At 74.2% G+C, this 50567-nt stretch carries 41 protein-coding genes (1 of these 41 only partly in view); 10 read left to right on the top strand and 31 right to left on the bottom strand.

Translation table 11 applies throughout. The features are described 5' to 3' along the window. Window positions 1–1311, bottom strand: the 5' portion of a protein-coding gene (gene hflX, locus N0B34_RS16345; protein WP_412175761.1) for a GTPase HflX. The gene continues 267 nt to the left of window position 1, outside the view; only the first 1311 of its 1578 coding nucleotides appear in the window; its start codon is at window positions 1309–1311; the stop codon falls past the left edge of the window. Between the two features lie 46 nt (window positions 1312–1357). On the opposite strand from hflX, the gene N0B34_RS16350 reads away from it, so the two are divergent. Then, the gene (locus N0B34_RS16350) at window positions 1358–1993 is read left to right on the top strand and encodes a class I SAM-dependent methyltransferase (protein ID WP_263732336.1); all 636 of its coding nucleotides are present in this window, start codon (window positions 1358–1360) and stop codon (window positions 1991–1993) included. Between the two features lie 8 nt (window positions 1994–2001). Here the strand turns inward: N0B34_RS16350 and dapF are convergent, their stop codons facing one another. Beyond that, window positions 2002–2958, bottom strand: a complete 957-nt coding sequence (gene dapF, locus N0B34_RS16355) for a diaminopimelate epimerase (RefSeq protein WP_263732337.1) — start codon at window positions 2956–2958, stop codon at window positions 2002–2004. Beyond that, window positions 2955–3929 (bottom strand): tRNA (adenosine(37)-N6)-dimethylallyltransferase MiaA, encoded by a 975-nt coding sequence (miaA, locus tag N0B34_RS16360; protein ID WP_263732338.1) that lies wholly within the window; start codon window positions 3927–3929, stop codon window positions 2955–2957. The genes dapF and miaA overlap by 4 nt, the downstream gene beginning before the upstream one ends. Window positions 3930–3965: 36 nt before the next feature. Here miaA and N0B34_RS16365 point away from each other — a divergent pair, with 36 nt between their 5' ends. Next, complete coding sequence (locus N0B34_RS16365; protein WP_263732339.1) at window positions 3966–4559, top strand: YbjN domain-containing protein; 594 nt, start codon at window positions 3966–3968, stop codon at window positions 4557–4559. After that, complete coding sequence (locus N0B34_RS16370) at window positions 4556–5083, top strand: YbjN domain-containing protein (protein WP_263732340.1); 528 nt, start codon at window positions 4556–4558, stop codon at window positions 5081–5083. The genes N0B34_RS16365 and N0B34_RS16370 overlap by 4 nt, the downstream gene beginning before the upstream one ends. 5 nt (window positions 5084–5088) lie before the next feature. On the opposite strand, the gene N0B34_RS16375 is transcribed toward N0B34_RS16370, so the two are convergent. The 8 genes from N0B34_RS16375 to N0B34_RS16410 form a co-directional block, all read right to left on the bottom strand. Then, window positions 5089–6678: an aspartate:alanine exchanger family transporter gene (locus tag N0B34_RS16375; protein WP_263732341.1), complete on the bottom strand. Its 1590-nt coding sequence runs from the start codon at window positions 6676–6678 to the stop codon at window positions 5089–5091. Between the two features lie 104 nt (window positions 6679–6782). After that, window positions 6783–8312, bottom strand: a complete 1530-nt coding sequence (gene miaB, locus N0B34_RS16380; protein ID WP_263732342.1) for a tRNA (N6-isopentenyl adenosine(37)-C2)-methylthiotransferase MiaB — start codon at window positions 8310–8312, stop codon at window positions 6783–6785. 28 nt (window positions 8313–8340) lie between these two features. After that, entirely contained in the window at window positions 8341–9873 is a 1533-nt protein-coding gene (gene rny, locus N0B34_RS16385; RefSeq protein WP_263732343.1) for a ribonuclease Y, read from the bottom strand. A 220-nt stretch (window positions 9874–10093) separates the two neighbouring features. Further along, window positions 10094–10615 (bottom strand): regulatory protein RecX, encoded by a 522-nt coding sequence (locus N0B34_RS16390; protein WP_263732344.1) that lies wholly within the window; start codon window positions 10613–10615, stop codon window positions 10094–10096. A 62-nt stretch (window positions 10616–10677) separates the two neighbouring features. Continuing rightward, window positions 10678–11715, bottom strand: a complete 1038-nt coding sequence (gene recA, locus N0B34_RS16395; RefSeq protein WP_263732345.1) for a recombinase RecA — start codon at window positions 11713–11715, stop codon at window positions 10678–10680. Between the two features lie 244 nt (window positions 11716–11959). Beyond that, the gene (locus N0B34_RS16400; protein ID WP_263732346.1) at window positions 11960–12814 is read right to left on the bottom strand and encodes an MBL fold metallo-hydrolase; all 855 of its coding nucleotides are present in this window, start codon (window positions 12812–12814) and stop codon (window positions 11960–11962) included. Further along, the gene (locus N0B34_RS16405; protein ID WP_263732347.1) at window positions 12811–14832 is read right to left on the bottom strand and encodes an alkaline phosphatase family protein; all 2022 of its coding nucleotides are present in this window, start codon (window positions 14830–14832) and stop codon (window positions 12811–12813) included. The genes N0B34_RS16400 and N0B34_RS16405 overlap by 4 nt, the downstream gene beginning before the upstream one ends. A 47-nt stretch (window positions 14833–14879) precedes the next feature. Beyond that, complete coding sequence (locus tag N0B34_RS16410) at window positions 14880–15122, bottom strand: DUF3046 domain-containing protein (protein ID WP_263732348.1); 243 nt, start codon at window positions 15120–15122, stop codon at window positions 14880–14882. Between the two features lie 58 nt (window positions 15123–15180). Between N0B34_RS16410 and N0B34_RS16415 the strand changes: the two genes are divergently transcribed. Continuing rightward, window positions 15181–20220, top strand: a complete 5040-nt coding sequence (locus N0B34_RS16415; protein ID WP_263732349.1) for a DEAD/DEAH box helicase — start codon at window positions 15181–15183, stop codon at window positions 20218–20220. 15 nt (window positions 20221–20235) lie between these two features. Next, window positions 20236–21006 carry a DNA-formamidopyrimidine glycosylase family protein gene (locus tag N0B34_RS16420; RefSeq protein ID WP_263732350.1) on the top strand — a complete coding sequence of 257 codons (771 nt, stop codon included), beginning with the start codon at window positions 20236–20238 and terminating at the stop codon, window positions 21004–21006. Between the two features lie 84 nt (window positions 21007–21090). Here the strand turns inward: N0B34_RS16420 and N0B34_RS16425 are convergent, their stop codons facing one another. The 5 genes from N0B34_RS16425 to N0B34_RS16445 form a co-directional block, all read right to left on the bottom strand. Continuing rightward, complete coding sequence (locus N0B34_RS16425; RefSeq protein WP_263732351.1) at window positions 21091–21438, bottom strand: helix-turn-helix domain-containing protein; 348 nt, start codon at window positions 21436–21438, stop codon at window positions 21091–21093. A 252-nt stretch (window positions 21439–21690) separates the two neighbouring features. Next, window positions 21691–22185: a CinA family protein gene (locus tag N0B34_RS16430; protein WP_263732352.1), complete on the bottom strand. Its 495-nt coding sequence runs from the start codon at window positions 22183–22185 to the stop codon at window positions 21691–21693. 2 nt (window positions 22186–22187) lie between these two features. Continuing rightward, the gene (pgsA, locus tag N0B34_RS16435) at window positions 22188–22784 is read right to left on the bottom strand and encodes a CDP-diacylglycerol--glycerol-3-phosphate 3-phosphatidyltransferase (protein WP_263732353.1); all 597 of its coding nucleotides are present in this window, start codon (window positions 22782–22784) and stop codon (window positions 22188–22190) included. 59 nt (window positions 22785–22843) lie between these two features. Beyond that, the gene (locus N0B34_RS16440) at window positions 22844–25024 is read right to left on the bottom strand and encodes a putative bifunctional diguanylate cyclase/phosphodiesterase (protein ID WP_263732354.1); all 2181 of its coding nucleotides are present in this window, start codon (window positions 25022–25024) and stop codon (window positions 22844–22846) included. Further along, window positions 25021–27702 (bottom strand): DNA translocase FtsK 4TM domain-containing protein, encoded by a 2682-nt coding sequence (locus N0B34_RS16445; RefSeq protein WP_412175762.1) that lies wholly within the window; start codon window positions 27700–27702, stop codon window positions 25021–25023. Before N0B34_RS16445 ends, N0B34_RS16440 begins: the two co-directional genes overlap by 4 nt. Before the next feature lie 276 nt (window positions 27703–27978). On the opposite strand from N0B34_RS16445, the gene N0B34_RS16450 reads away from it, so the two are divergent. Both N0B34_RS16450 and N0B34_RS16455 read left to right on the top strand, forming a co-directional pair. Next, complete coding sequence (locus tag N0B34_RS16450) at window positions 27979–28977, top strand: DMT family transporter (RefSeq protein ID WP_263732355.1); 999 nt, start codon at window positions 27979–27981, stop codon at window positions 28975–28977. An 85-nt stretch (window positions 28978–29062) separates the two neighbouring features. Then, window positions 29063–30394, top strand: coding sequence for an MFS transporter (locus N0B34_RS16455; protein ID WP_263732356.1), 1332 nt, complete (start codon window positions 29063–29065; stop codon window positions 30392–30394). Between the two features lie 47 nt (window positions 30395–30441). Here N0B34_RS16455 and N0B34_RS16460 read toward each other — a convergent pair whose 3' ends face one another. From N0B34_RS16460 to N0B34_RS16475, 4 genes are read right to left on the bottom strand one after another with little or no spacing between them, the layout of a single operon-like run. Beyond that, window positions 30442–32127 (bottom strand): ribonuclease J, encoded by a 1686-nt coding sequence (locus N0B34_RS16460; RefSeq protein ID WP_263732357.1) that lies wholly within the window; start codon window positions 32125–32127, stop codon window positions 30442–30444. A 24-nt stretch (window positions 32128–32151) separates the two neighbouring features. Continuing rightward, window positions 32152–33069, bottom strand: coding sequence for a 4-hydroxy-tetrahydrodipicolinate synthase (gene dapA, locus N0B34_RS16465; protein ID WP_263732358.1), 918 nt, complete (start codon window positions 33067–33069; stop codon window positions 32152–32154). 4 nt (window positions 33070–33073) lie between these two features. Next, window positions 33074–33655, bottom strand: coding sequence for a dihydrofolate reductase (locus N0B34_RS16470; RefSeq protein ID WP_263732359.1), 582 nt, complete (start codon window positions 33653–33655; stop codon window positions 33074–33076). Further along, on the bottom strand, window positions 33652–34470 hold the full coding sequence (locus N0B34_RS16475; protein ID WP_263732360.1) for a thymidylate synthase: 819 nt from the start codon (window positions 34468–34470) through the stop codon (window positions 33652–33654). The genes N0B34_RS16470 and N0B34_RS16475 overlap by 4 nt, the downstream gene beginning before the upstream one ends. A gap of 64 nt (window positions 34471–34534) precedes the next feature. Between N0B34_RS16475 and N0B34_RS16480 the strand changes: the two genes are divergently transcribed. Next, the gene (locus tag N0B34_RS16480; RefSeq protein WP_263732361.1) at window positions 34535–36022 is read left to right on the top strand and encodes an NAD-dependent succinate-semialdehyde dehydrogenase; all 1488 of its coding nucleotides are present in this window, start codon (window positions 34535–34537) and stop codon (window positions 36020–36022) included. Further along, a complete protein-coding gene (locus N0B34_RS16485; RefSeq protein WP_263732362.1) occupies window positions 36019–36609 on the top strand; it encodes a GNAT family N-acetyltransferase in 591 nt (196 codons plus the stop codon). Before N0B34_RS16480 ends, N0B34_RS16485 begins: the two co-directional genes overlap by 4 nt. Window positions 36610–36625: 16 nt before the next feature. On the opposite strand, the gene N0B34_RS16490 is transcribed toward N0B34_RS16485, so the two are convergent. The 3 genes from N0B34_RS16490 to N0B34_RS16500 form a co-directional block, all read right to left on the bottom strand. After that, a complete protein-coding gene (locus N0B34_RS16490; RefSeq protein WP_263732363.1) occupies window positions 36626–37114 on the bottom strand; it encodes a tetratricopeptide repeat protein in 489 nt (162 codons plus the stop codon). Beyond that, window positions 37111–37872, bottom strand: a complete 762-nt coding sequence (gene dapB, locus N0B34_RS16495; RefSeq protein WP_263732364.1) for a 4-hydroxy-tetrahydrodipicolinate reductase — start codon at window positions 37870–37872, stop codon at window positions 37111–37113. The genes N0B34_RS16490 and dapB overlap by 4 nt, the downstream gene beginning before the upstream one ends. 73 nt (window positions 37873–37945) lie before the next feature. Further along, complete coding sequence (locus tag N0B34_RS16500) at window positions 37946–38758, bottom strand: hypothetical protein (RefSeq protein ID WP_263732365.1); 813 nt, start codon at window positions 38756–38758, stop codon at window positions 37946–37948. A gap of 62 nt (window positions 38759–38820) precedes the next feature. On the opposite strand from N0B34_RS16500, the gene N0B34_RS16505 reads away from it, so the two are divergent. Continuing rightward, window positions 38821–39747 (top strand): hypothetical protein, encoded by a 927-nt coding sequence (locus tag N0B34_RS16505; protein ID WP_263732366.1) that lies wholly within the window; start codon window positions 38821–38823, stop codon window positions 39745–39747. A gap of 4 nt (window positions 39748–39751) precedes the next feature. Here N0B34_RS16505 and N0B34_RS16510 read toward each other — a convergent pair whose 3' ends face one another. The 8 genes from N0B34_RS16510 to infB form a co-directional block, all read right to left on the bottom strand. Beyond that, window positions 39752–41095, bottom strand: coding sequence for a M16 family metallopeptidase (locus tag N0B34_RS16510; protein ID WP_263732367.1), 1344 nt, complete (start codon window positions 41093–41095; stop codon window positions 39752–39754). Window position 41096: 1 nt separating this feature from the next. Next, entirely contained in the window at window positions 41097–43352 is a 2256-nt protein-coding gene (locus N0B34_RS16515; protein WP_263732368.1) for a polyribonucleotide nucleotidyltransferase, read from the bottom strand. Between the two features lie 219 nt (window positions 43353–43571). Then, window positions 43572–43841, bottom strand: a complete 270-nt coding sequence (gene rpsO / locus N0B34_RS16520) for a 30S ribosomal protein S15 (RefSeq protein ID WP_263732369.1) — start codon at window positions 43839–43841, stop codon at window positions 43572–43574. A gap of 162 nt (window positions 43842–44003) precedes the next feature. Continuing rightward, entirely contained in the window at window positions 44004–45044 is a 1041-nt protein-coding gene (locus N0B34_RS16525) for a bifunctional riboflavin kinase/FAD synthetase (protein WP_263732370.1), read from the bottom strand. A 128-nt stretch (window positions 45045–45172) separates the two neighbouring features. After that, entirely contained in the window at window positions 45173–46123 is a 951-nt protein-coding gene (gene truB, locus N0B34_RS16530; protein WP_263732371.1) for a tRNA pseudouridine(55) synthase TruB, read from the bottom strand. Then, the gene (locus tag N0B34_RS16535) at window positions 46120–47427 is read right to left on the bottom strand and encodes a DUF4921 family protein (RefSeq protein WP_263732372.1); all 1308 of its coding nucleotides are present in this window, start codon (window positions 47425–47427) and stop codon (window positions 46120–46122) included. The genes truB and N0B34_RS16535 overlap by 4 nt, the downstream gene beginning before the upstream one ends. Window positions 47428–47432: 5 nt before the next feature. Then, a complete protein-coding gene (gene rbfA, locus N0B34_RS16540) occupies window positions 47433–47960 on the bottom strand; it encodes a 30S ribosome-binding factor RbfA (protein WP_263732373.1) in 528 nt (175 codons plus the stop codon). Window positions 47961–48103: 143 nt separating this feature from the next. Next, window positions 48104–50567 (bottom strand): translation initiation factor IF-2 (gene infB, locus N0B34_RS16545; protein ID WP_263732374.1); only part of this gene is annotated, 2464 nt, incomplete at its 5' end.

A 50567-nucleotide genomic window follows, 5' to 3' on the forward strand; every position in this document is an offset into this window, starting at 1 on the left:
GCGGAGGCGGGCGATCGCCTCGGGGCTCGCGAGGTCGGCCTTGTTCAGCACGATGATCTCGGGCACGTCCATCGCCCCTGGGATGTCCGCGAACACGTGCCGCACCACGGCGATCTGCCCCTCGGGATCCGGGTGCGACGCGTCCACGACGTGCAGGATCAGATCTGCGTCGGCCACCTCCTCGAGCGTCGACCGGAACGCCTCGACCAGCTGGTGCGGCAGCGACCGTACGAAACCGACGGTGTCCGCCAGCGTGTAGACGCGGCCGTCCGCGGTCTCGGCGCGGCGCACCGTCGGGTCGAGGGTGGCGAACAGCGCGTTCTCCACCAGGACACCCGCTCCGGTGAGCCGGTTGAGCAGCGAGGACTTCCCGGCGTTGGTGTAGCCCGCGATCGCCACCGACGGCACCGCGTTCCGCTTGCGCGACGCACGCTTGGTCTGCCGTGAGGGCTGCATCGCCGCGATCTCCCGGCGCAGCCGCGCCATCCGGTTGCGGATGCGACGGCGGTCGAGCTCGATCTTCGTCTCACCGGGACCACGCGATCCCATGCCCGCACCGGCGCCGCCGACCTGGCCACCGGCCTGCCGGGACATCGACTCGCCCCAGCCGCGCAGCCGAGGCAGCAGGTACTCGAGCTGGGCGAGCTCGACCTGGGCCTTGCCCTCCCGGGACTTGGCGTGCTGGGCGAAGATGTCGAGGATCAGCGCCGTCCGGTCGACCACCTTGACGCGGACGACGTCCTCCAGGGAGCGCCGCTGCGAGGGAGCGAGATCGCCGTCGACCACGACGGTGTCCGCACCGACCGCCGCCACGAGGCGCGCCAGCTCGGCCGCCTTGCCGGAGCCGAGGTACGTACCGGGGTCCGGCGTGCGCCGGTGCTGCAGCAGCCCGTCGAGCACCTGCGAACCGGCGGTCTCGGCGAGGGCCGCGAGCTCGCGGAGCGAGTTCTCCGCGTCCTCCGCCGTTCCTTCGCCCCACAGCCCGACGAGCACGACGCGCTCCAGCCGCAGCTGCCGGTACTCGACCTCGGTGACGTCCTGCAGCTCCGTCGACAGACCGGCGACCCGGCGCAGCGACGTGCGCTCCTCCAGGTCCAGCTGCTCGCCGTCGTAGGCGGTGTGCTCCGCCGCGGAGGACTGCAACGAGGCACCCGCCCGGGCGAGCACGCGTGCGACCACGTCGTCGGCCACCTCCTGCGCGGTGCGCGCCCGGTCGGGCGTCCCGTGGGTGGTGGTCCGGGGGTCGTTCACGCGGTTCCTCTCGGCTCGGTCCCTCCAGGGTCGCACGGGCGGTGCGGAGCGGCGAGGCATTTCGCCGTGGGCCGAGCGGTGTGGCGGACGCCGATAGGGTCGGCGCGTGGGCGAGCAGGAGCACTACTTCACGGCCCGTCCGTCCTCGGCCGCCGACCGCCGGACGATCGAGGTCGAGCTGGCGGGCAGGACGGTCGCGGTCCAGACGGCCGGGGGCGTCTTCTCCCCCGACCACGTCGACCTCGGCACCCGGGTGCTGCTGCGCTCCGTGCCGACGCCACCCGCCTCCGGCGACCTGCTCGACCTGGGCTGCGGCTGGGGCCCTCTCGCCCTGACGCTGGCGCTGCAGTCCCCCGACGCGCACGTGTGGGCCGTCGACGTCAACGAGCGGGCGCTCGACCTGGTGCGGCGCAACGCGGCGGCGCTCGGCCTGCAGAACGTCACCGCGGCGACGCCGGACGCCGTGCCCTCCCAGGTGCGGTTCGCCACGGTCTGGTCGAACCCGCCCGTGCGGGTCGGCAAGGCGGAGCTGCACGGGCTGCTCCGGCAGTGGCTCACCCGCCTGGAACCGGGTGGCGAGGCGTGGCTCGTGGTCGGCCGCCATCTGGGCGCCGACCCGCTGCTGCGCTGGTTGCAGGAGGAGCTCGCGCCGGACGTCCGGACGGAGCGGTCCGGCAGCGCCAAGGGGTTCCGGGTGCTCCGCGCGGAGGCGTCCGGGTCCGGCGACGACGTTGCCGGCTGACGGACCCGTCAGGACGAGGTCAGCGTCGCCAGGTCGACCGTCGCCTCGGCGACCAGCACCGCAGGACCGGCCAGCTCGACGTGCCCGTCGGCCCGGGCCGTGACGCGCAAGGTGCCCCCGGGCACGTGCACCAGCCACTGGTCCGGCGCCCCGTCTCCCGCCCAGGTACGCACGGCGAGCGCCGCCGCGCACGCCCCCGTGCCGCAGGAGGCGGTCTCGCCGACGCCGCGCTCGTAGACGCGCATCCGGACGGTGCCGACCGTCCCGCCGTCCTCGGTGGTGCGCTCCCCGAGGGGCAGCACCAGCTCGGTGTTCGTGCCCTCGGGCGGGACGGGGCGAACTGCCGGCTCGCGGGTCAGGTCGGCGCCCTCCAGCTCGTCGGCGTCCGCGACGACGACCACGGTGTGCGGGTTGCCCATGTCCACGCTGAGGGCCGGCCGCGCCACACGCAGCCCGGGGACGTCCACCGTGGCGTCGCCACCCGCCTGCACGGCCGCGGTGCCACCCGGCAGCGACCACACGCCCATGTCGACCGAGTACCAGCGCTCGTCGGCCACCCCGGCCGGGACGGGCACCTCCCGGACCCGTCGCACACCGGCTCGAGTGCCGAGCACCAGCTCACCGTCGCGGGGGTCCCAGAGCCCCAGGCTGCGCACCAGTGCGGCCAGCACCCGCACGCCGTTGCCGCACATCTGGGCGACGGAGCCGTCCGCGTTGCGGTAGTCCATGAACCACTGCGCACCCTGGTCCGCCGCCAGCGTCGCGGCGTCCTCGGACAGCAGGCGGGCGGCGACGAGCCGGATCACCCCGTCGCCGCCGATCCCCGCGCGTCGCTCGCACAACGCCCGCACGAGCGCGGTCGTCAGGTCGAGACGCCCCTCGCGGTCGTCGATCAGCACGAAGTCGTTGCGTGTCCCGTGCCCCTTGGCCACGTGCAGCCGCTGGGCGGCGGGAACGGACGTCATGAGCCCAGACTACGGCGGCCGCCGGGCCGCTCCGGCGGAGGTCCGAGCGTGCCCGCGTCGGCCCGCGCGACGACGTCGAGCGCCTGGTCGACCAGGTCGGGCGCCTGCGCGTCGAGCCAGTGCACGCGCGGGTCCCGGCCGAACCAGCCCATCTGCTTGCGCGCCAGCCGACGCGTCGCCGCCACGGTGGACTCGAACGCCTCCTCCTCCGTCAGCGACCCCGCCCGCATCGCGATCACCTGCGCATAGCCCACCGCACGAGCCGCGGTCCGGCCGAGGCCGCCGGAGAGCAGGCGGTCGACCTCGTCGACGAGGCCCTCCTCCCACATCCGTCGCACGCGCGCCGCCACACGGGCGTCGAGCGTCGGCCGGTCGCAGTCCAGCCCTATGCGGACGGAAGGCACCTCGTCGACGTGGTCGGGCAGCGCCGCGGAGTAGGGCCGCCCCGTCACGCCGATCACCTCGAGGGCGCGCACGATGCGCCGCGCGTTGCGCGGACCGATGGCGTCCGCGGCCGTCGGGTCGAGCCGGCGCAGCTCGTCGTGCAGCGCCCGGGAACCCTCCGCCTCGACGCGCGCCTCGAGCAGCGCCCGGAGCGCGGGGTCCGTCCCGGGGAACTCCAGGTGGTCCAGCAGGGCCCGGACGTAGAGGCCCGACCCGCCGACGGCCACCGCGCGGCGGCCCCGGCCGGCGAGCTCGTCCAGAGTCGCGCGCGCCCATCCCTGGTAGTCCGCCACCGAGGCGTCCTGCGACGGTTCCAGCACGTCGAGGAGGTGGTGCGGCACGCCCTGCCGCTCGTCGACCGGCACCTTCGCCGTACCGATGTCCATGCCCCGGTACAGCTGCATCGCGTCGGTGTTCACCACCTCGCCGCCCAGCGCGAGCGCCAGCGCGATCCCGAGGTCGGACTTCCCGGTCGCCGTCGGTCCGACGACGGCCACGACGAGGGCCGGGCGCGAGACGGACGGCACGCGTCGACCGTACCGGGTGCTGGGTACCCTCGACGCATGGCCTCCTTCGCCGACCGCGCGCGCGACTGGGTCGCGCGCCGGGCCCGTCGTCGGGCACCGGAGCCGGACGACGGGCCACCGCTGTCGGACGACGAGCTGCACGACCACGTCGCTGCCCTGCTCGCTCGGGAGCTGGGTGTCGCCGAGGCCGGCGAGGAGCTCCCCGTTCCCGTGACGCCCGCCCGGATCGCCGCCTGGATGTCCGACAACGGCTTCTCCTACTTCGTGGACAACGACGGTGACCTGGGAGGCCTCTGGCGCGGGCGGCTGTTCTACTTCTTCCTCTTCGGGGAGCAGGCCGAGATCCTGCAGATCCGGGGGCAGTGGCACCGCGAGGTGGCGATCGAGCGCCTGGAGGAGGTGCTCGACCTGTGCAACGAGTGGAACGCCGACCGCATCTGGCCCAAGGCGTACGTCCGGGTCCGTGACAACGGCCGCGTCCACGTGATCAGCGAGGTCGCCGTCGACCTGGAGCACGGTGCGACCGACGCGCAGCTGCACCAGACGCTGTTCTGCGGCCTGTCGACGGGAAGCATGTTCTTCGACTCGTTGGACGAGCGGTACCCCGACCCGGCCGGGGTCGCGCCGTGAGCCGGCCCGGGTGGCTGCAGCGGGCCCTGGGCGGACTGCCTACCCCCGCCAAGTCCCGGCTGGCCGACGACGAGCCTCCGACGCCGCTGGCCCGGTCACGCGTCGCGGACTACCTGCGCGGCCGCGGCTACAAGTTCGTGGTCGACGAGGACGGCGACCTGACCGGCACGTGGGACGGCAACCGGTTCTGGTTCCTGCTGCTGGGCGAGCACCAGGAGATCCTCCAGGTGCGCGGCCGGTGGCACCGGATGCTCGCCCTGGAGAACCGCCCCGCCGTCGCACTGACGGTCAACGACTGGAACCGCGAGCGGATCTGGCCCAAGGCGTACCTCCGCGAGGAGGAGGGCCAGCTGGCGCTGTACAGCGAGGTCTCGGCCGACCTGGAGCCGGGTGCCACGGACGTGCAGCTCGCCCAGCTGATCGCGTGCGGCCTCGGCACCGGTGTGCAGATGTTCTCTGCGCTCGAGGGGATGCTGCCCGACCCCGGCGCGGCCGCCGAACCGCCGGACGTGCCCGACCACTGACCGGGTCAGAGGCCGCCCAGCACCTGGCCGAGCAGGATCTTGGCGATCATCGCCGCCGGGTACACCAGGGCGTACCCGAGCGCGACGCGTGAGTCGCTGTTGGTCCGTGCATTCGCGAACGCCAGCACGGCCGGCTGCGTCTGGGCACCGCCCATCAGGCCGGACAGCTGGGTGCCGCCGATGTGGAACGCGCGCCGCATCACCACCAGGAGACCGACGCCGACCAGCGTGGTGACCACGACGCCGAGCACCAGGATCCGCAGCCACTCCCCGGAGGAGAACGCCCCGCTGATCTGCGAACCGGCGCGGGTCCCGGCCTGCGCGAGGAAGACGAGCATGCCGAACTCGCCGATCGCCTGCGCGGACGTGTACGGCATGGCCGTGACCAGCGGCCCGATGCGACCGACCCGGCCCAGCACCAGACCGAGCACCAGGGTCCCGGCCGCCGACCCGATGGAGAACACCCGGCCCGGCACGGGGAAGGCGACCACGCCGAGCAGCACGCCGGCGGCCATGCCGAGGCCGAGCACGATCGGGGTGATGTCCGACAGGCCCCGCGACGAGTCCCCGAAGAAGGCGGACACGTCCTTCATCCGGTCCCGCGGTGCGATGACGCGCACGCGGTCGCCCAGCTGGAGCAGGAAGTCGTCGGTGGCCACCATGTCGACGTCGCCCCTGCGGACACGTGACGCGGTGGCGCGGAACCGCGCCGCCAGCCCCAGCTCGGCGACCGTCCGTCCCGCGGCACGGGCGTTCGACACGGTGATCCGCCGGACGTCCAGGTAGTCCCGGTCCACCTCGAGATGGTGCGACGAGGTGTGCCCCAGCTCGCGGGTGACCGCCTCCACGTCGTCGGCCGGTCCCACCACGGTGACCAGGTCGTCGAGCAGCAGCGTGTCGCGCTCGTCCGCCGTGAGGATGGGTGACTGCTCGCCGTGCCGCACGCGCGAGAACTTGATCCGGTCGCCGTGGAGCTCCTCGAGCTCGGCGAGCCGCGGTGACGAGTCGATCTCGACCCGCACCGTCCGGCTGATCAGGGCCGCCGGCGCATCGGTGTCCGACGCTCGGTTGCGCAGCGCGAAGGACACCGCGACGAGCATGCCGACGACACCGAAGAGGTACGTCACGGCGTAGCCGACCGTCGGCGCCGTCTGGTCGCCGGCCGCCTCGCGGGCCGCAGCGAGGGCGGGCGTGTTGGTCACGGCACCGGCCCACGCACCGGCCACCACGGCCGGCTTCAGGTCGAGCAGCCGGCCCATCCCCACCGCTGCGAGCGCCGCCACGGCGAGAACCCCGACCATCGACAGGATCGGTCCGAGACCGCGCCGGAGCGAGGCGAAGAACGTCGCGCCGGAGACGATGCCGACGCTGAAGGTGAAGAGCGTCAGGCCCAGGGTGCCGAGGGTCTCGGGCACCTGCAGGTCGAGGCCGCTCGCCGAGCCCCACGCGCTGACCGCGATGGCCAGGAACAGCACCGCTGCGGCGCCCAGGCCCACGCCCTTGACCTTGAGGTGCCCGATCGCCGACCCGAACCCCACGATCACGAACAGCAGGAGGATCGGCTGCGCAGCGAGGAAGGCGAGGACGGAGTGCATAGGGACTCCTGCGGCTGGGTGCGACGTTGCGCCGCCATCACAGCAGCCGCATCCCGCGCCCAGCAGGGCCGAAAGACCCCGGGCCCTTCGGCCTGGGAGGCAGGTCAGCGCATCCGGACGGGGAGCCCCAGGAGCACCGGACCGGTCGGTGCCGCCGGCCCGTGCGCGTGGGCGTGCGCGTCGTCGTCCGCGCCCCGTGCCGCCCACGCGTCGCCGGCACGGGTGCGCCGGACCTCGAACGGGCCGCCGTCGAGCGCCCCGTCTGCCACGAGGTGGTGCGGTGCCGCGTGGGTCACGCGGACGCGGACCAGGTCGCCGGGACGCGGCCGGCCCTCGTCCGGCAGATCGGCCGGCGCGGCGAGGTGGACCAGGCGGTTGTCCGCCGCACGGCCCGACAGGCGCGCGGTCAGCCCGTCCTTGCGCCCCTCCCCCTCCGCGACCAGCACGTCGACGTCCCGGCCCACCTGCGTCCGGTTCTCCTCGAGGGAGATGCGCTCCTGGAGCTCGACGAGCCGCTCGTAGCGCTCCTGCACGACCGCCTTGGGCACCTGGTCGCCCATGTCCGCCGCCGGCGTGCCGGGACGGGGCGAGTACTGGAACGTGAACGCCGACGAGAACCGCGCCTGCTCCACCACCCGCAAGGTCGCCTCGAAGTCCTCGTCCGTCTCGCCGGGGAAGCCCACGATGACGTCCGTGGTGATCGCCGCGTGCGGGATCGCCTCGCGGACGGCGCCGACGATGCCGAGGAACCGCTCCGCCCGGTACGACCGTCGCATCGCGCGCAGCACCCGGTCCGAGCCGGACTGCAGCGGCATGTGCAGCTGCGGCATCACGGTGCGCGTCGCCGCCATCGCCTCGATAACGTCCTCCCGGAAGGCCGCCGGGTGCGGAGACGTGAACCGCAGCCGCTCGAGGCCCGGGACGGCACCGACCGTGCGCAGCAGCCGGGCGAAAGCGCCGCGGTCGCCGAACTCGACCCCGTAGGAGTTGACGTTCTGACCGAGCAGGGTCACCTCGATGGCGCCCTGCTCGACGAGGGCCTCCACCTCCGCGAGGATCTCCCCCGGCCTGCGGTCCCGCTCCCGGCCGCGCAGGGACGGGACGATGCAGAACGTGCAGGTGTTGTTGCAGCCGACGCTGATGGAGACCCAGCCGGCGTAGACGGACTCGCGACGGGTCGGCAGCGTGGAGGGGAACACCTGCAGCGACTCGGCGATCTCCACCTCGGCCCGCTCGTTGTGGCGGGCCCGCTCGAGCAGCACCGGCAGCACGTCGAGGTTGTGCGTGCCGAAGACCACGTCCACCCACGGGGCGCGTTCGACGATGCCGGCCCTGTCCTTCTGCGCGAGGCAGCCGCCGACCGCGATCTGCATGCCGGGCCGGGCGCGCTTGGCCGCTGCCAGCCGACCGAGGTTGCCGTACAGCCGGTCCGCCGCGTTCTCCCGCACCGCGCACGTGTTGATCACGACGACGTCCGCATCCTCGGCCGCGACGGCCTGCGGGTCGGCGCGCACGTAGCCTGCGGCTTCCAGCAGGCCGGACATGTGCTCGGAGTCGTGCACGTTCATCTGGCAGCCGAGGGTCTTGACCAGATAGGTGCGTGCGGCCCGCTCGGCCGTCGGGGTCGTGGACATCGCGGACCAGGGTACGACGGGGCCGAGGTCAGCCCGCCGTCGCGCTGGCGCGCAGCTCCCGGACCACCGTCACCTTGACCTCGCCCGGGTACGTCAGGTCCTGCTCGATCTGCTTCGCGATCGCGGACGCCAGGCCGGGCAGCGCGGTGTCGTCCACCTCGGAGGGCTCGACGACGACGCGCACCTCACGCCCGGCAGCCATCGCCAGCGCCCGACGGACGCCCGGGTGCGCGGCGACCAAGGCCTCCAGACGGTCCATCCGCTCGACGTACTGGTCGAGCTCCTCACGACGTGCTCCCGGACGAGCTGCCGAGATGGCGTCCGCCGCCTGGACCAGCACGGCCTCCACCGTGGTCGGGGCCACCTCGTCGTGGTGCGCGGCGACGGCGTTGACCACGGCCTCGCTCTCCCCGCAACGGCGGACCAGGTCGGCGCCGACGAGCGCGTGCGTGCCGGGCACCTCGGCGGTCAGCGCCTTGCCCACGTCGTGCAGCAGCGCACCACGACGGGCCACCTCGACGTCGGCGCCGACCTCCGCGGCGATCGCTGCCGCCAGCTGGGCGCACTCGACGAGGTGCTCCAGGACCGTCTGCCCGTAGGAGGTGCGCAGCCGCAGGCGCCCCAGCGTGGACACCAGCTCGGGGTGCAGGCCGCGCACCCCCGCGCGCTCGGCCGCCTCACCCCCGGCCGCCTCCGACCGCTCGTCCGCCCCCGCCAGCGCCTCGGCGTACGCCACCTCGATCCGCTGCGGATGGATCCGGCCGTCGGCCATGAGCGCCTCGAGCGTCACCTGCGCCACCTCGCGGCGGCCGGCGTCGAAGCACGACAGGACGACAGCACCCGGCACGTCGTCGACCAGGACGTTCACGCCCGTCAGCGCCTCGAACGAGCGGATGTTGCGCCCTTCCTTGCCGATGATCCGGCCCTTCATGTCGTCCGTGGGCAGCGGCAGCACGGTGATCGCCGCCTGCGAGCTGGTCGGCACCGCCAGCCGTTGCACGGCCGTGGTCACCACGCGTCGGGCCTTCGCCTCAGCGGTGCGGCGTGCACTCGCCTCGGCGCGGCGCACCGCCGCCGCGGCCTCGTGGAGCGCCTCGTCCGTCACGCGGCGCACGATCTCCGCCCGCGCCTCTTCCTCCGTCAGGCCGGACGCCGCCTCGAGCTCGGCGCGCGCCTGCTGCTGCGCCTCCGCCAGACGGCGTGCGACGGTGCGTTCCGCATCCGCCATCGTCCGCGCGGCCGCACGCTCGGCGGCGTCCACCGCCCGCGCCGACGTCCGCTCCTCCGCGTCGAGGCGGTCGGCCCGCTCCCTCAGGGTGCGCTGGAGCGCGTCCAGCTCCTCGCGGTCACGCCCGACGGCTTCCTCGCGCTCAGTCACGCGGCGTTCACGCCGCTCCGCGTCGGCCAGCTGGGCGCGCGCCTCGTCCTTCATCCGGACGACGTCCTCACGGGCGCCGCGACGGACCGCCTCGGCCTCCCGACGAGCCAGCAGAACCAGCAGGAGCGCCACGAGGCACGCACCGAGCAGTCCGACGACCGTGACGATCGAGGGGACGTCCACCCAAGCCTCCCAGCTGGTCCTCCGACACCGGCTGCGCCGGGCACCGGGCGCCGGCCCGGCGTTCGGGGCAGTGCCACATTGTCACGCACCGGCGCCGCGGTCGGGCCACGTGCCGAGAGGCTGAGCAGGGCGAACCTCCTGTCCACGCTCCTCGGCCCCCGGGGCGGACCGCCGCCCGAGGGCCGCAGGCGCGGCCCGCTCCTCCGGGCCGCCCGGCCCGTCAGACGTCGGTGCCGAACCCCTCCTCGTCGGCACCAGCGTCCGCGCCCTCGTCGGCGAGTGCGTCGCGGACCAGCTTCGCCACCAGCCCCGGCGGGTACCCCTTACGGCCGAGCGTGCCGTACGTGCGGCGGATGCGCGTCTGGCGATCCAGGCCACGGGTGGCCGCCAGCTTGCGGAGGACGAGCGCTCGGGCGGCCGTCTCCTCGTCCTCGTCGCCGACCTCCTCCAACGCGGTGGCGGCCGTCACCGGGTCGATGCCCTTACGACGCAGCTCGTTCGCGAGGGCCGTGCGAGACAGGCCGCGCTCGGCGTGCCGGGTGCGCACCAACGAGCCGGCGTACGCGGCGTCGTCCACGAGCCCCACCTCGGTGAATCGATCGAGCACGCGCTCCGCGACGGCCGCGGGCACGTCCCGCCGCGCCATCGCCTCGGCGAGCTGGGCGCGGCTGCGCGGCGCGGCCGTCAGCAGCCGCAGGGCGATGGCGCGGGCGACCTCTTCGGGGTCCGGCTCCCGATCCACCGCCGCCGGTCCCGCCTCAGGTGGTTCCGAGGCGGGCCGACGGCGGCGTGCGTCCCGCATGCTCAGAAGTCCACCGGCGCGCTCTCGGCCGGGTTGTCCACACGCGCCCCGACGCCGAGCTTCTCCTTGATCTTCTTCTCGATCTCGGCAGCGAGGTCGGGGTTGTCCCGGAGGAAGGACCGGGCGTTCTCCTTGCCCTGGCCCAGCTGGTCGCCCTCGTACGTGAACCACGAGCCCGACTTGCGGATGAACCCGTGCTCGACGCCCATGTCGATGAGGCCACCCTCACGGGAGATGCCGACGCCGTAGAGGATGTCGAACTCGGCCTGCTTGAACGGCGGCGCCATCTTGTTCTTGACGATCTTCACGCGGGTGCGGTTGCCCACGGCGTCCGAGCCCTCCTTGAGGGTCTCGATCCGACGGATGTCCATGCGCACGGACGCGTAGAACTTCAGCGCCTTGCCTCCGGTGGTGGTCTCCGGGCTGCCGAAGAACACGCCGATCTTCTCGCGGAGCTGGTTGATGAAGATCGCCGTGGTCCCGGAGGAGTTCAGCGCGCCGGTGATCTTCCGGAGGGCCTGGGACATCAGACGGGCCTGGAGCCCGACGTGGCTGTCCCCCATCTCGCCCTCGATCTCGGCCTTGGGCACCAGCGCCGCGACCGAGTCGACCACGACGATGTCGATCGCACCGGAGCGGATCAGCATGTCCATGATCTCGAGCGCCTGCTCACCGGTGTCCGGCTGCGAGACCAGGAGGGCGTCGGTGTCGACGCCGAGCTTCTTGGCGTACTCCGGGTCCAGCGCGTGCTCGGCGTCGATGAACGCCGCGATTCCACCGGCACGCTGCGCGTTCGCGACGGCGTGCAGCGCCACCGTCGTCTTGCCGGAGGACTCGGGGCCGTAGATCTCGATGATGCGGCCGCGCGGGAGGCCGCCGATGCCCAGCGCCACGTCGAGAGCGATGGAGCCGGTGGGGATCACCTCGACGGGGGCACGCCCCTCGTCGCCGAGGCGCATGATCGACCCCTTGCCGAACTGGCGGTCGATCTGGCTGAGTGCGGCCTCGAGGGCCTTCTCGCGGTCCTGCGGTGCGGGCATGGGTCCCACCTCGTCGTCTCGAGCAGCGTGCGCTGCGCCTGCGGGGGCTGGTCTTCGTCGTGGGCGACCGTATGTCCGACCACCGACACGGCCGTCGAGGCCCCTCACCTCCCGTCGCGGCAGGCGTGCCGGGCGGGCTGAGGGCGGCTCGACGGCTGATCGCCCGCAGACAATCTACCCGAACAGGTGTTCGACGCCGGGCGACACGCCGGTCACCGAACGGCGTGCCTCGACGTGGTCGCGGCTACCGCGTGCCGACCGTGCGCACGGCCACCTGCTGCCCCGGCTCGAGGACGTGGGCGCGGCAACCTGGTGCCTCGCGCTCCACGGCCGCCGCGAACGCGGCACCGGCGCGGTCCATCCAGCCGGGAGGGAGCCTTCGCGACACGGGAGCGTGCAAGGTCCCCCAGTGCACCGGCACCGCGTGCCGAGCACCGACGAGGGCGCAGACCCGCGCGGCCTGGACCGGGTCCATGTGCCCACCCGACAGCCGCGGGCCCCACCCGCCCACCGGCACCAGCGCGAGGTCGATCGGGCCGCCGGCGAGCTCCGGCAGCCGCGCCATCTCCGCGTACGGCTCGGTGTCACCGGGGAACCAGACGCGCAGCCCGTCGGCGACCAGCACGAACCCGTTGGCCGCGTTCGGACGGTGCGGCATCGGGCGGTCCCCGTGCACGGCGGGCACCGCGCACACGGCCACGCCGGCTCCCGGTACCGCGCCGCGCGCGTGCGACCCACGCGGGCCGACGCTCAGCCACACGCCCTCCGCGAGGCCGAGGGCACCGCGTACCTCGTGGTCACGCAGCCAGTGCGCGTTGGCCGGAGCCGTGAGCACCGGGACGTCGTCGAGCAGGTGCAGCGAACCGAGCTCGGCGTGGTCGTGATGCAGGTGCGACAGGAGCACGACGTCGGCTCCCGACCACACCGCCGGTGCCGGCGCAGCGCCACGTCGGCGTAGCAGGCCGGCGTGCCTCCGCAGCAGGGGGTCGGTCAGCACGCGCACCCCGGCGACGTCCAGCACGGCGCTGGCGTGCCCGAGCCACGTGACACGGACGACCCCCGGTCCCGGGAGGGTCGTCGAGAGTACCGGCCGCGTCATCGGCGCACCCCTGCCGACCGCGCCCACCTCATGAGATGAGCGTGCACCAGCTCGGCGCCGACCAGCACTCGGCGGCCACCCACGTCCGTCCGGTCGCTCTCGTCGACCGCCCACTCCACCGGGTGCAGCAGGAACGGCCAGGACTGTGCGCCGCCCAGGCCGCCGTGCGAGCCGACCTGACCTTCGAAGGCGTGCACCTGACCGGAGGGCGTCACTGCCGACACGACCATCAGGTCGCCGGTGCCCGGCAGCCGGCCCGCCCGGGCCAGGTCCTCGGCGGCGCGCGGTCCGAGGCCGAGCACCGGGTCCGTGCCGTCGACCAGGGCCGACGAGCCGGCCCGCGCGGGCTCGAGCAGCCGGACACCCGCCTCCCCGACCGCCACCAGCCCGCGGTCGCGGGTGTCCACCACCACGACGCCGACACCAGGGCGTCCGGCGAGACCGGCGACGAGGCCCGGGTAGAGCCCCTGCAGGTCCTCGAGCGTCAGGCGGCCGCCGTGCCGCGGGAACCAGACCAGGCCGAGGTTCCCCGACCCGGTGACGACGACCTCGGGCGGACCGGCGCTCGACGCCGAGGTGACGGCCCCCCGGTCGGGCCCCGCGACGGCACCGCCCCGACGCGGCGGGCCGACCAGGCGCGTCAGCAGCATCGTCAGCGGCCCGAAGTCCTCGCCGCCGGCGCTCGTCACACCGGGTGCGTCGGGCTCCGCCATCAGCTCGCGCACCGTGTCGAGCAGCGACCGCCCCTCGACCTGCTCGTACGTCGCGCCGAGCGACTGGCCGTGGTCCGACAGGACCACGACGCGGTACCGCCGCGGCGCCCACGCCAGCACGCGCTCGAGCGTGCCGAGCACGCCGTCCAACCCCTCGAGGGCCCGCAACGCCTCGGGCCTCGTCGGGCCGGCGTGGTGGGCGACCTCGTCGTAGTCGACGAGGTCGACGAAGACGGTCGGCACACCCCGCGCCAGCGACTCGGCGACGATCGAGGTGATCAGGTCCCGCAGCAGCACGTTGGTCAGCGCGCGCAGCGGGACGTACCAGCCCCCTCGGGACACCCGGGGACGGACGCCGTGCTCCCGCTGGCGGCGCGCCTGGTAGAGCTCCTTGGCCATCTCCCCGAGCGTGACGGTCAGGGCCCGGACCAGCACGAACGGTGAGGTGAAGAACCGCAGGTAGCCCTGGCCGGGCCCGAGGCCACGCCGCCGCCGGGTCCGGCTCATCACCAGGAAACCCGTCGGGGCGGCGCCCGAGAACATCGTCGAGACCGCGACGCCCCCGTCTGCGAGCAGGCCGTCGTGCCCGGCCAGCCCGGCCTCGATGGCCGCGGCGTCCGCGGGATGGTTGGCGACGACGAGCCGGCCGCGCTCCCGGTCCCACCACCGGAAGGCCGGGACCGTGCTCGAGTCGCCGTAGAGCAGGCCGGCCTGGCTCGCCGGGGTGGTCGCCGGCAACCGCGCCCACCACGGTTCGAGCCGGTGCGACCCGTCCACGACCCACCGCTGCATCGTCGGCGCGAGGCCCGCCTCCATCGCCTGCTCGAGCACCGGGGCGGCGACGCCGTCCAGCTGGACGACGAGCAGACCGGCAGGCCGGTCGGGGTCGTCGGCCGGACGACCGGCCGCCGACGCGGCGCGACGGGCTCGCCGCACCACCCCGTCGACCACGTAGCCGTTGCCCGGTCCGGCCCACAGCCACCGCCCGGCGGCCATCACCAGCCCGGTGAGCACCAGGACCTGAACGACGGACCAGCCGGACTCGACGTGCATGCCGGGCACGTACGCGAGAGCGGCCCACGCGACGGCCAGCTGAGCGGCGACCCCGGCGAGGAGCGCGGCGCCGGCACCGCCGAACCGGGCCACCGGCCGCAGCAGCGGTGCGACCACGAGGGCACCCACCGCGACCGCCACCGCGGTCAGCAGCACCGCGAGGGGCGAGGAGGTCCGCACGCCCGAGACGACGGCGATCGCGGCCGCGAGCCCGACCGTCGTGGTGGCCAGCGACACGCCGGCGTCCGCCACGTCGGCCGGGGTGGGCCACCAGGCCGGTCGACGACGCCCGGCCGTGCTCACCCGCGTGCGCGGCGCGGCGGGGCAGGTCGGCGCCGGTCCGACCCCCAGCGGCGCGCCTCGGGCACGTCGAGCTCGTCGCACAGGGCGTGCCACACCTCGCGCGGCTCCACGCCCTCGTCCAGCGCCTGGGCGCCCGTGCGGTCACCCAGCTCGCCGAGTCGCAGGTCGCTGACCAGCACCCGGCCGTGGGCGCGGCCCAGCACCTCGTCGACAAGGTCCCAGAACTCGCGGTACCGCACGGCCTCAGCCTGCCACCCGCCGGGCGCACGTGTCGGCGGCCCCCGCCATGATGGGCCCGTGGTGCTGGACCGCTTCTCCGAGCCGACCCGTGCGTGGTTCGCGGGCGCGTTCGCCGAGCCCACACCAGCGCAGCTCGGTGCCTGGGACGCCGTCTCGGGCGGTCAGCACGCGCTCGTCGTCGCCCCGACCGGTTCCGGCAAGACGCTGGCAGCGTTCCTGTGGGCGCTCGACGGCCTGCTGACCACCGAGCCCCCGGAGGACCCCGTCGAGCGGTGCCGCGTGCTGTACGTCTCGCCGCTGAAGGCCCTCGCGGCGGACGTCGAGAGGAACCTGCGGTCGCCGCTGGTGGGCATCCGCCAGGCGGCGACCCGCCTCGGTCGCGTCCTGCCGGAGGTCGCGGTCGGCACGCGCACCGGCGACACGCCGCCGGAGGAGCGGCGCTCGTTCGCGCGGAGGCCGCCGGACATCCTCATCACGACGCCGGAGTCGCTCTACCTGATCCTGACGTCGGCCGCACGGGCGGGTCTCGCCGGCGTGCGGACGGTCATCGTGGACGAGATCCACGCCGTGGCGGGGACGAAGCGCGGAGCGCACCTCGCGCTGTCCCTGGAACGGCTGGACGCGCTGCTGGAGCGCCCCGGCGGCCCTGGTCCTGCCCAGCGGGTCGGCCTGTCCGCCACCGTGCGCCCGGTCGAGGCGGTCTCGGCGTTCCTCGCGGGGGCGCGGTCGCTCGACGACGGCGGGCGTCGGGTGGTGACCGTGCAGCCACCGTCGGTCAAGCGCATCGAGGTCGACGTCGTGGTGCCGGTCCCCGACCTCGCGGAGCTCGCGGCGGCGCCGACGCGCGACACCGGGCCCGCCAGCGGCTCAGCGGGGGTCGCCGACGAGCTCGCGGGCGAGCTGGTGGGCAACCGGTTCGGTGGCGACCCGGTGCCGCGTGCGTCGATCTGGCCGCACGTGGAGGAGCGCGTGGTCGACCTCGTCGCGGCGCATCGTTCGACGCTGGTGTTCACCAACTCGCGGCGTGGCGCCGAGCGGCTGACGGCCCGGATCAACGAGGTGTGGGCGGAGCGCGAGGGTGTGCCGCTCGGCTCGCCGGGCGCGCTGCAGCCGGCCTCCGTGCCGGGCCAGTCGGGGACCTCCGCCGGGGTGGACACCCGCGACGCGACGACGATCCTCGCGCGGGCGCACCACGGGTCGATGAGCCGTGCCGAGCGGACCCGGACGGAGTCGGAGCTCAAGGCCGGCGTGCTGCCGGCCGTGGTCGCGACCAGCTCGCTCGAGCTCGGCATCGACATGGGCGCCGTCGACCTGGTGGTGCAGGTCGGCTCGCCACCGTCGGTGGCCAGCGGGCTGCAGCGGGTGGGTCGTGCCGGTCACCAGGTGGGCGCGGTGTCGCACGGGGTCGTGTTCCCCACCTTCCGGGGCGAGCTGGTGCCGGCGGCGGTGACCGCCGAGCGGATGCGGTCGGGCCAGCTCGAGGCGCTATCCGTGCCGGCGAACCCCCTGGACGTGCTCGCGCAGCAGGTCGTCGCGATGGTCGCCGTCGAGGACTGGCCGGTGGACGAGCTCGCCCGGGTGGTCCGACGCTCGGCACCGTTCGCCGGCCTCGGCGACGCCACGCTGCGGGCGGTGCTCGACATGCTCGCCGGTCGCTACCCGAGCGAGGAGTTCGCCGAGCTGCGGTCACGTCTGGTGTGGGACCGCGTCCGCGACGTGCTGACCGCGCGACCAGGCGCGCTTCGGCTCGCGGTCACCAGCGGCGGCACGATCCCGGACCGCGGGCTCTTCGGCGTGTTCCTGGCCGACGGCTCGACGAGCGCCGAGGTGCCCGTCGACGCCGAGCGCACCGGTGGTCGGCTGCGCGGCGGCAAGCGCGTCGGCGAGCTGGACGAGGAGATGGTGTACGAGTCGCGCGTCGGCGACACGTTCACCCTGGGCTCCAGCACGTGGCGGATCGAGGACATCACCCCGGACCGGGTGGTCGTCACGCCGGCCCCCGGGCTGCCGGGCAGGCTGCCGTTCTGGAAGGGCGACTCCCCCGGCAGGCCGGCCGAGCTCGGGCGCGCCATGGGGGCGTGGGTCCGCGAGGTGCTGGCGCTGCCGGCGTCGGGTGCGCGGGCCCGCGTCGAGGGCGCCGGCCTCGACCCGTGGGCCGCCGACAACCTCGTGGCCTATCTGCAGGAGCAGCGCGAGGCGACCGGTGAGGTCCCGAGCGACACAGTGCTGGTGCTCGAGCGGTTCCGCGACGAGCTCGGCGACTGGCGCATCGTGCTGCACTCGCCCTACGGCGCTCGGGTGCACGCACCCTGGGCGGTGGTGCTCGGAGCCCGCCTGCGCGAGCGGTACGGCGTCGACGCGGCCGTGATGCACGCCGACGACGGGATCGTGCTGCGCCTCCCGGACCTCGTCGACATCGGCCTGGACGACCCGGTCGACCGACCGGTCGGCGACGCACCCGCCATCGGGCTCGACGACCTGCTGCTGGAGCCCGACGAGGTGGTCGACTCCGTCCGGGCTGAGCTGGGCGGCTCCGCGCTGTTCGGCGCCCGGTTCCGGGAGGCTGCCGGCCGCGCGCTGCTGCTGCCCCGCCGGCGGCCGGACCGGCGGCAGCCGCTGTGGCAGCAGCGGCACCGCGCGGCGCAGCTGTTGTCCGTCGCGGCCCAGTACCCCGACTTCCCGATCCTGCTCGAGGCCGTACGGGAGTGCCTCCAGGACGACTTCGACACCACCGCGCTCGCCGACCTGATGCGTGACGTCCAGGCGGGACGTGTCCGGGTCCTCGAGGTGACCACGCCGCACCCGTCACCGTTCGCCCAGTCGCTGATGTTCGGGTACACGGCCCAGTTCCTCTACGACGGGGACGCCCCGCTCGCCGAGCGCAGGGCAGCGGCGCTCACCCTCGATCCCACCCTGCTGGCCGAGCTTCTGGGCTCCGGCGGCCAGTCGCAGCTCGCCGACCTGCTGGACCCGGAGGCGGTCGAGCGGACCGAGGCCGAGCTCGCCGCCCTCGCGCCGGACCGGCAGGCCACGACCCTCGAGCAGCTCGCCGACGTGCTGCGCCGTCTCGGCCCGTTGCCGCTCGACGAGGTGCGGGCCCGGATCCAGCCGGAGCTCCGAGAGCAGGCCACCGACTGGCTCCGCGAGCTCGAGAGGGCACGGCGGGTGATCCGGGTGCGCATCGGCGGCCTGCCGGCCGACCAAGCGGAGCAGTGGGCTGCCGTCGAGGACGCGGGGCGGCTGCGCGACGCGCTCGGCGTCGCCCTGCCCGTCGGCGTGCCCGAGGTGTTCACCGAGGTGCTGCCGGACCCGCTCGGCGACCTGCTGCGCCGGCACGCGCGGACCCACGGCCCGTTCCCCGCGGCGCAGGCCGCGACGCGCTTCGGTCTGGGTGTCGCGGTGGTGACCGAGGCGCTGCGCCGCCTCGAGGGCCGCGGCGTGCTGGTGCAGGGCCGGCTGCGACCCGAGGTGCTGGGAGGCACCGGTGACGAGTTCTGCGACGCCGAGGTGCTGCGAACCTTGCGGCGCCGTTCGCTGGCGGCGCTCCGTGCCGCCGTCGAGCCCGTTCCGCCGCAGGCGCTGGGGGTGTTCCTGCCGCGCTGGCAGGGCGTGCTGCCGGCGGGAGGAGGTTCGCGGAGCCCGGCGAGCAACGGGCTGCACGGCGTCGACGGCGTCGCGAGGGCCGTGGAGCAGCTCGCGGGCGCCGTGGTGCCGGCATCGGCGCTGGAGACGTGGGTGCTGCCCGCCCGCGTCCGGGACTACCGGCCCGCGATGCTCGACGAGCTGCTCGCCGCCGGTGAGGTGGTGTGGGCGGGGCACGGGGCGCTGGCCGGTCACGACGGGCTCGTGTCGCTGCACCCCGCTGCGGTCGCGGACCTGACGCTGCCCGCGCTGCCGGACGGGTCCGCCGGCCCGACGGACGCGACTGCGGTCCGCCTGCGGACGCACGTCCTGGACGCGCTCAGTGGTGGTGGTGCGTGGTTCCTCGGTGCGATCACGCAGCGCGTCCGCGCCGCGGTGGCGGACGACGACGCCTGGTCCGGCGACGCCGTCCCGTCTCAGGCACAGGTCGCCGAGGCGCTGTGGGACCTGGTGTGGTCGGGGCGGGTGACCAACGACAGCCTGGCGCCGCTGCGGGCCTGGCTGGGCACCGGGAGCACCGCTCATCGCGTGCGACCGGCGACGCCGCGAGGGCGGGCGCTGCGACCACGGCTCGGTCTGCGCGCGGCCGCGCGGCTGGGGTCGACCGCCGGCGCGTGGGCCGGCGGGGACGACGGCGCAGGTGCCGCCGTCGGACCGCATGCGGGTGGCCGTTGGTCGCTCCTGCCGCCTCGCGAGACGGACCCGACCCTGCGCGCGCACGCGCTCGCCGCCCAGCTGCTCGACCGCCACGGCGTGCTGACCAGGGCTGTCGCCGCCTCGGAGGGACTGAGCGGGCAGTTCGGGGACGTCTACCGGGTGCTCAGCGCGTTCGAGCAGGGTGGCCAGGTGCGGCGCGGCTACTTCGTCGAGCACCTCGGGGGCTCCCAGTTCGCCCTGCCCGGAGCGGTGGACCGCCTGCGGACCGACGCGCAGGTCGTCGACCAGGCGGCCGAGCGGGCCCGCCGGCGCGACGAGGGCGACGTCGTCGCAGGCCCCGCTCTCCCCTGGCAGCTCCCCGGCGGCAGGGGCGACACGGACGGCGTCGCACCGCCGGTGGCCGTCGTCCTGGCCGCGACGGATCCGGCGAACCCCTACGGTGCGGCGCTCGGCTGGCCCGAGGGCCCGTCGCGGCCTGCCGAGGAGGGCGCAGGTCGACACCGCCCCGGGCGGAAGGCGGGGGCGCTCGTCGTCCTCGTGGACGGCGCGCTGACGCTCTACGTCGAGCGCGGCGGCCGCACAACCCTGACGTTCGCCGAGGACCGAGCGGTGCTGGCCACCGCGGCGACGGCGCTCGCCGAGGCCGCGCGGTCCGGGCGCACCGGACGGTTGACGATCGGTCGCGTCGACGGCATCGAGGTGCTCGGCGGAGCGCTGCACAGCCCCTTGGCCGACGCGCTGGTCGGCGCGGGCTTCACCCCGACGCCACGGGGCCTGCGGCTCCGGGCCGACTCATGACCCGCGGGCGTCGCCGTGCCCGAGGGTGACGTGCTGCGGCGGACGGCCGCGCTGCTCGACCGGGCGCTGGCCGGCCGCGTCCTCGTCCGCACGGAGCTGCACTGGCCCGGCGTCGGAGGCCTCGACCTGACCGGGCGGACCGTCCTCGGCACCGTCGCCCACGGCAAGCACCTGCTCACGCGTCTCGACGACGGCACGACGGTGCACACGCACCTGCGCATGGACGGTTCGTGGCGGGTGTGGCCCACCGGTTCGAGCCGCGCCGCCGCGCGCTCCCCCGACGTGCGGGCGGTTCTCGGCACGGAGCAGACCACGGCGGTCGGCTACCTGCTCGGGATGCTCGACGTGCTGCGCACCCGTGACGAGCAGGCGGTGGTCGGCCACCTCGGACCGGACATCCTGGCGGACCGGGTCGACGCCCCGGAGCTGCTGCGCCGGTGGAACGCGGCCGGTGGCCGTCCCGCGGCAGAGGTGCTGCTCGACCAGCGTGTCGTGGCGGGGATCGGCACCATCTTCATGGCCGAGTCGCTGTTCGCCGACCGCGTGTGGCCGTGGACGCCCGCCGACGAGGTGGCCGACCCGGAACACCTGTTCGCGGTGGCGCGTCGGCTGATGCAGCGGTCCGTCGCGGCAGGACGGCCGGACGAGCGCGTGCACGGGCGCGCGGGCAGGCCGTGCACCCGCTGCGGTGGTCCCGTCGCAGTGGGCTCCGCCGGGCAACCACCCGTCCAGCGGGTGGTGTTCTGGTGCCCACGCTGCCAGGCGCAGCCGCGAGCGACCGGCTGACCGGGCCGAGCACGACGGAGGGCCGCGACCCACAGGTCGCGGCCCACCGCACGTCACAGGCTCGGCAGCGCGGCCGGCGCACGGTCAGCCGACGGGCGCGAGCTCCCCGCGCGACGCCTCCCAGGTGCGCCCGTCCCAGGAGCGGCCGGCGACGGCAGCCGCCAGGTCCACCGGGACGGTGTCCGGGATCAGCAGGCCCTCGGCGACGGCGATCCGGTCGCTGACCTCACGCAGCACCAGCGACATCGGCACGTCGAGCGCGTCGCAGATGCTCGAGAGCAGCTCCGACGACGCCTCCTTCTGCCCCCGCTCGACCTCGCTGAGGTAGCCGAGCGAGACCCGAGCAGCGGACGACACCTCACGCAGGGTGCGGCCCTGGCGCTGCCGTGCGTCCCGCAGCACGTCGCCGATCTCACGACGAAGAACGACCATCCGGGCTCCCCCCTTCGCATCACGCTGCTTGTGCTGCGAAGGGCTCCCCGTGAACGGGCCAACCCCCACGGCACCCGGCCGAACCTCGGCCGGAAGGCTTCCACCGTACCTTGCGGCACCCGCATGTGCGCCGCGGCGTCCGAGCGGACGATCCATCATCACGGTGGCTGCAACGCCGTCGGTACCCGGGGTGTTCCCTCGTGACCGCAGCCGGCACGGGCACCGACGGGACGACGGCGACAGGGCCACCCGTCAGACGGCGGACTCGCCCGCCTCCTCGAGCGCGAGCCGCAGCACCGCGGCGACCGCGCCGAGCCGCACCTGCGCCCGGTCGCCGCTCAGCCGCAACGACCGGACCCGCGCGTCCGCCGCCGTCGCGACGGCGACGTGGACCGTCCCCGGCGGGAAGCCGTCCTGATCGTCCGGCCCCGCGACGCCCGTGGTGGCGAGGCCGAGATCGGCACCGAGCCGCTCGCGCACGCCGCGGGCCATCGCGCGGGCCACGTCCGGGTCCACCGCACCACGCTGGGCCAGCAGCGCCGCGTCGACGCCGAGCAGCGTCGCCTTCAGCTCCGTCGCGTACGCCACCACGCCGCCTCGGAGCACGGCCGAGGCCCCCGGCACCTCGACGAGCGCCGAGCAGACCGCACCGCCCGTGAGCGACTCTGCGACGGCGACCGTCCACCCGCGGCGACCGGCTGCCGAGAGCAGCCCGCGTGCCACCGGGACCAGGTCGTCGTCCGTCATGCCTACCGCGCGCCGGCCGGCCCCGGCCGCGCCGCGCGTCGGATCCGCCACGCGTCCCGCAGGTAGTCCAGACCCGTCACCACGGTGACCAGCACGGCCGCCGCCATCACCACGGCGGCCACAACGGCGACGAAGCCCGGAAGGTGGTGCAGCGGCAGGAGGTAGAGGCCGAGCGCGACGGACTGCAGCACGGTCTTGAGCTTGCCGCCGCGCGACGCCGGCAGCACCACGTACCGCAGGAGGAAGAACCTCATCACCGTGATGCCGACCTCGCGCACCAGGATCACCACGGTGACCCACCACGACAGCTCATCCAGCAGGCTCAGCCCGACCAGGGCCATGCCCATCAGCAGCTTGTCGGCGATGGGGTCCAGCAGCTTGCCGAGGTCGGTGACGAGGGAGAAGCGCCGCGCGATCCACCCGTCCACCCGGTCCGTGAGCGCGGCGAGGACGAAGACCGCGAGCGCGGCCAGCCGCACGCCGACCTGCTGCCCGTGGTCCCACAGCAGCAGGACGCCGAAGACGGGGACGACCAGGATCCGCAGCACCGTGAACCCGTTCGCCACGTTCCACGGCGAAGGAGCAGCTACGTCGACCACCGCATCAGCCTAGAGGCGCGCAGCGGCGCATCCGCGCAGCCGCGACCCCAGCGCCGGACTCACGGCAGCGGCTGCGCCCCGCCGTACAACCAGCCCTGCCCGTACCGCCAGCCGTTCGCCTGCAGGAACCTCGACTGCTCGGTGTGCTCGATGCCCTCCGCGATGGTCACCATCGCGAGCTCGCGCGCAAGTGCTCCCAGCGCCCGCGCCACCCGGCCGGCGGTCGGGTCCGTCGGGATGCCGGCGGTGAACGACATGTCGAGCTTGACGCCCGAGACGGGCAGGTCCCGCAGGTACGACAGGGGCGAGACGCCGGTGCCGAAGTCGTCCAGGAGGACGGGGACACCCGCGGCCGACAGCTGCGTCAGCTCGTGCCGGATCCGGGTGCTCGACGCCACGAGGGACGACTCGGTCAGCTCGACGACCAGACGCCCGGCGGTCACGCGGTGCCGCGACAGCTCGGACAGCAGCGTCGTCGCGAACTGCCCGTCGCCCAGCTGGTCCGCGGAGACGTTGACGGACACCCACGGCCCGTCGGCGCCCGACCGGGCCAGCAGCTCCACCGCCCGGGTCGCGACGAGGGCACCGAGCGCACCGAGGATCCCCGCCTCCTGGGCGTAGCCGAGGAACGTGCCCGGCAGCAGCAGCCCGCGGCGCGGGTGCTGCCAGCGGACCAGCGCCTCGTACCCGACCACGCGCACGTCCGCCAGGTCGACGATCGGCTGGTAGTGCACCACCAGCTCGTCGTTCTCCACGGCATCGGCCAGCTCGCGCAGCATCCCCGTCGGTGACGCCACCGCCATCGACGGGTCGTAGACCTCGGTGCGCGAGCGTCCACCGGCCTTCGCCCGGTAGAGCGCGGCATCGGCTGCAGCGAGCAGGGCCGGCGCCCCACCCTCGTCCGGCACGTCGGGGTCCAGGGTCGCGATGCCCACGCTGGCCGCGACCGTCAGGCGTCGGCGCGCGATGCGGACCGGTTCCCGCAGCCCCGCGTGCACCGCGGCGGCCACCTCGAACACCGCCTTGGCGGCGTTCTCGTCCTGCACCACCACCACGAACTCGTCACCGCCGAGCCGGGCGACGGTCCCCCGCCGGTTGCTCGCGGCGCGCAGCACACCGGCGACGTGCACCAGAACCTCGTCACCCGCCGCGTGCCCGTGCCGGTCGTTGATCTGCTTGAACCCGTCCAGGTCGCAGGCGAGCACGGCGACCCGGCCGGCCGCGCCCGGCTGCTCCAGGACGGTCTGCAGCACCTCCTGCAGCAGCGTCCGGTTGGCGAGGCCCGTCAGCGGGTCGTGCATCGCCCGGTGCGTGAGCATCTCGGCCTTGAGCTTGGACTCCGTGGTGTCGCGCACCTGGACGACGAAGTGGTCCGGGCTGCCGTCGTCGTCGCGGACGAGTCCGACGTCGAGCACCACCCAGACCAGGTGGCCGTCGGCTCGGCGGTACCGCTTCTCGAGGGAGAACCGGTGGTCCTCCCCGACCAGCAGCCGATGGATGTGACCCTGCTCGGTGTCCCGGTCCTCGGGAGCCGACAGGTCGGCCATCGGGTACCCGCTCAGCGCCCGCACGTGCGTGCCCAGCAGCTCGGCGAACGCCGAGTTCGCCTCGATGATCTGCCAGTTCAGGTCGACGAGCGCCATGCCGATCGGCGCGTTCTCCATCGCGACGCGGAACTGCTTCTCGCTGCGCGAGAGCGCGTTCTCCACCTCGTGACGGCCGGTGACGTCCACCAGCGTGGTCAGCACCGCCGGGGCGTCGCCGTCGCCGTGCGGCACCACGCGACCCGCGACCTGCACCAGCCGCACCGGTGCCGACGCCATGCCCGGCACCGTCACGCCGACGACCAGCGGCGTGTCACCGGGGCGCGTGCCGACGCTGAGCACCGCCGTGGGGTTCATCGCCATGCCGCGCTCGTTGATCATCACGACCGGCAGGTCGCCCACCGACCGCCCGACGGTCTGCGCCGGGTCGACACGCAGGATGTCTGCCGCACGTTCGGAGATGTCCAGCACCTGCGACGACAGCGACTGCACCAGGACACCCTCGCGCGTTACGGACTGCAGCGCGTCGTACCGGTTCCTCAGCTCGCGCGAGAGGGCGAGAGCCTGCTCGACCCGCCGCACCTGCCGGCGCTGCCGACCGATCAGCACCAGCAGGGCCGCGAGCGCGACGACGGCCACCACGGCGGTGACGGGCGCGACCCAGCTGGGGACGCCGAGGCTCTCGAGCAGCCTCACCACGGGGCGTCGCGCCGGTCGTCGGCGTCGTCCTCCTCGAGGTACTCGTCGTCGTCCCCGCCGTCCGCCATCGCGGGGTCCCCCCGCAGCAGGGCCAGCGTCCCGGGCAGGTCGTCGGGCTTGACGAGCACCTCGCGCGCCTTGGAGCCCTCGGAGGGGCCGACGATCTCGCGCGACTCCAGCAGGTCCATCAGCCGACCGGCCTTCGCGAAGCCCACGCGCAGCTTGCGCTGCAGCATCGAGGTGGAGCCGAACTGGGTGGTGACCACCAGCTCCGCCGCCTGCAGCAGCAGGTCGAGGTCGTCGCCGATGTCGTCGTCCACCTGCTTCTTCGCCGGCGCCGCGGTGACGTCCGGCCGGTAGACGGGCTTCAGCTGCGTCTTGACGTGCTCGACGACCGCGTGGATCTCGCTCTCGGTCACCCAGGCGCCCTGCGTGCGCATCGGCTTGGCGGCGCCCATCGGCAGGAACAGCGCGTCGCCCTGGCCGATCAGCTTCTCCGCACCGGGCTGGTCGAGCACCACGCGGGAGTCGGTCAGCGACGACGTGGCGAACGCGAGCCGCGAGGGCACGTTGGCCTTGATCAGGCCCGTGACCACGTCGACCGACGGACGCTGGGTGGCGAGCACGAGGTGGATGCCGGCCGCGCGGGCGAGCTGCGTGATGCGCTGGATCGAGGCCTCGACGTCGCGCGGGGCGACCATCATCAGGTCGGCCAGCTCGTCGACGATCACCAGGAGGTACGGGTACGGCGCGATCTTGCGCTTCGACTCCGGCAGCGGCTGCACCTTGCCCGCCCGGACACCGGCGTTGAAGTCGTCGATGTGCTTGTAGCCGAACATCGCCAGGTCGTCGTACCGGGCCTCCATCTCCTTGACCACCCACTCGAGGGCCTCGGCGGCCTTCTTGGGGTTCGTGATGATGGGCGTGATCAGGTGCGGGATGCCCTCGTACACCGTCAGCTCGACCCGCTTGGGGTCGACCAGGATCATCCGGACCTCGTCAGGGGTGGCCCGCATGAGGATCGAGACGATCATCGAGTTGACGAAGCTCGACTTGCCCGCGCCGGTGGCGCCGGCGACCAGCAGGTGCGGCATCTTCGCCAGGTTGGCCACGACGTAGCCGCCCTCGACGTCCTTGCCGACGCCGATGATCATCGGGTGCTCGCTGCGCTTGGCGGCGGCCGACCGCAGCACGTCACCGAGCGCCACCGTCTCGCGGTCGGTGTTCGGGATCTCGATGCCGATCGCGGACTTGCCCGGGATCGGCGACAGGATCCGCACGTCGGCGCTCGCCACCGCGTACGCGATGTTCTTGCTGAGCGCCGTGACGCGCTCCACCTTGATGGCCGGGCCGAGCTCGACCTCGTACCGGGTCACGGTCGGGCCCCGGGTGAAGCCCGTGACCTGCGCGTCGATCTCGAACTGCTCGAGCACGTTGGTCAGCGCCTCGACCACGCGGTCGTTCGCCGCCGAGCGGACCTTGTGCGGGGCTCCCTTGGTCAGCACGTCCTCTGAGGGCAGCAGGTACAGGACGTCACCGGACAGCATCGGCTGCTCGCCACGCGGCACACCGCGCGTCGGCGGTGCGGCCAGGCCGGTGCTGGTCACCACGCCCGCGTCGGGCGTCACCACGGTGGTCGGGACGGTGTCCGCCGCGCGGGCCGCCTCGACGTCGGCCGGGTCGAGCGGTGCCAGGTGGTCCGTGTCCTCGCCGCCCGCGTGCTCGGCGACCAGCGCGGCCCGCTCGAACGCCTCGTCACCCTCGTAGGCCTCGAGCCGTTCCGCCGCCGCGGCAGCGGCCGCCTCCGCGCGGGCCTTCCGCCGGCCGAGCAGCCCGCGCCGCTTCGGCGGCTCGACGGGCTCCTCGGCGGTGTGCCCCTCGCGGATCACCAGGGGCGCGTCGTCGTCCTCGTCGTCCGGCGTGCCGTGGTGCGCCACCGCGGACCAGGCCGACCTGAGGCGCGGGACCACCTGGTTCACCGGGGTCGCGGTCACGACGAGCAGCCCGAAGAGCGCGAGCAGCACCAGCAGGATGACGGCGACGACGGGTGTCAGGAGCGTCGCGAGCGGGGTGCCGATCGCCAGTCCCACCAGACCGCCGGCCGCGCGGACGGCAGCGAGGTGACCGGTCGTCGGCACGCCTGCCGCCACGTGGAAGATGCCGCAGACGGACACCGCGATCGCACCGACGCCGATGCCGATCCGGGAGTTCGCCGGACCGAGGTCGGGATGGCGCATCAGCCGGACCGCGAACCAGGCCAGCACCAGCGGCAGCACCAGGCCGACGCGTCCGAAAGCTCCCGCGACGGCGCCGTGCACGGCCGTGCCGGCGGTGCCGGACAGGCCGAACCACTCCCGCGCCCCCACGACGACGGCCAGCCCGAGCAGCGTGAACGCGAGCCCGTCACGGCGGTGCGCAGGGTCGAGGTCCCGCGCACCGCGGCCGACCCGGCGAGCCGAGCCGCCGACGACGTGCGCCGCACCCATCCACACACCGCGCACCATGCGCAACGGCAGTGCGGCGCGCGGCGGGGGCGCGGTCCGGGAGGCGGGCCTCCCGGAGCCGACCGGCCGGTTCGAGGAACCACGGGCACCGGAGGCAGCGCCGCGCACAGCCCCGCCCGGTCGGTCGCCGGTGCGCCGGGCCGCGCTGGGTGCGGACGTACGTGCTGCCATGGTCCTCACGGTAGCGGCGGCTCCCCGCCCCACCCGCCGTGTCGGGGCCCCACGGGCGCGTGTCGTGCACGGGCGACGTGGGCCGAGGGCGCCGAGCAGGGACGTTCGCCCTGGTCGGAGGCCGGCAGCGGCCGTGTCGGTGGCCTCGCCTACGGTGGTGCCCGTGACGACCCGACGGCCGGCGACCGGCGTCCCGCAGCGGCAGCCAGACGACCCCACCCCCACCGGTCCGTCCCGTCGGCGCGGCGAGGGACAGCCCACCCAGGACGGCGCCGCATGAGCCGGCGCGGCTGGCTGCTCCTGGCCGCCATGGGTGTGATCTGGGGCGTCCCGTACCTGCTGATCAAGGTCGCCGTGGCCGACGTCAGCCCGGTCGACGTCGTCTTCGCCCGAACCGCTGTCGGGGCCCTGCTGCTCCTGCCGTTCGCCCGCCGCTTCGGCGGTCTGCGAGCGCTGCGCGGGCACTGGCCGGCGGTCCTCGGCTTCGCCGTGCTCGAGATCGTCCTGCCGTGGATCCTGCTGTCGAACGCCGAGCGGACGCTCACGAGCTCGACGACCGGCCTCCTGGTGGCGACCGTGCCGGTCGTCGCGGTCGTGCTGGTCCGCTTCGTCGACCGACAGCCTGTGGCGGCGGTCCGATGGGTAGGGCTGGCGGTCGCGCTCGGCGGGATCGTGCTGCTGCTCGGACCTGGCGCTGCGGCGAACGACCCGTGGGCCGTCGTCCAGGTGCTGCTGGCCGCGCTGGGCTACGCCACCGCCCCGATCATCGCGGACCGCTACCTCCGCGACGTGCCGACCATCCCCCTCACCGCCACCTGCCTCGGTCTGACCGCGCTGCTGTACCTGCCGTTCACGCTGCTGACCGGGCACCCGCACCTGCCCGGTCTGCACGCCGCGCTGGCGCTGCTCGCACTGGGCGTCGTCTGCACCGGTCTGGCATTCGTGCTGTTCTTCCGCCTCATCGCCGAGGTCGGTGCCGCGCGGTCGACGCTCGTCGCCTACCTCAACCCCGTGGTCGCCGTCGCCCTCGGCGCGGCGGTGCTCCGCGAACCCGTGACCCTCACCGTGCTGCTGGCGACCGCGCTGATCCTGGCCGGTTCCGCAGCGGCGTCGCGGCGTGCCTCGCGGGCCACCGCTCCGGTCGGGCAGCCGAGCACCGAACGGACGGCGGTGGCAGCGACCGCGGTCGCGGCGGGTGCAGCGACTGCGGCAGCCGCACCAGCCGTGGCGCCTCCACGGACCGGCGAGCCGGAGCAGTGCCCCGCCCAGACCTGAGACCGTCCGGTCTCCCGCCCGTGCGCGGACGGTGACCACGAAAGTCGTTTGTCGCCTGTCGGAGGCCGGTGAGAGGGTCGTCGGCATGCCCGAGAGCCCGTACCGACGGTTGTTGCGCCTGCCCGGCGTGACACCGCTCGTGCTCGTCGCTCTCGTCGCACGGGTCCCCCATGCGATGACGGGCGTGGTGCTGACCCTCCACGTCGTCGGGCACCTGCACCTCGGCTACGGCCGGGCCGGCCTCGCAGCCGGGGCGATGACCGTCGGGATGGCGATCGGTGCACCGTGGCGTGGTCGACGGGTCGACCGGCTCGGGCTGCGCCGCGCCCTGGTGCCGTCGGTCGTGGTCGAGTCGGCGGTCTGGCTGGTCGCGCCGCGGCTCGGGTACGTGCCGCTCCTCGGTGCGGTGTTCGTCGCCGGGCTCTTCCTGGTACCGGTGTTCTCGGTGGTGCGCCAGTCGCTGGCCGCGCTGGTCCCCCTGGACCAGCAGCGCACGGCCTTCGCGCTCGACTCGGTCGCCACCGAGCTGACCTTCATGCTGGCGCCGGCCATCGGAGTGGTGCTGGCGACCAGGGGGTCGAGCACGATCGCCCTCACGGTGATCGGCGTCGCGACGGTCGGCGCCGGGCTGCTGCTCATCTGGTTCGACCCGCCCACCACAACGGATCGGGGGGCGGGGGTCGACGCACAGACGGCCGGCGACCTCGTGGGCGACGTCGTCGGTCGCGGTGCGCGGGCGTTGGCCGCTCCCGGCCTGCTGGTGGTCCTCGGGGCCTGCACCGCCGCGGCGCTGGTCCTCAACGGCACGGACGTGTCGATCATCGCCGCCCTGCGCAGCACGGGCCACGAGGCGTCGGTCGGCTGGATGATCGCGCTGTGGTGCCTCGGCTCCGTCATCGGCGGCCTGGTGTACGGCGGCGGCCGGCGGGAGGTGCACCCGCTGGCGCTCGTCGCCCTGCTCGCCGCCCTCACGCTTCCCGCAGCCCTCGCCACGACGCAGGCGCAGCTCGCCGTGGCCGTCGTCGTGGCGGGTCTGCCGTGCGCCGCGAGCCTCTCGGCGATCAACGCCGCCCTGGTCCGCTCGGTGCCCGAGAGTCGGCGTGGCGAGGTGATGGGCTGGAGCGGCACGGCCAACACCGTGGGCGCCGCGTTGGGTGCACCGCTCGGCGGGCTGGTGATCGACCACGTCGGTCCACGAGCCGGCTTCCTCGCTGCCGGCGGCGTGGGCCTCGTGCTGACCGTCGGTGCCTTGGTGTTCCGGCGCGTCGTACGCGCGGTCGGCGGGCGGTCCGCGGGGGGCCTTCGCGGCGCTGAGGTTGCCGTGGCCGTTCCGGCCATCGGGGACGTCGAGGAGGAGCCGACGGACCGACCGGCGGACCGATCAGGACACCGGGACTGGGCGGCGCCGACGCGCTGACGTGCTCGCGCGTCGGCGGCGCGGTCAGGCCTCGACGACCACCGGGCTCAGGCCTCGACGACCACCGGGATGATCATCGGCCGGCGCCGCAGGCGGCTCGCCACGAACCGACCCACCACCCGGCGGACCACCTGCTGCAGCTGGTAGGTGTCCACCGAGCTGGACCTCGCCGCCTCCTCCAGCGCCGCGGACAGCTCCGGCAGCACGGCGTCGAACACGGAGTCCTGCTCGGCGACACCACGCGCGTGGATCTGCGGCCCGGCGAGCACCTTGCCGTCCGCCGAGCTGACGACGGCGAAGATGGACACGAAGCCCTCGTCGCCCAGGATCCGCCGGTCCTTCAGCTCGGCCTCGGTGATGCCGCCCACGCTCGAGCCGTCCACGTAGACGTAGCCGCACGGCACGGCACCGGCCACGGACGCTCGACCGTCGACCAGGTCGACCACCACACCGTCCTCCGCCAGGACCACGCGGTCGGCCGGGACACCCGTGCGGACGGCGAGCGCGGCGTTCGCGACGAGATGCCGCACCTCGCCGTGGATCGGCATCACGTTGCGCGGCCGCAGCACGTTGTAGACGTAGACGAGCTCGCCGGCGCTGGCGTGGCCGGAGACGTGCACCTTCGCGTTCCCGGAGTGCACGACGCGGGCACCGAGCCTGGTCAGGCCGTTGATCACCCGGAACACCGCGTTCTCGTTCCCGGGGATCAGGCTCGACGCCAGGATCACGGTGTCCCCGGGACCCACGCTGATCCGGTGGTCCCCGTTCGCGATCCGCGACAGGGCCGCCATCGGCTCGCCCTGCGAGCCGGTGCACATGAACACCACCTCGTCGTCCGGCAGCTCGTCGACCTGCTTCTGGTCGACCAGCACCCCCTCGGGGACGTGGAGGTAGCCCAGCTCGGCGGCGATCGTCATGTTGCGCACCATCGAGCGGCCGACGAGCGCCACGCGCCTGTCGTGCGCCGCGGCGGCGTCCAGCACCTGCTGCACGCGGTGCACGTGGGAGGCGAAGGAGGCGACGATGATCCGCCGGGTCGACTCGGCGAACACCCTGTCCAGCACGGGCCCGATCTCGCGCTCGCCGGTGACGAACCCGGGGACCTCGGCGTTGGTCGAGTCGACCATGAACAGGTCGACCCCCTGCTCGCCGAGCCTCGCGAACGCGCGCAGGTCCGTGATCCGGCCGTCCAGCGGGAGCTGGTCCATCTTGAAGTCGCCGGTGTTGAGCACCGTGCCCGCCGGGGTGCGCACCGCGACCGCCAGGGCGTCCGGGATCGAGTGGTTCACGGCGACGAACTCGCACTCGAACACCCCGAGGCGCTCGGTCTGACCCTCGCGCACCGGGAGCGTCAGCGGCGTGATCCGGTGCTCCTTCAGCTTCGCCTCGACGAAGGCGAGCGTCAGCTGCGAGCCGACCAGCGGGATGTCCTGGCGCAGGCGCAGCAGGTAGGGCACGGCGCCGATGTGGTCCTCGTGGCCGTGCGTCAGGACGATCGCCTCGATGTCGTCCAGCCGGTCCCGGATGTAGTCGAAGTCCGGGAGGATCAGGTCGACGCCGGGCTGGTTGTCCTCGGGGAACAGCACACCGCAGTCGATGACGAGCAGGCGCCCGTCGAACTCGAGGACCGACATGTTGCGGCCCACCTCACCGAGGCCGCCGAGCGGGACGACGCGCAGCGCGCCGGCCGCCAGGGCCGGGGGCAGGGTGAGTTCGGGGTGGGGGTGGCTCACGGGACTCCTGTCTGAGGGGTGCGGTCAGCCGGCGACGAGGTCGAGCAGACCCGCTCGCACCAGGTCGGTGCGGAGCTCGCCGAGCTCGGCGTCGCTCAGCGGAACGATGGGGAGCCGGGTCGCCCGGCTGGGCAGCAGACCGAGCAGCTCGAGCGCGGCCTTGGCGGTGGGGGCCTGCATGCCGGCGCCGTTCAGTGCGTCGACCGCGGGCACGATCTGCCGGAAAGCCGCGAGCGCGCCCGCGTGGTCGCCGGAGACCCAGCACCGCGCGATGGTGGCGAGGCCCGGCGTGGCGACGTGCCCGACGACGGACACGATGCCGACCGCGCCGAGCGCGAGCAGCGACAGGAACGCCGAGTCGTCTCCGGAGTACCAGGCGAGGCCGGTGCGCTCGATCGCCTTGGCGGCGCCGTAGCTGTCACCGGTGGCGTCCTTCACGGCGACGATCCGGGGGTGCTCGGCGAGCCGGTCCAGCGTCGGCGGCTGCACGCGCACCCCGGCCCGGCCAGGGATGTCGTAGACCATCACGGGCAGCTCGGTGGCGTCGGCCACCGCCTCGATGTGCGTCGCCAGCCCGTGCTGGGACGGCCGGGAGTAGTACGGGCTGACCACCAGGAGGCCGTGCGCGCCCGCGTCGGCTGCCTGCTCCGCCATGCGGACCGCGTGGGCCGTGTCGTTGGACCCGGCACCGGCGACCACGAAGGCCCGGTCCCCCACCGCCTCGACGACGGCGGACACCAGCTCGGCCTTCTCGGGTGCGTGCGTCGTCGGCGCCTCACCGGTGGTGCCGTTGAGCACCAGGCCGTCGTTGCCCTGGTCGACCAGGTGCCGCGCGAGAGCGACGGCTGCGGCCAGGTCGAGGGCCCCGTCCGGTGTCATGGGCGTCACCATCGCGGTGAGCACGGACCCGAAAGGACGGGTGGAGGACGTCACGGCGGGCATGGGGTCACGCTACCGCCCCGGTCCCGGGCGCCCCGGACGCGTCCGCGCGGGTGTAGGAGCGGAACCGGTACCGCGTGCCCGTCCGCGAGACGAGCCACGGACCGGCGTCGAGGGCCTGCCCGTGGGCCAGCGCTGCCTCGAGCGGCTGGTCGCCGTCGACCGCGACGGGACGCCAGCGGGCGGGGTCCACCGGCGGCGCGTAGGTGTCGCCCGGCACGTCGAGGTCGACGTCGGTCACCTCGAGACGGCCGGCACGCGTGATCGCCTCCGCGAACAACGCCGCTCCGCCGATGACCCACACCTCCTCGTCCGCTCCCAGCAGGTCGAGCGCCGCCTCCAGCGACGAGCACACCTGCGCGCCCGCGGCGCGGTACGCCGGGTCACGCGAGAGCACGACGTTGCGGCGATCCGGGAGGGGCCGCATGCGCTCCGGCAGCGACTCCCACGTCCGACGCCCCATCACCACCGCGTGCCCGGCCGTGAGCCGCCGGAAGCGGGCCAGGTCCTCCGGCAGGTGCCACGGCAGCGTGCCGTCCCGGCCGATCACCCCGTCCGCCGTCTGCGCCCAGACGAGCGCGAGGCTCACACCGCCACCGGCGCCTTGATCGCCGGGTGGTGCTGGTAGTCCAGCACGTGCACGTCCTCGAACGTGTAGTCGAACAGCGACGGCGCACGGTCCAGCTCGAGCCGCGGCGCCGGGAAGGGCGTGCGGGACAGCTGCTCGCGGACCTGGTCCACGTGGTTGTCGTAGACGTGGCAGTCGCCACCGGTCCACACGAAGTCGCCGACCTGCAGGTCCACCTGCTGGGCCACCATGTGGGTGAGCAGCGCGTACGAGGCGATGTTGAACGGCACCCCGAGGAACATGTCCGCCGACCGCTGGTAGAGCTGGCACGAGAGCCGGCCGTCGGCGACGTAGAACTGGAACATCGCGTGGCACGGTGCCAGCGCCATCTGCGGGATCTGGGCGACGTTCCACGCCGAGACGAGGTGCCGGCGGGAGTCCGGGTCGCGGCGCAGGCCGTCGAGGACGGCCGCGAGCTGGTCGACGTGACCGCCGTCGGGCGTCGGCCAGGACCGCCACTGCACGCCGTACACGGGCCCGAGCTCACCGTCGGGGGCGGCCCACTCGTCCCAGATCGACACGCCGTGCTCCTGGAGCCAGCGGACGTTCGAGTCCCCGCGCAGGAACCACAGCAGCTCGTAGACGACCGAGCGCAGGTGCACCCGCTTCGTCGTGACCAGGGGGAAGCCGGCCTGCAGGTCGAACCGCAGCTGTGCGCCGAACAGGCTGCGGGTCCCCGTCCCGGTCCGGTCAGCCTTCCGCGTCCCCGTCTCCAGCACCCGGCGCAGGAGGTCCTCGTACGGCGTGGGCACGGGCGCGTCGACCGGGCTCGTCATGGCGGACATCGTAGGTCGCGGACGCGGCAGGACATCGCGGGCTCGCACGGCGAGACTGGGGGCCATGACCGCGTCGTCGTCCTCACCGCCCACCGCTGCGTCCGCGCTGCCTGCCGGCCTGCCGACCGGGCTGCTGATCGGCGGAGAGTGGCGAGCCGCCGGCTCGGGGGGCACCTTCGCCGTCCAGGACCCGGCGAGCACCGACGTGCTCGCCGAGGTGGCGGACGCCGGCGAGCAGGACGCCCTCGACGCGCTGACCGCCGCCGACGAGGCGTTCCGGGAGTGGCGGACCGTCCCGCCCCGGGACCGCAGCGAGCTGCTGCGCGCCGTGTTCGAGGCGATCACGGCCAGGACCGACGAGATCGCCGCGGTGATCACGGCCGAGGGCGGCAAGCCGCTCGCCGAGTCGCGTGCCGAGGTGGCCTACGCCGCGGACTACGTCCGGTGGTTCGCCGAGCAGGCGGTACGGATGGAGGGCCTGGCGCGGCGTGCTCCCGCCGGCACGCACCACCAGCTGGTGCTGCGCAAGCCGGTCGGTCCGGCACTGCTGATCACGCCGTGGAACTTCCCGATCGCGATGATCGCCCGCAAGCTCGCGCCGGCGCTCGCGGCCGGCTGCAGCGTGGTGGTGAAGCCGGCACAGCTGACGCCGCTGACCACCGCCCTGGTCGCGGAGATCGTGCGGGCCGAGCTGGCGGCCCGCCACCTGCCGACCGGCGTGGTCAACGTGGTGCCGTCGTCGTCCGCCTCCCGCATCTCCGAACCGCTGCTCGCGGACCCACGCCTGCGCAAGCTGTCCTTCACCGGCTCGACGGAAGTCGGTGCCTCCCTGCTCAAGCAGGCGGCGGACGGAATCCTTCGCACGTCCATGGAGCTCGGCGGCAACGCGCCGTTCCTGGTCTTCGACGACGCGGACCTCGGCGCGGCCGTCGAGGGCGCCGTGGCGGCGAAGATGCGCAACTCCGGCCAGACGTGCGTCGCGGCCAACCGGTTCCTGGTGCAGGAGGGTGTCGCCGAGGAGTTCACCGCCAGGTTGACGGAGGCGTTCGGCCGGCTCGTCGTCGGCCCGGGCGACCGACCGGGCACCACGGTCGGGCCGCTGATCCAGCAGAGCGCCGTCGAACGGGTGACCGAGGTGGTGCAGCAGGCCGACGACGCAGGGGCGCAGGTGCGTGTCGGCGGGGTGCGACCCGAGGGACGAGGCTGGTTCTACCTGCCCACGGTCCTGGACGGTGTGACGCCGGACATGCGGGTGGTGACCGAGGAGGTGTTCGGGCCCGTCGCACCGGTGCTGCGGTTCGGTTCCGAGGACGAGGGTGTGGAGCTGGCCAACGCCACGCCGTTCGGCCTGGTCGCGTACGCGTACACCCGTGACGTCGGCCGGGTGATGCGCCTGACCGAGAGCATCGACGCCGGCATGCTCGGGGTGAACCGCGGCATGGTGTCGGACGCGTCGGCACCGTTCGGCGGGGTGAAGCACTCCGGTCTGGGCCGCGAGGGCGGCGAGGCCGGCATCGAGGAGTACGTCGACCCGATGTACGTGGCGCTGTGAACGGCCACCACGCGGAGGGTGCCCACGCGGACGGTGCGCACGCCGACGTCTCGGTCCGGCCCGCCGTCGCGGGCGACGAGCGCGAGGTGGCCCGCATCCAGCTCGCCGCCTGGCGGTCGGCGCACCTGGCGACCCTGGGGCAGGAGGTGCTCGAGAGCTTCGACGAGGCCGCCTTCGTGGAGCGCTGGGCGCAGGCGGTGCGGATGCCACCCGCGCCGGGGTATCGCGTGCTCGTGGCGTGCGCGGGACCACGCGTGGTGGGCTTCGCCGCCGTCGCACCCGTCCCGCCGCCGGAGGACGAGCCCTTGGCCGCACCGGGCGGCGTGATCCTCGCGCTCGAGGTGGACCCCCCGGAGCAGCGCGCCGGCCACGGCTCTCGGCTGCTGGCGGCCGCGGTCGACCTGCTGCGCGGCGACGGGGCCGACCAGGTCCAGACCTGGGTGATCGACGGCGACGAGGCACGGGACCGCTTCCTCGCCGGTGCCGGGATGGGACCCGACGGTGCGGTGCGAGACCTCAGCTCCGGAGCAGGACCCGGCGGGGAGACTTTCGTGGTGCGGGAACGCCGCTGGTACGCCTCGATCTAGGGACGCCGGCCGGCCGCTACGACCGCACGCGTCGCCGGTGCAGCCGGCTCGCGCTGCGCAGGGAGCCACGGGCACGACGTCGGTCGCCGGCCGCGTCGTACGCGAAGGCCAACCGGTACCAGGCGCGCCAGTCCTCCGGGGTCGCCTCGACGGCCTGCCGGGCAGGCTCGAACCGCTCCCGCGCGACCTGGCGGTCGACCCGTCCGCCGGGTGAGCGCGGCAGGTCGTCCACCGGCAGCTCACCGGCACGGTCCAGCTCGTCCGCCATGCGCTGCACGTCCACCGCGAGCAGCCACTCCCGGACGATCAGGGCGATGACCAGCAGGGGAAGGACCAGGAACGCCGCGCCTAGTGCGATGCCGACCGCCCGGCCGGTGGCGATCAGCTGGACAGAGCGCACGCCCACCAGCCACACCCACACGGCCAGCAGGGCGGTGACCAGCACCGCACCGACCAGACCGGTGTACCGGCGCCGGGCCGGTGGCCGGTCCTGCGGCGTGCTCACGCGGTGCCCAGGCCGAGCAGGGGCGCAAGGCCGACCGTCAGCCCCGGCAGGCCACCGACGCGGCGCACGCCGAGCAGCACCCCGGGCATGAAGCTGCTGCGGTCGAACGAGTCGTGGCGGATGGTCAGCTGCTCCCCCGGGTTGCCGAGCAGCACCTCCTGGTGCGCGGTGAGCCCGCGCAGCCGCACGGCGTGCACGTGGATCCCGTCCACCTCGGCGCCGCGCGCGCCGTCGAGCGACTGCGTCGTCGCGTCCGGGACGGGACCCCGGCCGGCGGCGGCACGCGCAGCGGCGATCGCCCGTGCCGTGGCACGGGCGGTGCCGGACGGTGCGTCCACCTTGTCGGGGTGGTGCAGCTCGACCACCTCGACCGACTCGAACCAGCGCGCAGCCTGGGCGGCGAACGACTCGGCGAGCACGGCGCCGAGTGCGAAGTTGGGGGCCACGAGGACGCCGACGCCCGGGGCGTGCACCAGGTGGTCGCGCACCCGGTCGAGTGCCTCGTCGGTCCAGCCCGTGGTCCCGACGACGACGTGCACACCGCGGTCGATCAGCGCGTGCACGTTCTGCTCGGTGACGGTCGGGACGGTGAAGTCCACGGCGACCTGCGCACCGGCCTGCGACACGGCGCTGAGGTCACCGTCGGCGTCGACCCGCGCCACCAGCTGCAGGTCCGACGCGGCGTCCACGGCCTGAGAGACGGTGGACCCCATGCGCCCGTGGGCGCCGAGCACGGCTACCCGGATCTGGTCGGTCACGGGGAGCCACCCTACCCATGGGGCTCGCGCGCACCGCGTGCGGAGCCTGGCGTGCCGACGCACGTCCGCGCCGTCACGGCGTCGGACGCCCGAGCCGCTCCACGAGGCGTCGAAGGTCGGCCGGCGCCAGGCCGGTGAACCGCTCCACCTCTCGCGGCGGGTAAGCCGGGTCCATGAACCAGCGCAGCGCCGCGACCGCGGCCTCGAGCCGCACCGGCCCTGCGCCGACCCGATCACGCACGTACGCGGAGAAACGCACGGCCGACAGGTAGGCGGCCGGGGCCATGCCGAGCAGCGCGACGCACCAGCGGTGGAGCTCCGCGAGCTGCACGCCGGCGAACCCGGCCAGGTCGATCGGACGCACCAGCCCGCGCTCGGAGTCCACGCGGGCGACGACGTCGTCCAGCCGGTCCAGGTCCGCGGAGCGCTCGATCGGCTCCCGCGCCAACGCGTCGAGCAGCAGGCGGGCCGCATCGTCCTCGTCACCCACCGCCAGCAGCCGGGAGGCGTCGTCCGCGACCGGCCCGACGACGTCCGCCAGCGGCAGCGACCGGTCCGCCATCGGGCGCCCACCGCGCAACCGCGCCGGACCGAGCGGGTGCAGCTGGAGGCCCAGCCGCACGCCCGGGCCCGTCTGCGTGCGCACCAGCGCGTGCGTCCACGGGCCCCGGAGCGCGGGCTCCTCGGGGCGACGCTCACCGGTGAGCGGGTCGACGAGCAGGCCGGCGGCGCCCGCGGTCAGCAGCACCAGGCCGCGGCCGTCAGGCAGCAGCACCTCGGTGTCGCCCGGCCCTCCGGGCTGGTGCAGCACCCAGACGTGCTCGACGACGCCGCGCAGCGAGTCGGGCACCTCGATGCGCCGGTACGTCACCTCGGCCACGGCCATGACGTCATTGTGTCGCGCGAACGGCCCGCCACGAGCGGGCATCGAGAGCACGATGCGATGCCATGAGCCGCATCCCCCGATCGGTCGTCCACGCCGTCAGAGACACCACGGGGCTGCTGCTGGTGACCCTGGTCGTCGGCGCAGCGCTCGGGCTCTGGGTGGTCCGCACCGACCCGACGTGGCAGCACGTCGTCCGCGACGGGCGGGTCTCGGCGTGGGGCAGCGCCGCACAGCTCGGCTGGGAGCACGTCCGGACCGTTGCGGCTGCGCTGCTCGTCGTGTGGTTCGCGAGCCGCGCGCGAGCGGGGCTACGGAGCGCGTGGACCGCCGCCTGGCTCGCGGTGGCGCTCGTGCTCCTCGCCTCCGTGGTGGCCGTCGTGCCGCTGCCGGACGGAGCTCGGCTGCTCGGCGTCTGGCCCGGGCCCGCCGATCCGCTCCGGCTCAGGCCGGACGGGAGCTGGGCGGCGGGGGTGACGCCTGCCTGGGGGTTCCCCGTGCTCACCGCGGGAGTGCTCCTGGTCGCCGCGGTGCTCGGCAACCGAGACGGCGGACGCCAGGACGACGGCGCTGCCGTCCGCCTCCTGCCTCTCGCCGCCGGTGGTCGGCTGCTCGGTGCCGGTGTGGTGGGCGTCCCTGCCACCGTCGCGGCCGCCGGCGCCGGCGCGGCCCTGCTCGCGGGCTCCGGCTGGCTGACCGCCGACGGCGAGCTGGCGACGCTGACCGTCGCACTCCTCGCCGCCGCCCTGCTCTCTGGCACCGGGCCGTCGGGAGCTGTCGTGACGGTGCTCGCCGCGCTGCCCGTGGCCCTGGTGCCGCTCGGCTCCTGGTCCGCGGGTGGTGCGGACGTGCTGCTCGTCCAGGCGGCGGCTGGCACGACGGCGTGCGCCGCAGTCGCGGCGTGGCGGCCGTGCGTCGCCTGGGCGGCCGAGCTGGTGGGGGCGCGCGACCCGCGCACGACTCTCCCCGAGGCGGTCGACCCGCAGGTCTGACGGCTCAGTCGCCGAACGGGCCGACGCGGACGACGCTGCGCGGCTGCGCCGCCAGCAGGACGGCCAGGGACTGGATGTCCGCCGCCGTCACCGCGCGGATGCGCTCGAGCGACTCGTCCGTGCTGAGCAGCTCGCCGTGCACCAGCTCGGCGCGGCCGAGCCGGCTCATGCGGGAGCCCGTGTCCTCCATGCCGAGCACCAGGCCGCCGGACACCTGTCCGATGGACCGCCGGAGCTCGGCGGGCGTGATCGGGTCCTGGGCCAGCTTCTCGAGCTCGAGGACGAGCAGCGCAGTCACCTCGTCGACCCTGGCCGGCGTGCACCCGGCGTACAGGCCGAACAGCCCGGTCTCCGCGTGGCCCGACGAGAACGAGTACGTCGAGTACGCCAGCCCCCGCTTCTCGCGGATCTCCTGGAACAGGCGGGACGACATGCCGCCGCCGAGCACGGCGTTCAGCACGGTGAGGGCGAACCGGCGGTCGTCCGTGGCCGTCAGGCACAGGCCGCCGACGATGACGTTCGCCTGCTCGGTGGGTCGACGGACCGTCAGCTCCGTGCCGTCCGACGGGATGCCGAGCTCGCCCGCCAGGAGGCGGTCACCACCGACGCGGCGTCCGACCGGGACGGCGTGGTCGTCCAGCGACCAGCCACCGGCGGGCAGCGCGCGCAGCACCTGCTCGCACAACGCGTCGTGGTCCACCCCGCCGGCTGCCGTGACCACCAGGGTCGCCGGGCGGTAGTGCTGGCGGTAGTGCTCCCAGACCGCGTCACGCGGGACGTCGCGGATCGTCTGGGGCGTGCCGCCGATGGGTCGACCCAGCGCGTGCGAGCCGAAGACGGCGGTGGCGAACTGCTCGTGGACCACGTCCGACGGGTCGTCGTCGTTCATCGCGAGCTCTTCGAGGATCACCCCGCGCTCGGTCTCCAGCTCGTCCGTGTCCAGACGGGCCGAGGTGACCATGTCGGCGATGACGTCGACCGCCATCGGCAGGTCGTCGTCGAGCACCCGCGCGTAGTACGAGGTGTGCTCCTTGCCGGTGGCGGCGTTGGCCTCACCACCGACGGCGTCGAACGCCTCCGCGATGTCCATCGCCGTGCGGCGCTCGGTGCCCTTGAACAGCAGGTGCTCGAGGAAGTGCGTCGAGCCGAAGTGCCCGCTGGTCTCGTCGCGCGAGCCGACGCCCACCCAGGCGCCGACCGTCGCCGAGCGCAGACCGGGCATGTGCTCGGTCAGCACCCGGACCCCACCGGGCAGGACGGAACGACGCACGAGTGCGTCGCCGTCCTGCCCGGCGGACTGCTCCGCCCCCGGCTGTCCGGAGGCGACGAGCGGGAGGTCCAGCGGCACGTCAGGCGTTCGCAGGCGCCGCGTCGGTGGCGTCGGTGCCGGTCTCCTCGGACGCAGCGGCCGGAGCCGCCGCCTCCTCGTCGACCACCGCGTGCAGCGAGAGCTTGCCGCGCGGGTCGATCTCGCCGATCTCCACCTGCACCTTCTGGCCCACGGCGAGGACGTCCTCGACGTTCTCGACCCGCTTGCCGCCCACGAGCTTGCGGATCTGCGAGATGTGCAGCAGCCCGTCCTTGCCCGGCGACAGCGAGACGAAGGCACCGAACGTCGTGGTCTTGACGACCGTGCCGACGAAGCGCTCGCCCACCTCGGGCATGTGCGGGTTGGCGATCGCGTTGATCGCCGCCCGCGCGGCCTCCGCCGACGGACCGTCGGTGGCGCCGATGTAGACCGTGCCGTCGTCCTCGATGGAGATGTCGGCGCCGGTCTCCTCCTGGATCTGGTTGATCATCTTGCCCTTCGGGCCGATGACCTCGCCGATCTTGTCGACCGGCACCTTCACCGTGATGACGCGCGGCGCGAACGGGCTCATCTCGTCCGGGGTGTCGATCGCCTCGGCGATGACGTCGAGGATCGCCAGGCGCGCCTCCTTGGCCTGCGTGAGCGCACCGGCCAGGACGCTCGCCGGGATGCCGTCGAGCTTGGTGTCCAGCTGGATCGCGGTGACGAACTCCCGCGTGCCGGCCACCTTGAAGTCCATGTCGCCGAAGGCGTCCTCGGCACCGAGGATGTCGGTCAGGGCGGCGTACCGCGTCTGACCGTCGACCGTGTCGGACACCAGGCCCATGGCGATGCCGGCGACCGGCGCGCGCAGCGGCACACCGGCGTTCAGCAGGGACAGCGTCGAGGCGCAGACGGAGCCCATCGACGTCGAGCCGTTGGAGCCGAGAGCCTCGGACACCTGACGGATCGCGTAGGGGAACTCCTCGCGGCTGGGCAGGACGGGCACGAGGGCCCGCTCCGCCAGGGCGCCGTGACCGATCTCGCGGCGCTTCGGCGAGCCGACGCGCCCCGTCTCACCCGTGGAGAACGGCGGGAAGTTGTAGTGGTGCATGTACCGCTTGCGGGTCTCCGGCGACAGCGTGTCCAGCTGCTGCTCCATGCGCAGCATGTTCAGCGTGGTGACGCCGAGGATCTGGGTCTCGCCACGCTCGAACAGCGCCGAGCCGTGCACGCGGGGCAGCACCTCGACCTCGGCGGACAGCGTGCGGATGTCCCGCAGGCCGCGGCCGTCGATGCGGAAGCCGTCGGTGAGGATGCGCTGACGGATCAGCTTCTTCTGCACCGAGCGGTACGCGGCGGAGATCTCCTTCTCGCGGCCCTCGAACTGCTCGGCGAGCTCGGCCTGGATCTCGGCCTTGATCTCGTCGAGACGGTTCTCGCGGGTCTGCTTGTCCGCGATGGACAGCGCGTCGCCCAGACGGGCGGCCGCGGCCGACTCGACGGCGGCGTAGGCGTCCGGCTGGTAGTCCGGGAAGACCGGGAAGACCTGGGTCTCCTTCGCGGCGCGCGCGGCCAGGTCGGCCTGGGCCAGGCAGAGGGAGCGGAGGAAGGGCTTGGCGGCCTCGAGGCCGTCGGCGACGACCTCCTCGGTCGGCACCGTGCCGCCGCCGCCGTGCACCAGGCCCCAGGTCGCCTCGGGCGCCTCGGCCTCGATCATGGCGATCGCGACGTCGTCGCCGACGATGCGGCCGGCCACGACCATGTCGAAGGTGGCGCGCTCACGCTCGGAGTAGCGCGGGAACGCGACCCACTGGCCGTCGACCAGGGCGATGCGCGTCGCGGCGACCGGGCCCGAGAACGGCAGGCCGGACAGCTGCGTCGAGATCGACGCGGCGTTGATCGCGAGGACGTCGTACGCGTCGTCCGGGTGCAGCGCGAGGACGGTGACGACCACCTGGACCTCGTTGCGCAGGCCCTTGACGAACAGCGGGCGCAGCGGCCGGTCGATCAGGCGGCAGGCCAGGATCGCCTCGGTCGAGGGACGGCCCTCACGGCGGAAGAACGAGCCGGGGATCTTGCCGGCGGCGTACTGCCGCTCCTCGACGTCGACCGTCAGCGGGAAGAAGTCGAACTGGTCCTTGGGGTGCTTGCCGGCCGTGGTGGCCGACAGCAGCATCGTCTGGTCGTCCAGGTAGGCGACGGCGGAGCCGGCAGCCTGCTTGGCCAGGCGGCCCGTCTCGAAGCGGACGGTGCGCTTGCCGAACTTGCCGTTGTCGATGACGGCCTCGGCGAACTGGATCTCGGGACCCTCCACGGGTGCCCTCCTTGTTCTCGAAGTGCGCCGGTGGGTCCGCGGCGGTCTTCGATCGAGGCCCTCGGCGCGCCGTGCGGCGGTCCGGGGGCCACTACCGAGGACCGGACGTGGGACCGGCGCGGCGGTGTGGTGTGACGTGGTGCGTGCGTCAGGGACGCGTACCGGCCCCGACGCGGGACCAGCCCGGACCCTGTGCGGGGTCCGGGCTGGTCCGGTGGGTCAACGGCGCAGGCCGAGCCGCTCGATCAGGCTGCGGTAGCGCTCGATGTCGATCTTCTGCAGGTAGCCGAGCAGCCGACGACGGCGCCCGACGAGCAGCAGCAGGCCACGACGCGAGTGGTGGTCGTGCTTGTGCTCCTTGAGGTGCTCGGTGAGGTCCTTGATCCGCTGCGTGAGCACCGCGATCTGGACCTCCGGCGAACCGGTGTCACCCTCGTGGGTCGCGTACTCGGTCATGATCGACTGCTTGGTGGCAGTGTCGAGGGCCAACGGTTCTCCTGGTGTCTCGTTGCGCGGCGCTCCGGGGCTTGTCCACCCGGGCTCTGTGGGTCCGCGGCCGTTCTGACGGCGCGTGAAGTCTACCAGCAGGTCTGCCGCCGGCCGGTGGGGCCGCCTCGGAGCCGCCGGCCAGCCGCCCGTCGGCCACCGGCGTCAGCTGCCGGGTACGACCCGTACGCCAGGGTCGGCCGCGCCGGCGAGCACCTCGCGCACGCGCGCCACGTCCTGGCCCATGCGATCGCGCAGCTCGTCGACCGACGCGAACCGCAACGTCGGGCGGAGGCGTTCCACCAGCTCCACGGCCACCTCCTCGCCGTAGAGGTCGAGGTCCGTGCGGTCCAGGACGTAGGCCTCGACGCGGCGCACCACGCCGTCGAACGTCGGGTTGGTCCCGATCGACACCGCGGCAGGCAGCACGCGGTCCGGGTCGTCGGGCGACACGGGGGTGCCGTCGGCGCGGGTCAACCGACGCAGCCAGCCGGCGTACACGCCGTCGGCCGGCACCATGCCGGTCGCGTCGGACGCCAGGTTGGCCGTGGGGTAACCCAGCTCCCGGCCGCGGGCGTCGCCGTGCACCACCAGCCCTCGGATCCGGTGCGGCCGCCCGAGCACGCGCGCCGCCTGCCGCACGTCGCCCTCGGCGAGCAGCTCCCGCACCCAGGTGGACGACCACCGCCGGCGCAACGGGTCGGCGCTGTGCCCGTCGCCCACGCTGGGGTCCGCCGTGACGTCCTCCACGACCTCGACGTCGAACCCGTAGCCCCGGCCCAGCCGCGTCATCGCCGCCAGGTCCCCGCCGTTGTCCCGGCCGAAGCGCACGTCGCGGCCGACCACCACCGTGCGGGCGTGCAGGCCCTCGACCAGGTACCGGCGGACGAACTCCTCGGGCGACTGCCGGGCGAACTCCAGCGTGTAGGTGATCAGCAGCACGGCGTCCAGGCCCGTCTCCCCCAGCAGCTCCAACCGGTCGGCGTCGCCGGTCAGGCGGGGTGGCGCGGTCTGCGGGCGGTGCACCTGCGCGGGGTGCGGCGTGAACGTGACGGCGACGGAGCGGAGTCCCGCGGCGTGCGCGTCCGACGCCAGACGCTGCAGCACACCCGCGTGCCCACGGTGGACACCGTCGAAGTTCCCGATGGTGACCACGCTCGGGCCGAAGTCCGCCGGTACCTCGCCCAGCTCCGTCCAGACCTGCACGCACGCTCCTGCTCGGGTTCGTCCTCCGTGGTGGGCGTCCTCGACGCCGGTGCCCAAGCCTGCCACCTGCGCGGGTGTCCGCCGCACCCGGCGACCGCTGCGCCGGTGCAGGTCCTCGTCCAGGGGACTCAGGCGGGGGCGAAGACCAGGAGGGGTACCGCCCGGCCGCCGCGGTTCTCCAGGAGCGCCACCAGCTCACCGCTCGGGGAGAACGCCGCCACCGGTCCGCGCGCAGGGACTGCGTCCAGGCGCTGACCGTAGGACAGCGCCTTGGTCTCGGCCTCGCTGAGCTCTCGCGCGGTGAACATGGCCCGCGCTGCGTCCGCCAGGGGCAGCACGGCGATCGGTCGGTCCGTCGGCGCGGCCTCGAGGACCTCGAGCGGGGTCGCGGCGGCGACGCCGTAGGCACCGACACGGGTCCTGCGCAGCGCGGTCAGGTGGCCCCCGGTGTCCAGCGCGACCCCCAGGTCGCGTGCCAGCGCGCGGACGTAGGTGCCCGACGAGCAGGTGACCGAGACGTCCAGGTCGACGACGGGGGTGCCGTCCGGCGCCGACGCCGTGCGCACGTCGAGCACGTCGAACCGGGACACGACCACGTCACGGGCGGCGAGTTCGACCTCTTCACCGGCCCGGACCCGCGCGTAGGCACGCTTCCCGTCGACCTTGATCGCGCTGACCGCGCTGGGTACCTGGCTGATCGGTCCGGTCAACGCCGACACGGAGCGCCGCAGCCGTTCCTCGTCGAGCTCGGCGGCGCCGGCCGTGCCGACCACCTCGCCCTCGGCATCGTCCGTGGTGGTGCTCTGGCCGAGCCGGATGGTCGCGTCGTAGTCCTTGTCGGAGCCGACCAGGTACGTCAGCAGCCGGGTGCCCCGCCCGACGCCCAGCACGAGGACGCCCGTGGCCATCGGGTCGAGGGTCCCGGCGTGGCCGACCTTGCGGGTCGCCGCGAGGCGCCGCACCCGGGCCACCACGTCATGGCTGGTCATCCCGGCCGGCTTGTCGACCACCAGCAGACCGTCGGCGGCGGTCGGCCGCTGGTCGTGCACCCGCGCCGGACGGTCGGGCCGGGCGCTCATCGTGCGCCTGCGTAGCGCAGCCGGACGGGGCGGCCCGACGTCTCCTCGCCGATGCGCACCGGGGCGATCGCTCCGGCGTCCCGCAGCCGACGCAGGCCGGCGACCGCGCGGTCGCGCAGCGTGAAGGGGTCGATCGTGTTGACGTTCACCTTGGTGCCCCCTTCGAACCCCGCGAGCGTCGAGACGCGCCACTTCAGCACGATGCGCCACGGCATCGGCTCGGCCACGTCCGGCGGCCGGTGGTGCCACTCCTCGTTGCTGGGCGTGTGCACCCCGGACACGGCGTGCAGCGCGTGCACCAGGTCGGACACGGCGCGCACCTCCGCGTCGTCGTGCTCCCAGGGCAGCTGGTGCTCGCCGGTCGCGTACACCTCGAACGCCGGGTACCGGTGGCCGACGCCGGCGATCGCGACCGCGTGCTCGTTCGCCGCGACCACGAGCCCGTGGCGCAGCGCGACGTCGAGCACCGCGTGGTTGTACAGGTCCGGCTCGTCGCGCAGCCGCTCACGCTCGCGCTGCACCTGGGGCCCGTGCTCGTCGATGGCCACCACCTGCTTGTGGAGGTGGTCGAAGGACGCCCCTGCCGGGCGCAGCCAGTTCTGGAAGGCGGCCACGTACAGGGCGTCCGGTCTCGAGCCGTACAGGTCCTGCACCGTCCGCACCGTCATCGCCATGAACCGGTGGTGCTCGTCCGGCGTCAGCGTCCCCGACCCGGCCAGCTCGTCGTCGAACCGGGCCCCGTCGACCAGGTGCCGGCGCGCCACCACCACGTCGTGCGAGCCCGCGAACAGGTCGACCGCACCGGCGAGCGGGTCGTCGGAGCCGCCGGCGGGAGCGGCACCGGCCGCTGCGCGGGCCCTGAGCACCGCCACGACGTGCGCCCGACCGGCGGGGTCGGCCACGTACCGCGCCGCACGGTCCGCCACGTCGGCGGGCACCACGTAGCCGTGGTTGGCCCGCCAGTAGTCGACGGAGAGGATCTCGTAGAGGTTCGGGATGCGGCGGACCTCGGCGACGGTCTCACCCAGCGCGGCGGCCGCGACGTGCTCGATCACGCGCGGCTCCGGATCGCAGACCAGGCGCGCCTTCTCCGGCGGTGTCTCGGTGTATCGGTCCGGGCAGAAGGCGCAGAGCGCGTCGACGCGTGCCGGGTCGACCGGCGACCGTTGTGCGGGCACGTCCGGCAGCGGGCGGTTGGCCCGGCCGGGCAGGGTCCAGACGGTGGTGCCCGTCAGGGGCGAGACCTGCTTGACGGTTCCGTCCGGCAGCCTGCGCAGCGGTTCGGTGTCCGCCTGGGTGGTCACGGCTGTCAGGCCGTGGGCCCGGCGGCGGGCTCGGCCGTCGACGGCGCTGAGGCGTCCGGGCCGGCATCCGCGTCCGGCTCGCCGTCCTCGGGGAGATCGTCGTCCGCGCCGTCCTCCGCCGGACGCCGGTACGGGTCCGAGTCCCCGGCGTACGACGCACGGGCGGCAAGGGCTGCGACCTCGGCGTCCCGGCGCGCCGCCTCGGACAGCGCGGCCTCGAGGTGGGCGGCCGTCTCCGGCACGGCGTCGAGGTGGAACGCTATCGTCGGCGTCAGGCGCAGGCCCGTCGCCTTGCCGACCTCGGAGCGGATCAGCCCCTTGGCGCTCTCGAGCGCGGCGGCGGAACCCGTCCGCGCCTCGTCGTCCCCGAGCACGGTGTAGAAGACGTCCGCGTGCTGCAGGTCGCCCGTGACGCGCACGTCCGTCACCGTGACGTAGCCGAGCCGGGGGTCCTTGATCCGGGTGTCGAGCAGCTGGGCGACGACCTGCTGGATGCGGTCCGCGATCTTGCGGGCGCGGGGGCGGTCAGCCATGCCCTTCCTCCTTCGTGGTGCCGGCTCACGCCGGGATGTCGGTGCCGAGATGCTCGACGCTCGTCGGTGCCTACGTGGGCAGCACCCGCGCGGACGGGACCGGGCGGGTCACCCGCGAAAGGTGACCCGCCCGGTGCGCGCCGTCAGGAGCGCGGCTTCTCGCGCATCTCGAACGTCTCGATGACGTCCTCCACCTGCAGGTCGTTGAACGACCCGAGGCCGATGCCGCACTCGTAGCCCTCGCGGACCTCGGTGGCGTCGTCCTTGAACCGCTTGAGCGACTCGATGGTGAGGTTGTCGCCGATGACGCGGCCGTGCCGGAGCACGCGCGCCTTGGAGTTGCGGCGGATCTCGCCGGAACGGACCAGCGAACCGGCGATGTTGCCGAACTTGGAGGAGCGGAACACCTCGCGCACCTCGGCGGTGCCGAGCTGCACCTCCTCGTACTCCGGCTTGAGCATGCCCTTGAGGGCTGCCTCGACGTCGTCGATCGCCTGGTAGATGACCGAGTAGAAGCGCACGTCGACGCCCTCGCGGTCCGCCAGGTCCTCCACGCGCTCCGCGAACTTCACGTTGAAGCCGATGATGATCGCGTTGTCGACCGTGGCCAGGTTGACGTCGTTCTGCGTGATGGCACCCACACCACGGTGGATGACCCGCAGGTCGACCTCCTCGCCCACGTCGATCTTGAGCAGCGCGTCCTCCAGCGCCTCGACGGCACCGGACACGTCGCCCTTGATGACCAGGTTGAGGGTCTCGACCTTGCCCTGGGCGAGCGCCTGGGTGAAGTCCTCGAGGCTGATGCGCTTGCGGCGCTTGGCCAGGAGGGCGGCACGCTCGGCGGCCTCGCGCTTCTCGGCGATCTGTCGCGCGGTCCGCTCGTCCGGCGCCACCAGGAAGGTGTCGCCGGCGCTCGGCACGGACGCCAGACCGAGGACCATCACCGGACGAGCCGGACCCGCCTCGGTGACGTTCTCGCCGTGCTCGTCGAACATCGCGCGGACGCGGCCGTGGGCCGTGCCGGCGACGATCGCGTCCCCGACGTGCAGCGTGCCGGACTGGACCAGCACCGTCGCGACGGCACCGCGGCCGCGGTCGAGGTTGGCCTCGATCGCCACGCCGCGCGCGTCCTTGTCCGGGTTGGCCCGCAGGTCGAGGGCGGCGTCCGCGGTGAGCAGCACCGCCTCGAGCAGCTGGTCGATACCGGTGCGCTGCTTGGCGGAGACGTCGACGAACATGGTGTCGCCGCCGTACTCCTCCGCGACCAGGTTGTACTCGGTGAGCTGCTGGCGGATCTTGGCGGGGTTGGCCCCCTCCTTGTCCACCTTGTTCACGGCGACCACGATCGGCACGCCGGCCGCCTGGGCATGGTTCAGCGCCTCGATCGTCTGCGGCATCACGCCGTCGTCCGCCGCCACCACGAGGATCGCGATGTCGGTGACCTGGGCACCACGGGCACGCATGGCGGTGAACGCCTCGTGGCCCGGGGTGTCGATGAACGTGATCGCCCGGTCGACACCCTCGTGCTCGGTGCGCACCTGGTAGGCGCCGATGTGCTGGGTGATGCCGCCGGCCTCGCCCGCCACCACGTCGGTGGAGCGGATCGCGTCCAGCAGCTTCGTCTTGCCGTGGTCGACGTGGCCCATGACGGTGACCACCGGCGGGCGCGGTGCGAGGTCCTCGTCGGACTCCGCGGCCTCCTCCGCCTCCAGGTCGATGTCGAAGGACCCGAGCAGCTCGCGGTCCTCCTCCTCCGCCGAGACCATCTCCACGACGTAGCCCAGCTCGGCGCCGAGCGCGTTGAAGGTGTCCTCGTCCAGGGACTGCGTGGCCGTGGCCATCTCCCCGAGGTGGAAGAGCACCGTGACCAGCGAGGCCGGGTTGGCGTCGATCTTGTCGGCGAAGTCGTTCAGCGACGAGCCGTGACGCAGGCGCACGACGGTCGAGCCGTTGCCGCGCGGGACGGACACGCCGCCCAGCGACGGCGCCTGCATCTGCTCGAACTCCTGGCGCTTCGCGCGCTTCGACTTCCGCCCACGGACGGGACGACCGCCGGCACGCCCGAAGGCACCCTGCGTCGAACCACGGCCGGCACCACCGCTACGGCCACCACCGCCGGGACGACCCGCGAAACCGCCACCGGCACCCGGTGCGCCGCCCGGGGCACCCGGACGACCGCCGGGGCCACCGCGACCGGCGCCACGCCCCGCGGGGGCCGGACGCTCGCCGGGACGGCCGACACCGCTGGAGGTGCGGCCCGGCATCATGCCCGGGTTCGGACGCGGGCCGCCGGGACGGGGACCCGCGGGGCGCGGACCGCCCGGACGGTCGCCCGCGGCGGCGGCGGGAGCACCCTCGGTGCGGCGCTCGCCCGGACGCGGCATGCCCTGGGAGGGCGCGAACGGGTTGTTCCCCGGACGCGGGCCACCCGGGCGCGGGGCGCCGGTGCGGTCACCCTGCCGCGGCATCCCCTGCGAGGGTGCGAACGGGTTGTTGCCCGGACGGGCCTGCGGCCGCGGACCAGGTGCGGCACCGGGACGGGCCGGTGCGCTGGGCCGCGCGGCGGCGGGTGCAGCCGGTGCCGGCGCCGAGGCCGCGGGACGCGCT

The organism is Cellulomonas sp. SG140 (assembly GCF_025770785.1).
Lineage (GTDB): Bacteria > Actinomycetota > Actinomycetes > Actinomycetales > Cellulomonadaceae > Cellulomonas.

Excerpts from the sequence above, each read along its gene's own strand:
- N0B34_RS16480 (WP_263732361.1), top strand. The coding sequence starts at position 34,535 with ATGACCGCGTCGTCGTCCTCACCGCCCACCGCTGCGTCCGCGCTGCCT.
- N0B34_RS16425 (WP_263732351.1), bottom strand. The coding sequence starts at position 21,438 with ATGGTCGTTCTTCGTCGTGAGATCGGCGACGTGCTGCGGGACGCACGG.
- N0B34_RS16450 (WP_263732355.1), top strand. The coding sequence starts at position 27,979 with ATGAGCCGGCGCGGCTGGCTGCTCCTGGCCGCCATGGGTGTGATCTGG.
- N0B34_RS16430 (WP_263732352.1), bottom strand. The coding sequence starts at position 22,185 with ATGACGGACGACGACCTGGTCCCGGTGGCACGCGGGCTGCTCTCGGCA.
- dapF (WP_263732337.1), bottom strand. The coding sequence starts at position 2,958 with ATGACGTCCGTTCCCGCCGCCCAGCGGCTGCACGTGGCCAAGGGGCAC.
- N0B34_RS16400 (WP_263732346.1), bottom strand. The coding sequence starts at position 12,814 with ATGACGCGGCCGGTACTCTCGACGACCCTCCCGGGACCGGGGGTCGTC.
- miaB (WP_263732342.1), bottom strand. The coding sequence starts at position 8,312 with ATGTCCACGACCCCGACGGCCGAGCGGGCCGCACGCACCTATCTGGTC.
- dapA (WP_263732358.1), bottom strand. The coding sequence starts at position 33,069 with ATGCCCGCCGTGACGTCCTCCACCCGTCCTTTCGGGTCCGTGCTCACC.
- N0B34_RS16455 (WP_263732356.1), top strand. The coding sequence starts at position 29,063 with ATGCCCGAGAGCCCGTACCGACGGTTGTTGCGCCTGCCCGGCGTGACA.
- truB (WP_263732371.1), bottom strand. The coding sequence starts at position 46,123 with ATGAGCGCCCGGCCCGACCGTCCGGCGCGGGTGCACGACCAGCGGCCG.
- N0B34_RS16500 (WP_263732365.1), bottom strand. The coding sequence starts at position 38,758 with ATGGCCGTGGCCGAGGTGACGTACCGGCGCATCGAGGTGCCCGACTCG.
- N0B34_RS16375 (WP_263732341.1), bottom strand. The coding sequence starts at position 6,678 with ATGCACTCCGTCCTCGCCTTCCTCGCTGCGCAGCCGATCCTCCTGCTG.
- recA (WP_263732345.1), bottom strand. The coding sequence starts at position 11,715 with ATGCCCGCACCGCAGGACCGCGAGAAGGCCCTCGAGGCCGCACTCAGC.
- N0B34_RS16475 (WP_263732360.1), bottom strand. The coding sequence starts at position 34,470 with ATGACGAGCCCGGTCGACGCGCCCGTGCCCACGCCGTACGAGGACCTC.
- rbfA (WP_263732373.1), bottom strand. The coding sequence starts at position 47,960 with ATGGCTGACCGCCCCCGCGCCCGCAAGATCGCGGACCGCATCCAGCAG.
- N0B34_RS16505 (WP_263732366.1), top strand. The coding sequence starts at position 38,821 with ATGAGCCGCATCCCCCGATCGGTCGTCCACGCCGTCAGAGACACCACG.
- N0B34_RS16445 (WP_412175762.1), bottom strand. The coding sequence starts at position 27,702 with ATGGCAGCACGTACGTCCGCACCCAGCGCGGCCCGGCGCACCGGCGAC.
- N0B34_RS16365 (WP_263732339.1), top strand. The coding sequence starts at position 3,966 with ATGGCCTCCTTCGCCGACCGCGCGCGCGACTGGGTCGCGCGCCGGGCC.